The 54926-nt window shown below is 67.7% G+C and carries 58 protein-coding genes and 2 tRNA genes (2 of these 60 only partly in view); 30 read left to right on the top strand and 30 right to left on the bottom strand.

Annotated elements, in window-relative coordinates:
* The 4 genes in view from BAMB_RS05045 to BAMB_RS05030 are tightly spaced (at most 12 nt apart) and all read right to left on the bottom strand, a layout consistent with a single transcriptional unit that may run on beyond the window.
* On the bottom strand, nt 1–22 hold the start of the coding sequence (locus BAMB_RS05045; protein WP_011656339.1) for a S49 family peptidase. It extends 971 nt beyond the left edge of the window; the window shows 22 of its 993 coding nt (coding positions 1–22); the start codon lies at nt 20–22; the stop codon falls past the left edge of the window.
* Nucleotides 23–34: 12 nt separating this feature from the next.
* Nucleotides 35–445 carry a Rieske (2Fe-2S) protein gene (locus BAMB_RS05040; protein ID WP_011656338.1) on the bottom strand — a complete coding sequence of 137 codons (411 nt, stop codon included), beginning with the start codon at nt 443–445 and terminating at the stop codon, nt 35–37.
* Nucleotides 442–1101 (bottom strand): HAD-IA family hydrolase, encoded by a 660-nt coding sequence (locus BAMB_RS05035; protein WP_041491125.1) that lies wholly within the window; start codon nt 1099–1101, stop codon nt 442–444. The genes BAMB_RS05040 and BAMB_RS05035 overlap by 4 nt, the downstream gene beginning before the upstream one ends.
* A 5-nt stretch (nt 1102–1106) precedes the next feature.
* A complete protein-coding gene (locus tag BAMB_RS05030; RefSeq protein WP_011656336.1) occupies nt 1107–2111 on the bottom strand; it encodes an RluA family pseudouridine synthase in 1005 nt (334 codons plus the stop codon).
* Between the two features lie 721 nt (nt 2112–2832).
* Here BAMB_RS05030 and BAMB_RS05025 point away from each other — a divergent pair.
* The 6 genes from BAMB_RS05025 (at nt 2833) to BAMB_RS05000 (ending at nt 10125) form a co-directional block, all read left to right on the top strand.
* A complete protein-coding gene (locus BAMB_RS05025) occupies nt 2833–6039 on the top strand; it encodes an Rne/Rng family ribonuclease (RefSeq protein ID WP_011656334.1) in 3207 nt (1068 codons plus the stop codon).
* Nucleotides 6040–6170: 131 nt separating this feature from the next.
* Nucleotides 6171–7283 (top strand): GTP 3',8-cyclase MoaA, encoded by a 1113-nt coding sequence (gene moaA, locus BAMB_RS05020; protein ID WP_011656333.1) that lies wholly within the window; start codon nt 6171–6173, stop codon nt 7281–7283.
* Nucleotides 7284–7311: 28 nt separating this feature from the next.
* Nucleotides 7312–7929: a molybdenum cofactor guanylyltransferase MobA gene (gene mobA / locus BAMB_RS05015; RefSeq protein WP_011656332.1), complete on the top strand. Its 618-nt coding sequence runs from the start codon at nt 7312–7314 to the stop codon at nt 7927–7929.
* A gap of 105 nt (nt 7930–8034) precedes the next feature.
* Nucleotides 8035–9330, top strand: coding sequence for a molybdopterin molybdotransferase MoeA (moeA, locus tag BAMB_RS05010; RefSeq protein ID WP_011656331.1), 1296 nt, complete (start codon nt 8035–8037; stop codon nt 9328–9330).
* A 37-nt stretch (nt 9331–9367) separates the two neighbouring features.
* Nucleotides 9368–9643, top strand: coding sequence for a hypothetical protein (locus BAMB_RS05005; RefSeq protein WP_006401288.1), 276 nt, complete (start codon nt 9368–9370; stop codon nt 9641–9643).
* Entirely contained in the window at nt 9640–10125 is a 486-nt protein-coding gene (locus BAMB_RS05000; RefSeq protein ID WP_011656330.1) for a GNAT family N-acetyltransferase, read from the top strand. The genes BAMB_RS05005 and BAMB_RS05000 overlap by 4 nt, the downstream gene beginning before the upstream one ends.
* A 94-nt stretch (nt 10126–10219) precedes the next feature.
* Here the strand turns inward: BAMB_RS05000 and BAMB_RS04995 are convergent, their stop codons facing one another.
* The 5 genes from BAMB_RS04995 to pncB all read right to left on the bottom strand — a co-directional run bounded on the left by BAMB_RS04995 (nt 10220) and on the right by pncB (nt 16206).
* Entirely contained in the window at nt 10220–11707 is a 1488-nt protein-coding gene (locus tag BAMB_RS04995) for a DNA recombination protein RmuC (RefSeq protein WP_011656329.1), read from the bottom strand.
* Complete coding sequence (locus BAMB_RS04990; protein WP_011656328.1) at nt 11704–12693, bottom strand: 2-hydroxyacid dehydrogenase; 990 nt, start codon at nt 12691–12693, stop codon at nt 11704–11706. The genes BAMB_RS04995 and BAMB_RS04990 overlap by 4 nt, the downstream gene beginning before the upstream one ends.
* 81 nt (nt 12694–12774) lie before the next feature.
* On the bottom strand, nt 12775–14205 hold the full coding sequence (locus tag BAMB_RS04985; RefSeq protein ID WP_011656327.1) for a sodium:proton antiporter: 1431 nt from the start codon (nt 14203–14205) through the stop codon (nt 12775–12777).
* 52 nt (nt 14206–14257) lie between these two features.
* Entirely contained in the window at nt 14258–14920 is a 663-nt protein-coding gene (locus BAMB_RS04980) for a LutC/YkgG family protein (RefSeq protein ID WP_011656326.1), read from the bottom strand.
* An 86-nt stretch (nt 14921–15006) separates the two neighbouring features.
* The gene (gene pncB / locus BAMB_RS04975) at nt 15007–16206 is read right to left on the bottom strand and encodes a nicotinate phosphoribosyltransferase (RefSeq protein ID WP_011656325.1); all 1200 of its coding nucleotides are present in this window, start codon (nt 16204–16206) and stop codon (nt 15007–15009) included.
* A 287-nt stretch (nt 16207–16493) separates the two neighbouring features.
* Between pncB and fdxA the strand changes: the two genes are divergently transcribed.
* The 8 genes from fdxA to BAMB_RS04935 all read left to right on the top strand — a co-directional run bounded on the left by fdxA (nt 16494) and on the right by BAMB_RS04935 (nt 20867).
* Nucleotides 16494–16817 (top strand): ferredoxin FdxA, encoded by a 324-nt coding sequence (fdxA, locus tag BAMB_RS04970; protein WP_006753067.1) that lies wholly within the window; start codon nt 16494–16496, stop codon nt 16815–16817.
* A gap of 105 nt (nt 16818–16922) precedes the next feature.
* Nucleotides 16923–16998: transfer RNA gene (locus BAMB_RS04965), tRNA-Asn, on the top strand.
* Nucleotides 16999–17069: 71 nt separating this feature from the next.
* Nucleotides 17070–17145 (top strand) — tRNA-Asn (locus BAMB_RS04960).
* A gap of 107 nt (nt 17146–17252) precedes the next feature.
* Nucleotides 17253–17738, top strand: coding sequence for a CreA family protein (locus tag BAMB_RS04955; RefSeq protein ID WP_011656324.1), 486 nt, complete (start codon nt 17253–17255; stop codon nt 17736–17738).
* 61 nt (nt 17739–17799) lie between these two features.
* The gene (locus BAMB_RS04950; protein WP_011656323.1) at nt 17800–18702 is read left to right on the top strand and encodes an AraC family transcriptional regulator; all 903 of its coding nucleotides are present in this window, start codon (nt 17800–17802) and stop codon (nt 18700–18702) included.
* Between the two features lie 122 nt (nt 18703–18824).
* On the top strand, nt 18825–19598 hold the full coding sequence (locus BAMB_RS04945; RefSeq protein WP_011656322.1) for an AzlC family ABC transporter permease: 774 nt from the start codon (nt 18825–18827) through the stop codon (nt 19596–19598).
* Nucleotides 19595–19933 (top strand): AzlD domain-containing protein, encoded by a 339-nt coding sequence (locus BAMB_RS04940; protein WP_011656321.1) that lies wholly within the window; start codon nt 19595–19597, stop codon nt 19931–19933. The genes BAMB_RS04945 and BAMB_RS04940 overlap by 4 nt, the downstream gene beginning before the upstream one ends.
* 157 nt (nt 19934–20090) lie before the next feature.
* A complete protein-coding gene (locus tag BAMB_RS04935) occupies nt 20091–20867 on the top strand; it encodes a DUF4088 family protein (RefSeq protein ID WP_011656320.1) in 777 nt (258 codons plus the stop codon).
* Nucleotides 20868–20982: 115 nt separating this feature from the next.
* On the opposite strand, the gene BAMB_RS04930 is transcribed toward BAMB_RS04935, so the two are convergent.
* Nucleotides 20983–21393 (bottom strand): hypothetical protein, encoded by a 411-nt coding sequence (locus BAMB_RS04930; RefSeq protein ID WP_011656319.1) that lies wholly within the window; start codon nt 21391–21393, stop codon nt 20983–20985.
* A 287-nt stretch (nt 21394–21680) separates the two neighbouring features.
* Between BAMB_RS04930 and BAMB_RS04925 the strand changes: the two genes are divergently transcribed.
* The 3 genes from BAMB_RS04925 to fumC all read left to right on the top strand — a co-directional run bounded on the left by BAMB_RS04925 (nt 21681) and on the right by fumC (nt 24967).
* Nucleotides 21681–21899, top strand: a complete 219-nt coding sequence (locus BAMB_RS04925; RefSeq protein ID WP_006753074.1) for an RNA-binding S4 domain-containing protein — start codon at nt 21681–21683, stop codon at nt 21897–21899.
* Nucleotides 21900–22027: 128 nt separating this feature from the next.
* Entirely contained in the window at nt 22028–23416 is a 1389-nt protein-coding gene (norM, locus tag BAMB_RS04920) for a multidrug efflux MATE transporter NorM (RefSeq protein WP_011656317.1), read from the top strand.
* A gap of 156 nt (nt 23417–23572) precedes the next feature.
* A complete protein-coding gene (gene fumC, locus BAMB_RS04915) occupies nt 23573–24967 on the top strand; it encodes a class II fumarate hydratase (protein ID WP_011656316.1) in 1395 nt (464 codons plus the stop codon).
* 55 nt (nt 24968–25022) lie between these two features.
* On the opposite strand, the gene BAMB_RS04910 is transcribed toward fumC, so the two are convergent.
* Nucleotides 25023–25535, bottom strand: coding sequence for an acyl-CoA thioesterase (locus BAMB_RS04910; RefSeq protein ID WP_011656315.1), 513 nt, complete (start codon nt 25533–25535; stop codon nt 25023–25025).
* Nucleotides 25536–25679: 144 nt separating this feature from the next.
* Nucleotides 25680–25820 (bottom strand): hypothetical protein, encoded by a 141-nt coding sequence (locus tag BAMB_RS35170; RefSeq protein WP_166488177.1) that lies wholly within the window; start codon nt 25818–25820, stop codon nt 25680–25682.
* Nucleotides 25821–25996: 176 nt separating this feature from the next.
* On the opposite strand from BAMB_RS35170, the gene BAMB_RS04905 reads away from it, so the two are divergent.
* Nucleotides 25997–26704: an ArsR/SmtB family transcription factor gene (locus BAMB_RS04905; protein WP_011656313.1), complete on the top strand. Its 708-nt coding sequence runs from the start codon at nt 25997–25999 to the stop codon at nt 26702–26704.
* 162 nt (nt 26705–26866) lie between these two features.
* Nucleotides 26867–29437, top strand: a complete 2571-nt coding sequence (locus BAMB_RS04900; RefSeq protein WP_011656312.1) for a DUF6600 domain-containing protein — start codon at nt 26867–26869, stop codon at nt 29435–29437.
* A 108-nt stretch (nt 29438–29545) separates the two neighbouring features.
* Here the strand turns inward: BAMB_RS04900 and BAMB_RS04895 are convergent, their stop codons facing one another.
* Both BAMB_RS04895 and BAMB_RS04890 read right to left on the bottom strand, forming a co-directional pair.
* Nucleotides 29546–30517, bottom strand: coding sequence for a thymidylate synthase (locus BAMB_RS04895; RefSeq protein ID WP_011656311.1), 972 nt, complete (start codon nt 30515–30517; stop codon nt 29546–29548).
* A 42-nt stretch (nt 30518–30559) separates the two neighbouring features.
* Nucleotides 30560–31957, bottom strand: coding sequence for a sigma-54 dependent transcriptional regulator (locus BAMB_RS04890; RefSeq protein ID WP_011656310.1), 1398 nt, complete (start codon nt 31955–31957; stop codon nt 30560–30562).
* Between the two features lie 464 nt (nt 31958–32421).
* Between BAMB_RS04890 and BAMB_RS04885 the strand changes: the two genes are divergently transcribed.
* Nucleotides 32422–32790 carry a hypothetical protein gene (locus tag BAMB_RS04885; RefSeq protein WP_407044989.1) on the top strand — a complete coding sequence of 123 codons (369 nt, stop codon included), beginning with the start codon at nt 32422–32424 and terminating at the stop codon, nt 32788–32790.
* Between the two features lie 282 nt (nt 32791–33072).
* Nucleotides 33073–33573, top strand: coding sequence for a dihydrofolate reductase (locus BAMB_RS04880; protein ID WP_041491123.1), 501 nt, complete (start codon nt 33073–33075; stop codon nt 33571–33573).
* An 87-nt stretch (nt 33574–33660) separates the two neighbouring features.
* On the opposite strand, the gene pmbA is transcribed toward BAMB_RS04880, so the two are convergent.
* Nucleotides 33661–35031, bottom strand: coding sequence for a metalloprotease PmbA (gene pmbA / locus BAMB_RS04875; protein WP_011656307.1), 1371 nt, complete (start codon nt 35029–35031; stop codon nt 33661–33663).
* Between the two features lie 130 nt (nt 35032–35161).
* Between pmbA and yjgA the strand changes: the two genes are divergently transcribed.
* A complete protein-coding gene (gene yjgA / locus BAMB_RS04870) occupies nt 35162–35764 on the top strand; it encodes a ribosome biogenesis factor YjgA (protein WP_012363370.1) in 603 nt (200 codons plus the stop codon).
* A complete protein-coding gene (gene mog / locus BAMB_RS04865) occupies nt 35748–36356 on the top strand; it encodes a molybdopterin adenylyltransferase (RefSeq protein ID WP_011656305.1) in 609 nt (202 codons plus the stop codon). The genes yjgA and mog overlap by 17 nt, the downstream gene beginning before the upstream one ends.
* 34 nt (nt 36357–36390) lie before the next feature.
* On the opposite strand, the gene orn is transcribed toward mog, so the two are convergent.
* The gene (gene orn, locus BAMB_RS04860) at nt 36391–37011 is read right to left on the bottom strand and encodes an oligoribonuclease (RefSeq protein ID WP_011656304.1); all 621 of its coding nucleotides are present in this window, start codon (nt 37009–37011) and stop codon (nt 36391–36393) included.
* 99 nt (nt 37012–37110) lie between these two features.
* Here orn and BAMB_RS04855 point away from each other — a divergent pair, with 99 nt between their 5' ends.
* From BAMB_RS04855 to BAMB_RS04845, 3 genes are read left to right on the top strand one after another with little or no spacing between them, the layout of a single operon-like run.
* Nucleotides 37111–38370 carry a M48 family metallopeptidase gene (locus BAMB_RS04855; RefSeq protein WP_011656303.1) on the top strand — a complete coding sequence of 420 codons (1260 nt, stop codon included), beginning with the start codon at nt 37111–37113 and terminating at the stop codon, nt 38368–38370.
* Entirely contained in the window at nt 38367–39308 is a 942-nt protein-coding gene (gene rsgA, locus BAMB_RS04850; protein ID WP_011656302.1) for a ribosome small subunit-dependent GTPase A, read from the top strand. Before BAMB_RS04855 ends, rsgA begins: the two co-directional genes overlap by 4 nt.
* A gap of 52 nt (nt 39309–39360) precedes the next feature.
* Entirely contained in the window at nt 39361–39678 is a 318-nt protein-coding gene (locus BAMB_RS04845) for a putative signal transducing protein (RefSeq protein WP_011656301.1), read from the top strand.
* Nucleotides 39679–39763: 85 nt separating this feature from the next.
* On the opposite strand, the gene BAMB_RS04840 is transcribed toward BAMB_RS04845, so the two are convergent.
* The 6 genes from BAMB_RS04840 to rpsP all read right to left on the bottom strand — a co-directional run bounded on the left by BAMB_RS04840 (nt 39764) and on the right by rpsP (nt 43890).
* Entirely contained in the window at nt 39764–40702 is a 939-nt protein-coding gene (locus BAMB_RS04840; RefSeq protein WP_011656300.1) for a CobD/CbiB family protein, read from the bottom strand.
* A 120-nt stretch (nt 40703–40822) separates the two neighbouring features.
* Nucleotides 40823–41509, bottom strand: coding sequence for a CoA pyrophosphatase (locus tag BAMB_RS04835; protein WP_011656299.1), 687 nt, complete (start codon nt 41507–41509; stop codon nt 40823–40825).
* Nucleotides 41510–41595: 86 nt separating this feature from the next.
* A complete protein-coding gene (rplS, locus tag BAMB_RS04830) occupies nt 41596–41988 on the bottom strand; it encodes a 50S ribosomal protein L19 (protein WP_006761288.1) in 393 nt (130 codons plus the stop codon).
* A 133-nt stretch (nt 41989–42121) separates the two neighbouring features.
* Complete coding sequence (gene trmD / locus BAMB_RS04825) at nt 42122–42916, bottom strand: tRNA (guanosine(37)-N1)-methyltransferase TrmD (protein WP_006761287.1); 795 nt, start codon at nt 42914–42916, stop codon at nt 42122–42124.
* A complete protein-coding gene (gene rimM / locus BAMB_RS04820; RefSeq protein WP_041491122.1) occupies nt 42913–43593 on the bottom strand; it encodes a ribosome maturation factor RimM in 681 nt (226 codons plus the stop codon). The genes trmD and rimM overlap by 4 nt, the downstream gene beginning before the upstream one ends.
* A 42-nt stretch (nt 43594–43635) precedes the next feature.
* On the bottom strand, nt 43636–43890 hold the full coding sequence (gene rpsP / locus BAMB_RS04815) for a 30S ribosomal protein S16 (protein WP_006476550.1): 255 nt from the start codon (nt 43888–43890) through the stop codon (nt 43636–43638).
* Nucleotides 43891–44043: 153 nt separating this feature from the next.
* On the opposite strand from rpsP, the gene BAMB_RS04810 reads away from it, so the two are divergent.
* Together BAMB_RS04810 and BAMB_RS04805 are read left to right on the top strand one after the other, a co-directional pair.
* Complete coding sequence (locus BAMB_RS04810) at nt 44044–45183, top strand: PQQ-dependent sugar dehydrogenase (protein WP_011656297.1); 1140 nt, start codon at nt 44044–44046, stop codon at nt 45181–45183.
* Nucleotides 45184–45292: 109 nt separating this feature from the next.
* Nucleotides 45293–45760: an NINE protein gene (locus BAMB_RS04805; protein WP_041491121.1), complete on the top strand. Its 468-nt coding sequence runs from the start codon at nt 45293–45295 to the stop codon at nt 45758–45760.
* Between the two features lie 16 nt (nt 45761–45776).
* On the opposite strand, the gene BAMB_RS04800 is transcribed toward BAMB_RS04805, so the two are convergent.
* Both BAMB_RS04800 and BAMB_RS04795 read right to left on the bottom strand, forming a co-directional pair.
* Nucleotides 45777–46955, bottom strand: a complete 1179-nt coding sequence (locus tag BAMB_RS04800) for a PA0069 family radical SAM protein (protein WP_011656295.1) — start codon at nt 46953–46955, stop codon at nt 45777–45779.
* A 109-nt stretch (nt 46956–47064) separates the two neighbouring features.
* On the bottom strand, nt 47065–47553 hold the full coding sequence (locus BAMB_RS04795) for an Lrp/AsnC ligand binding domain-containing protein (protein ID WP_006762687.1): 489 nt from the start codon (nt 47551–47553) through the stop codon (nt 47065–47067).
* A 145-nt stretch (nt 47554–47698) separates the two neighbouring features.
* Here BAMB_RS04795 and BAMB_RS04790 point away from each other — a divergent pair, with 145 nt between their 5' ends.
* A complete protein-coding gene (locus tag BAMB_RS04790; RefSeq protein ID WP_011656293.1) occupies nt 47699–48985 on the top strand; it encodes a D-amino acid dehydrogenase in 1287 nt (428 codons plus the stop codon).
* Between the two features lie 332 nt (nt 48986–49317).
* On the opposite strand, the gene BAMB_RS04785 is transcribed toward BAMB_RS04790, so the two are convergent.
* The 5 genes from BAMB_RS04785 to BAMB_RS04765 form a co-directional block, all read right to left on the bottom strand.
* Entirely contained in the window at nt 49318–50253 is a 936-nt protein-coding gene (locus BAMB_RS04785; protein WP_011656292.1) for an electron transfer flavoprotein subunit alpha/FixB family protein, read from the bottom strand.
* 16 nt (nt 50254–50269) lie between these two features.
* A complete protein-coding gene (locus BAMB_RS04780; protein ID WP_011656291.1) occupies nt 50270–51019 on the bottom strand; it encodes an electron transfer flavoprotein subunit beta/FixA family protein in 750 nt (249 codons plus the stop codon).
* Between the two features lie 229 nt (nt 51020–51248).
* A complete protein-coding gene (locus BAMB_RS04775; RefSeq protein WP_011656290.1) occupies nt 51249–52043 on the bottom strand; it encodes a MetQ/NlpA family ABC transporter substrate-binding protein in 795 nt (264 codons plus the stop codon).
* Nucleotides 52044–52071: 28 nt separating this feature from the next.
* Complete coding sequence (locus BAMB_RS04770) at nt 52072–52725, bottom strand: methionine ABC transporter permease (protein WP_011656289.1); 654 nt, start codon at nt 52723–52725, stop codon at nt 52072–52074.
* Nucleotides 52715–53749: a methionine ABC transporter ATP-binding protein gene (locus tag BAMB_RS04765; RefSeq protein WP_011656288.1), complete on the bottom strand. Its 1035-nt coding sequence runs from the start codon at nt 53747–53749 to the stop codon at nt 52715–52717. The genes BAMB_RS04770 and BAMB_RS04765 overlap by 11 nt, the downstream gene beginning before the upstream one ends.
* 215 nt (nt 53750–53964) lie before the next feature.
* Here BAMB_RS04765 and BAMB_RS04760 point away from each other — a divergent pair, with 215 nt between their 5' ends.
* Nucleotides 53965–54885 (top strand): alpha/beta hydrolase, encoded by a 921-nt coding sequence (locus BAMB_RS04760; RefSeq protein WP_041491334.1) that lies wholly within the window; start codon nt 53965–53967, stop codon nt 54883–54885.
* Between the two features lie 26 nt (nt 54886–54911).
* On the opposite strand, the gene BAMB_RS04755 is transcribed toward BAMB_RS04760, so the two are convergent.
* Nucleotides 54912–54926, bottom strand: partial view of a histone deacetylase family protein gene (locus tag BAMB_RS04755; protein ID WP_006750743.1) — the 3' end only. The gene runs 909 nt beyond the window's last position; the window shows 15 of its 924 coding nt (coding positions 910–924); its start codon lies beyond the right edge, outside the window; the stop codon is at nt 54912–54914.

Raw genomic sequence — 54926 nt, 5'->3', positions numbered from 1 at the left:
GGATATTCGGTTGGTCGGCCATGCAGTGGTGTCGTCAGTCGGTCGTGGCGGAAGGAGTCGAAGCGGCGGGACGCAGGTCGGCATCGGGCACCCAGAATACCGCACGGCCGTCGGGCATGTCGCGCTCGTCGACCTCCACCGGCCGCAGGCGGCCGCCGCGGCACGGGCCGCCGACGCACTTGCCGGTGTCCGGCGCGTAGATCGCACCGTGCGTCGCGCACATCAGGTAGAGGCCCGACGACTCGAAGAACTGCCCTTCGGCCCAGTCGAGCTCCATCGGCACGTGTGCGCAGCGGTTCAGGTAGCCGTACGCACGTCCGTCGTAGCGTACGAAGAACACGACCGCCTGCTCGCCGCGCAGCGTCGCTTCGACGCGCACGCCGGCGCCGCCGTCGGTCAAGGCGTCCGACGCGCACACGCGCACGGCTTCCGGCGCCGCGCTCATGCGTGCTCCCGCAGCCATGCCGCCAGCGCGACGACGTCCGGCGCGACGAAGCGCGGCGTCAGCGCGGCCAGCGCCTCGGCCGTATGCGCGCCGTAGGAGACGCCGACGCCGGCCGCCCCCGCGCTCGCCGCCATCTGCAGGTCGTGCGTGGTGTCGCCGATCATCACGGTACGCGCCAGATCCTGCCCCAATTCGCGGGACAGTTCGTGCAGCATCGCCGGGTGCGGCTTCGAGAACGTTTCGTCCGCGCAGCGCGTCGCATCGAACAGGCTCGTCAGCTTCGACTGGTCCAGCACGCGATTCAGCCCGACCCGGCCCTTGCCGGTCGCGACCGCCAGGAGGTAACCCGTATCGCGCAATTCCGCGAGCAGTTCGCGCACGCCGGCGAACAACTCGATGCGCTGGTCGTCCAGCAGGTAGTGAAAGCGGTAACGCTCGGCCAGCCGCGGATAGTCGGACGGATCGAGGGTCGGTGCAGTAATGCGCAGCGCATCGCGCAGCCCAAGGCCGATCACGTAGCGGGACGCCTCGTCCGACGGCGTGGGCAGGCCGAGATCGCGGCACGCGGCCTGGATGCTGTGCGCGATGTGCGCAGTCGAATCCATCAGCGTGCCGTCCCAGTCGAAGACGATCAGGTCAAATTGCTGTCGGGCCATGCGAGTCATGCGTTATCGCGCAAAGCGCTGAGTTGATCGAGGAAGCGCCGGCACTCGTCCGGCAGCGGCGCGTCGAACTGCAGCGGCTCGCCGGTCAGCGGGTGCGCGAGCTTCAGCCGGTGCGCATGCAGGAACATCCGTTTCAGCGACGGCTGCGCGTTCGCGCGCGCCAGCGCCTTGTTCAGTGCGAAATCGCCATACTTGGCGTCGCCGGCGATCGGCAGGCCGAGATGCGCGAGGTGCACACGGATCTGATGGGTCCGGCCCGTTTTGAGTTCCGCTTCGACCAGCGCGTAATCCGGCCAGCGCTCGAGCAGGTTGAACACCGTGTGCGACGGCAGGCCGTCGTCCTGCACGCGCACGCGCCGCTCCCCTTCCGCGGTCGAATACTTGAACAGCGGCGCCTTCACCGCGCGGCGGCGGCCCCAGTCGGACTGCCACTCGCCGTGTCCGCACGCGAAGTAACGCTTGTCCATCCGGTTTTCGCGGATCTGCTCGTGCAGGCCGACGAGCGCCGTGCGCTTCTTCGCGAGCATCAGGATCCCGGACGTCTCGCGGTCGAGCCGGTGCACGAGTTCGAGGAATTTCGCGCGCGGACGCGCCTGGCGCATCTGCTCGATCACGCCGAACGCGACGCCGCTGCCGCCGTGCACCGCGACGCCGGCCGGCTTGTTGATGACGAGCATCGCATCGTCTTCGTACAGCACCTCGAACTGCGCGGGCGGCACGATCGGCGTGTCGGCGCGCGCTAGATCGGCCGCCGCCACCCGCACGGGCGGCACGCGGACGATGTCGCCGAACGCGAGGCGGTACTGGGCATCGACCCGACCCTTATTCACGCGCACTTCGCCGCTGCGCAGGATCCGGTAAATATGGCTTTTGGGCACGCCTTTGCAGACGCGCAACAGGAAGTTGTCGATCCGCTGACCGGCCGAGTTTTCGTCGATCTCGAGCATCGATACCTGGCCGCTTGCGACTGAATTCTGGGATATTTTGCCTAACTCATTCATACTGAATATAATTTTGCCCAGCCTGACGTTGAGGGTGGCCTGACAGGCCGGCCCCGGCTGAATCGGGCAAGGCGCAAGCGCAAACCGCTATTTTACTTGCGCCGGGGGTCCGCTGCTCGCCCCTAATCAAAGAGATGCAGCAAGTTGCACGCACGGCGCCGCCCGTCGGCAAGGATCGCGCCCACAGGCGGATTCGGTCGGCAAGGCGCCGCGGTAACGGAAAGTTGGTTGAAAAGAATTTGATCGGTAGCCCGACGGCGCGAAGTGCGTCCGCAGGCTGCCGGTTGCGAAAATTACGGCGTTGCGCCTGATTTGGCCCCGCGAAGGTGCGGGGCTTGGCGACGTCAAACCAGGGAAGTACACCCCAAGCGGGAAAGTCGGGTTGGATTCGATACTCCCCGCTGCGGCCCAAGCCGCAGCATCTGCCGCCCGTCGGCGCGCGCGACGTATTGTGCGCGCCCGTGGCGATGCCCGGACTCAGGCTTAGCGCGCTTGTGCAGCGTGCGGTGTGTGAACGCCGTGCTTTGAAACCGTATTCGCAGGTGCCCAACGGCCGCCGGCCCCGTCTTTCGGGCCCAAGCGCCTCTTCAGGCAATTCTCCCCGCCATCCTTCCCGCTCCAGCGTGCTTGTGACAACACAACAAGGTGCGGCCTGCCGTCGTTCCCGCCTTCGCGACTGACAACCGCGAGGCGCCGGCAGCGGAGCCGCCTGGAGTCGTTCATGAAACGCATGCTGTTCAATGCGACGCAGCAGGAGGAGCTGCGCGTCGCCATCGTCGATGGGCAAAAGCTCATCGACATCGACATCGAGACAGCCGGGCGCGAACAGCGCAAAGGCAATATCTACAAAGGTGTCATCACCCGTATCGAGCCGTCGCTCGAAGCGTGCTTCGTCAACTACGGCGAAGACCGCCACGGCTTCCTGCCGTTCAAGGAAGTCGCCCGCCAGTACTTCAAGGACGGCATCGACATGCGCTCCGCGCGCATCCAGGATGCGCTGCGCGAAGGCCAGGAACTGATCGTTCAGGTCGAGAAGGAAGAGCGCGGCAACAAGGGCGCCGCCCTCACGACCTTCATCTCGCTCGCCGGCCGCTACCTCGTGCTGATGCCGAACAATCCGCGCGGCGGCGGCGTGTCGCGCCGGATCGAAGGCGACGAGCGCCAGGAACTGCGCGAAACGATGGCGCAGCTGCAGATTCCGGACGGCATGAGCATGATCGCCCGCACCGCGGGCATCGGCCGCAGCGCCGAGGAACTGCAGTGGGACCTGAACTACCTGCTGCAGCTGTGGCGCGCGATCGAAGCGGCGTCGCAAAGCGGCAATGCCGGCCAGCCGATGCTGATCTATCTGGAATCGAGCCTCGTGATCCGCGCGATCCGGGACTATTTCCAGCCCGATATCGGCGAAATCCTGATCGACACGACCGAGATCCACGATCAGGCCCGTGCGTTCATGGACATCGTGATGCCGGACAACGTGTCGAAGGTGAAGCGCTACCACGACGACGTGCCGCTCTTCTCCCGCTTCCAGATCGAGCACCAGATCGAGACGGCCTACTCGCGCACGGTGCCGCTGCCGTCCGGCGGCGCGATCGTGATCGACCACACCGAAGCACTCGTCGCGATCGACGTGAACTCGGCGCGCGCGACCAAGGGCGCGGACATCGAGGAAACGGCGACCCGCACGAACCTCGAGGCGGCGGACGAAGTGGCCCGCCAGCTGCGACTGCGCGACCTCGGCGGCCTGATCGTGATCGACTTCATCGACATGGAGTCGGCCAAGAGCCAGCGTGAGGTCGAGCAGCGCCTGAAGGACGCGCTCAAGCACGACCGTGCGCGCGTGCAGATGGGCAAGATCTCCCGCTTCGGGCTGATGGAACTGTCGCGCCAGCGCCTGCGTCCGGCGCTGTCGGAAGGCAGCCACGTGACGTGCCCGCGCTGTAACGGCACCGGCCACATCCGCGATACCGAATCGTCCGCGCTGCAGGTCCTGCGGATCATTCAGGAAGAAGCGATGAAGGAAAACACCGCGGCGATCCACTGCCAGGTGCCGGTCGAGGTGACCGCCTTCCTGCTCAACGAGAAGCGTCAGGAAATCAACAAGATCGAGTCGCGCTTCAAGGTCGGCATCGTGCTGATCCCGAACAAGCACCTCGATACGCCGCACTACAAGCTCGAGCGCCTGCGCCACGACGACGCGCGCCTCGACGATCCGCGCGCGTCCTGGAAGATGGCCGAGGAAGCCGCCCGCGAACTGGAGTCGGAAACCGGCTACAGCAAGCGCACGGCCGACGTGAAGCCGAAGCAGGAAGCGGCGGTCAAGGGCATCACGCCCGAGCGCCCGGCGCCGAGCGCGGCACCGCAGCGCCCGGCCGAGCCGGTTGTGGCGGCGCCCGCCCCGGTCGCCGTGGCAAGCAACGGCGGCTTCATCGGCTGGCTGAAGGGTCTGTTCGGCATGTCGCCGGCTCCGGCGCCCGCGCCGGTTGTACCGGCACCGGCGAAGGAACAGGCTGCCCGCCCGGCCCGCGAGCGGACCGAGAAGACCGAGCAGCGCGGCGGCGATCGCAACCGCAACCGCCGTGGCGGCGCCCAGCAGGCTCAGGGTGGCCGCGACCAGGCAGCGACGGGCCGTGGCCAGTCGCAACGCCAGGAACGCGAAGGCAAGGAAATTCGCGAGCCGCGTGAACCGCGTGAACCGCGCGAGGGTCGTGAACCGCGTGAAAGCCGCGAGCCGCGCGAAAGCCGTGAGGGTCGCGAAGGTCGTGAGGGCCGTGGCCCGCGCGAAGGCCGCGAACCGCGCGAGCCGCGTGAAAGCCGTGAGAGCCGCGAGCCGCGCGAGAGTCGCGAACCGCGCGAGCGCGTCGAGCAGCCGGAAGCCGTCGAGGCCGGCGGCCGCGGCGAGCGCCAGGAACGCGGCGAACGTCGCGAGCGTGGTGAGCGCCGCAAGCCGGTGCAGCACGCGGCGACGCTCGAGACCGTCAACCGTGGCGAGAACCATCCGGAAGCGGAAGCAGACCAGGCAGTCGCAGCGCTGCCGGGCGCCGATATCGGTGCCGACGCGGAAGCCGGCGCACGTGACGGCGAGGAACGTCGCCGTCGCCGCCGCGGCCGCCGCGGTGGTCGTCGCGAGCGCGAGGACGATGGTTCGGTGGTCGAGCACGCCGAGCAAGGTGCAGATGGCGAAGCCCCCGTGCACGCCGTGACGACGGAAGCCCCGAACGCGGTCGAGCCGGCCCGTGCGGCCGCACCGGTCGCCGTGGCGTCCATGGCAGCCGTTTCGGCAGCAGGCGCCGCAGTTGCGGAAGCCGAAGTCGAGGAGCGTGCCGAAGCGGTCGCACCGGCCGCGGTCGAGTCGCAAACGGCACCCGTTCGTGTCGAAGCGACGCCGGTCGCACCGCTCGAGCCCGCCCCGGTCGCACCGGCAGCCGAACCGGCACCGGTCACGCCGGCCGCTGAATCGGAAGCCGGCCCGGCTCCGGTCGCGGTTTCGCCGACCGATGCGTTCGAAGTGCCGGCCGCACCGGCTGCCGTCGAAGCGCCGCAGTCCGCGCCCGTCGAGCAAGCCGCACCGGCACCAGTCGTCGCAGCTGAAGTCGCTCCGGCACCCGTCGCGCCGGCACCGGTCGCTCCGGTTCACGTCGCTCCGGTTCACGTCGAACCGGCTCGCGTCGAAGCCGCACCGGCTCCGGCTCCGGCTCCGGCTCCGGCTCCGGCGCCCGCCCAGCCGGCCGCCGCGCCTGCTTCGGCGAGCCTCGATGCCGTGCTGGAGCAAGCCGGTCTCGTGTGGGTGAACACGGACGCCGACAAGTTCCGCGCTGCCCAGGAAGCCGCGTCGCGCCTGCCGCGTCCGGCCCGCGTGCCGCGCGAGCGCAAGGCGCAGCCGCCGGTCGACCCGACCCCGATGCAGCAGGTCGAAACGCACCGCTAAGCGGCGCATCGCACGACCAGGAAAAGCCCGCCTCCGGCGGGCTTTTTCATTTCCGCGCTGCGGGTTTCCGCCCCCCGGCCCGGCCGGCCGCTTGCGGCTAAAATAGAGGCCTGACTCGCACTTCTTTCAACATGTCCCGACGCATCATTCCCCTCGCCGACGTCAGCGGGATGCCGGATATCTCCGGCGTCGCGCATACCCCCGACGGCGCGCTGGCCGACAGGTTCGCCAGGCCGCTGCGCGACTTGCGCATCTCGGTGACGGACCGCTGCAACTTCCGCTGCGTGTACTGCATGCCGCGAGACGTGTTCGACAAGGACTACCCGTTCCTGCCCCACAGCGCGCTGCTCACGCACGAAGAGATCGAGCGGGTGGCGCGGCTGTTCGTCGCCCACGGCGTCGAAAAGATCCGGATCACGGGCGGCGAGCCGCTGCTGCGCAAGAACCTCGAATTCCTGATCGAGCGTCTCGCGCGCCTGACGACTCACGACGGCCGCCCGCTCGACCTGACGCTGACCACCAACGGCTCGCTGCTCGCGCGCAAGGCGCGCGCGCTGAAGGACGCCGGCCTCACGCGCGTGACGGTCAGTCTCGACGCGCTCGACGACACGCTGTTCAAGCGCATGAACGACGCCGACTTCGCGAGCGCCGACGTGCTCGACGGCATCTTCGCCGCGCAGGCCGTGGGCCTCGCGCCCGTCAAGGTCAACATGGTCGTCAAGCGCGGCACCAACGACAGCGAAATCCTGCCGATGGCCGAGCGCTTCCGCGGCACCGGCGTGATCCTGCGCTTCATCGAATACATGGACGTCGGCACGTCGAACGGCTGGAACATGACCGAGGTGCTGCCATCCGCGGACGTCGTCGCGCGGATCGCCGAGCGGTTCCCGCTCGTGCCGCTCGACGCGCATACGGCGGCGGAAACCGCGCAGCGCTGGGGCTATGCGGACGGCGGCGGCGAGATCGGCGTGATCTCGAGCGTCACGCAGGCATTCTGCGGCGACTGCACGCGCGCCCGGTTGTCGACCGAAGGCAAGCTGTACCTGTGCCTGTTCGCGTCGACGGGCCACGACCTGCGCGCACTGGTGCGCGGCGGCGCCAGCGACGCCGAGATCGCGACCGCGATCGCCCGGATCTGGCAGGCCCGCACCGACCGCTATTCGCAGCTGCGCGGCAGCGCGGCCGCCGACGCCGCGCCCGAGGGCGCCGGCAAGCGCGTCGAAATGTCGTACATCGGCGGCTGACGCGCGCCGCCCCACCCGACTTCCCGCGATGTCCGCTTCCCCGTCGCCCTCCATCACCGGCCTGCTGCTCGCGGGCGGTCGTGCCACGCGCATGGACGGCGCGGACAAGGGCCTGCAACTGCTCGACGGTACGCCGCTCGCGCTGCACGTGCTGCGCCGGCTCTCGCCGCAGGTCGACGAAACGCTGATCAGCGCGAATCGCAACGCCGATCGCTACGCCGAGCTCGGTGCGCCTTTCGACGCGCGCATCGTGGCGGACGAAACAGCCGATTTCCCCGGCCCGCTCGCGGGCCTGCTCGCCGGCATGCGGGCGGCGCGCGCCCCGCTCGTCGCGTGCGCGCCGTGCGATACGCCCTATTTGCCGGCCGACGTCGTCGCGCGGCTGCACGCGGCGCTCGACGCGCAGCAAGCCGACATCGCGATGGCCGTGACCGTCGACGCGCAGCACGCGCGTTCGCCGCAGCCGACCTTCGCGCTGCTGCGCACGTCGCTTGCCGACGATCTCGCCGCCGCGCTCGCGGCCGGCGAGCGCAAGGTCCGTGCGTGGTACGCACGCCACAAGACGGTCGAAGTCGAGTTTCGCGACGAGCGTGCGTTTTACAATGCCAATTCCTGGCATGAACTCGCCGCGCTTGCCCGCCGCTGACGGCGCCGGCATCCGTTCCCGCCCGCCGCATGCGCCTTCGCGCTCAGGCGCCCTCCGCGCGCCACCGGCCACGAACCCGATACGCCTTGCGGCGCAGTCCGACTGATGATCACGCAATCCTCGCCCGCCTCCCGAACCGCACCCGATTCCGCCGCCCCGCTGTCGCTCGCCGACGCGCAGGCGCTCGCGTGCCGGTTCGCGGTGCCGGTCGACGCGTGCGACACGGTGTCGCTGCATGACGCACTCGACCGCGTGCTCGCGGTCGACGTGAACGCGCCGTTCGACATTCCCGCGTACGACAACTCGGCGATGGACGGCTACGCGTTCGACGGCGGCGCAGGCGCGCCGGCAGCGGCCGCCGATATCGCGCTGACGGTCGCCGGCACGGCGTTCGCCGGCCATCCGTTCGACGGATCCGTGACGGCCGGCGCGTGCATTCGCATCATGACCGGCGCGCCGATGCCGGCCGGATGCGACACGGTCATTCCGCAGGAGCGCGTGCGCGTCGACGGCGATGTGATCCGCTTCGCCGCACACGACGTCGCACGCGGCGCAAACTGCCGCCGGGCCGGCGAGGATCTCGCACGCGGCGCCTGTGCCCTCGCCGCCGGCCGCATCCTGCGCCCGTCCGATCTCGGCCTGCTCGCATCGTTCGGGTTGCGCGAAGTCTCGGTGCGCCGCCGCGTGCGCGTCGCCGTGTTCTCGACCGGAGACGAACTGCGCGAACCCGGCGAGCCGCTCGGCCCCGGCTCGCTGTACGACAGCAATCGCGCGATGCTGGTCGCGATGCTCGAAAGGCTGCACATCGACGCGCTCGATCTCGGCATCGTCCGCGACGATCCGGCCGCGCTCGAACGCGCGCTGCGCGATGCCGCCGACGCACGGGCCGACGCGGTGATCACGTCGGGCGGCGTATCGGCAGGCGAAGCCGATTTCACGCGCGACGTGATGGCGCGGCTCGGCGACGTGACCTTCGCCAGCCTCGCATTGCGACCCGGCCGGCCGCTCGCGTGCGGCACGCTTTCGCGCGCGGGCGACGGCGCCGCCCCGGTGCTGTTCTTCGGGCTGCCCGGCAACCCGGTCGCGTCCGCCGTGACGTTCTACGCGATCGTGCGCCCCGCGCTGCTGACGCTGGCCGGCGCGCACACGCCGCCGCCGGCGACGTACACGGCGCTCAGCACCGTGGCATTGAAAAAGCGTCCGGGCCGCACCGAATATCTGCGCGGCATCGCGACGCGTGCCGCCGACGGCCAGTGGCACGTCGCGCCGGCCGGTTCGCAGAGTTCCGCATCGTTGAGCGGTCTCGCGGCCGCCAACTGTTTCATCGTCCTGGGCCACGATTGCGCGACAGTCGACGCGGGCGCCCCGGTCGACATCCTGCCGCTCGACGGCCTGATCTGAATTCCAATCGATATATCTCTACGGGGGCAATCCGCACATGAAGAAACAAATCTCGTCGATCGCCGCGGGGCAGACCGCAAAGGCGCTGATCCTCGTCTACCTGACGTTCAGCGTGCCGATCGTGCTGCTCGGCATCCTGGTCGCGTACGTCCGCTACGGGATGGTGGAACTCAGCACGATCCTGAGCGCGCTGCTGCTGAACGCGATCCTCGGTTTCGTGCTGCTGTGGATCGCCTGCCACGCCTACAACTGGGTCGCCTCGCGCTTCGGCGGCATCGAGATCGTGCTGTCCGACCCGCCGGAGGAAGCGTGAGCGGCACGCCGCTGATCCGCGCGGCCGAAGCGCGCGACGTCGGCGCGATCCTCGCGCTGATGCGCGAGCTGGCCGAGTTCGAGAAACTCACGCACCTGTTCGTCGCGAGCGACGCCGATCTGGCCAACGCACTGTTCGGTGCTCACCCCGCCGCCGAAGCGCTGGTAGCCGAGCGCGACGGCGCGATCGTCGCGTATGCGCTGTTCTTCCACAACTATTCGACGTTTCTGGGCCGTCGCGGGCTGTATCTCGAGGATCTGTACGTGCAGCCGTCGCAGCGCGGCACGGGTCTCGGCACCGCGATGCTGCAGCACCTTGCGGCACTTGCCGTCGAACGCCGCTGCGCGCGCTTCGAATGGTCGGTGCTCGACTGGAACCAGCCGGCGATCGACTTCTACGAGAAGATGGGCGCGACCGTGCTGCCGGAGTGGCGCATCGTGCGCGTAACCGGCGACGCATTGGACGCGCTCGCCGCACGCTGAACGCGGGCCGGCCATGCCGGCCGCCGCTGCAAAAAAACGGGCGCCGCGGCGCCCGTTTTTCGTTTCAGCCGGTTGCGGCCGCACACGTCGTGCGTCATGCCTCGTCCGCATCGGCGCCGTCTGCACCGTCCGCGACTTCCGCGCCCAGCAGCCCGGCCGCCGTATCGCCCGGTAACGCCTCGACCTGCTTCAGCTTGCGGTTCATCACGCGCGTGCGCTGCTCGGCCGCCTCGATCGAGCGCGTGACCGTTTCGAGCTGCGCCTTCGTGCGCGCAAGCACATCGCCGAACTTGCCGAACTCGGTCTTTACCGCGCCGAGCACCTGCCACACTTCGCTCGAGCGCTGCTCGATCGCGAGCGTGCGAAAGCCCATCTGCAAGCTGTTCAGCAAGGCGGTCAGCGTGGTCGGCCCGGCCACCGTCACGCGATAGTCGCGCTGCAGCATATCGGTCAGCCCGGGGCGACGCAGGATCTCCGCAAAGAGCCCCTCGGTCGGCAGGAACAGCAGCGCGAAATCGGTCGTATGCGGCGGTGCGACGTACTTCTCGGCGATCGTCCTCGCCTCCATCCGCACGCGCGCCTCGAGCGCACGGGCCGCTTCCTCGACCTCCACCGAATCGGCACGTTCCTGCGCATCGATCAGCCGCTCGTAGTCCTCGCGCGGAAACTTCGCGTCGATCGGCAGCCACACCGGCGGCGCGTCGCCCGTCCCGGCGGCGCGGCCCGGCAGCCGGATCGCGAACTCGACGCGTTCGCTGCTCCTCGGCACCGTCGCGACGTTCTTCGCGTACTGGTCGGGCGTGAGCATCTGCTCGAGCAATGCCTCGAGCTGCACCTCGCCCCAGGTGCCGCGGGTCTTCACGTTGGTCAGCACCTTCTTCAGATCGCCGACGCCGGCCGCGAGCGTCTGCATCTCGCCGAGCCCGCGGTGCACCTGCTCGAGCCGGTCCGATACGAGCTTGAACGATTCGCCGAGCCGGTGTTCGAGCGTCGCATGCAGCTTCTCGTCGACGGTGCGACGCATCTCCTCGAGCTTCGCCGCGTTGTTCGTCTCGATTTCCTTCAGCCGCTGCTCGAGCGTCGCACGCACTTCGCCGATCCGGCGATCGTTGGCCTCCGTCAGTTGCGTGAGCTGCCGGTTCAGCGTGTCGCCGAACAGCCGCAGCGCGACCGTCTGCTCTTCGCGCGCCTGCTGGGCCTGACGCTGCACGCTCTCGCGCATCGCGTCGAACTGCTGCGCGTTGCCGGCGACGAGCTTGCCGAGCTGTTGCGCGAAACCGTCGATCTGGTTGTTCTGCACGGTCGCGATGCTCGTCAGCTGGGTCGCGAGCGTCTGCTGAAGCTGCGAGAAACTGCCGGCCAGCTCGGTGCGCGAGCCGCGCGCGTTCTCGACGATCTCGCCGCGCAGCTCGCGTTCGAGCCGCTCGACCGCGAGCGCCTGCGCGTGCGCGGCGTCTTCGATCTGGTCGCCGAGCACGGCCGCATCGTCGTGGCGGCCGCCGCCGCGCACGAGCGCGACGATCGCCACCGCGAGCGCGACGGCCAGCACGACGACCGCCGCCAGCAACAACATCGTCGTCATGCGCGCGGCTTCCCGATCACGTCCGGGTTGATCGGATTCGGCGGCTGCCCCGCGCGCGGCCCCACGCCCAGTGCGGCGATCAGGTTGTCGGCCGCGAGGTTGGCCATCGCGCGGCGCGTCTTTTCAGTCGCGCTCGCGATGTGCGGCGTCAGCACGACGTTCGGCACTTCGAGCAGCGCCGGATGGACGTTCGGCTCGCCTTCGTACACGTCGAGGCCGGCCGCGGCGATCGTCCCGTCGCGCAGCGCGGCAGCCAGTGCCGCGTCGTCGACGATGCCGCCGCGCGCGATGTTGGTCAGCGTCGCGGTCGGCTTCATCTTCGCGAGCTCGGCCGCGCCGATCGTATGATGGTTCTCTTTCGTGTACGGCAGCACGAGCACGACGTGATCGGCGCGCGCGAGCAGCGCGTCCTTCGCCACGTATTCGGCGTTCAGCTCGGCCTCGATCTCGGGGGCGACCCGCGAGCGGTTGTGATAGATCACCTGCATCCCGAAGCCGCGCGCGCGGCGTGCGAGTGCCTGGCCGATGCGCCCCATGCCGATGACGCCGAGCGTCGAGCCATAAATGTCGCTGCCGAGGAAACCGTCGTACGCCCACTTCCGCCAGTGCCCGGCGCGCAGCCAGTGCTCGGATTCGGCGATCCGGCGCGCGGCCGCCATCATCAGCGCCCAGCCGAAATCCGCGGTGGACTCGTTCAGCACGTCGGGCGTGTTGGTGCCGAGCACGTTCGCCGCGTTGAACGCGGCCATGTCGAAGTTGTTGTAGCCGACCGCCATGTTCGACACGACGCGCAGGCGCGGCGCCGCCGCCAGCGTGGCCGCGCCGATCGGGTCGCCCGCGGTGAGCGCGCCGTCCTTGTCGGCGAGACGCGCGGCAAGCGCATCGGGGGCGAGCGCGTCGCCGTTGTTCCAGTCGACTTCGAAATACTGCTCGAGCCGTTCGATCACGTCCGGAAAGATCGGACGTGCGACCAGGATCTTCTGCATCGCCATCTCCGCATGCCGCGGCCGGAACGCGGCGCATCGTGCGCCGCCGGAACCGTCCGCGCTTGGTTGAAAATAATCAGCCTACGCCGGGAAGAAAAGCCACGACGTCAGCAGGAACACCGGTACCAATACTACGAGCGCCCAGCCGAGATACGCGAAGAAGCTCGGCATCCTCACGCCGCGCGACTCCGCGATCGCCTTCACCATGAAGTTCGGCGCGTTGCCGATGTAGCTGTTCGCGCCCATGAACACCGCCCCCGCGGAAATCGCGGCGAGCGTCGTCGCGCCCGTCGTCATCAGCGCTTGCGCGTCGCCGCCCGCGAGGTTGAAGAACACGAGATAGGTCGGGGCATTGTCGAGGAACGACGACAGCAGGCCGGTCGCCCAGAAGTACATCGCGTCGATCGGCTTGCCGTCGGGGCCCGTGACGAGATGGACGATCTGCGCGAACGCGCCCTGCGCACCCGCGCGCAGGATCACGATCACCGGGGCGATCGTCACGAAGATCCCGGCGAACAGCTTCGCGACCTCCTCGATCGGCGCCCAGTTGAATGCGTTGCCTTCGCGCGCCGAGCGCGGCGTCAGCGCGAGCGACGCGAGCGCCACGACGATGAGCGCAACGTCGCGCACGAGATTCTGCAGCGCGACGTGCGTGCCCCACACGTCGAACGTGATGCCCGGCTTCCAGATGCCGCTCATCAGCACGAGGCCGATCACGGCCGCGAGCAGCACGAAGTTGACCTTGCCGTCGATCGACAGCGCGGCTCCGTCGGGCGTCGGGTCGAGCGCGGCCGGCCGCTCCTCGCCGCCCTTCCGGTAGAAGTACGTATCGAGCACGAAGAACAGCGTCAGCAGCACCGCGCAGATGAACAGCATCGGCAGCGCGAGATGCGTGGTCGTCCAGAAGAAGCTCACGCCGTTCAGGAAGCCGAGGAACAGCGGCGGATCGCCGAGCGGCGACAGCGAGCCGCCCGCGTTCGCGACGAGAAAGATGAAGAAGATCACGACGTGCACGACATGCTTGCGGTTGTCGTTCGCGCGCAGCAGCGGGCGGATCAGCAGCATCGCGGCGCCCGTCGTGCCCATCACGCTCGCGAGCAGCGTGCCGAGCGCGAGGATCGCGGTGTTCAGTTTCGGTGTGCCGTGCAGGTTGCCGTTGACGCAGATGCCGCCGGCGACCGTATAGAGCGCGGTCAGCAGCACGATGAACGGGATGTATTCCTCGAGCAGCGCGTGCACGAGCGTACCGAACGCCGTGCCGGCGCCGAACGCGACCGCGAACGGCGCCAGGAACGCGATCGCCCACGCCGCGGCGATCTTGCCGAAATGGTGATGCCAGAACACCGGCGCGACGAGCGGGAACACCGCGATGGACAGCAGGATCCCGGCGAACGGGATACCCCAGAGTGCGGACAGCGTGGCACCGTCGAGCGTGGCGGCCGATGCGAGCGCGGGAAACGCGCCAAGCGCGGCTCCCGACGCCATGCCCGCCCAGGCGGCATGTCGTTTCATGCAGAACTTCCTTGTGCGAGTGAGTCGAGTGAGGATGAAGCCGGCGCGCGCGTCATGCGCCGCGCACGACGATCGCGTGAACGCGGTACGGGCCGTGTGCGCCCAGCACGATGGTCTGTTCGATATCGCCCGTGCGCGACGGCCCCGATACGAAATTGACCGCACGCGGCAATTCGCCGCGCTCCGCGCGAATCAGCGCGAATGCGTCTTCGTGGCCTGCGACGATCCGCGACGCCGGCACGATCGCGATGTGCGTCTCCGGCAGCAGCGCGGCCGACGCGTAGGTGTCGGGGCCGGACAACAGCACCAGCGAACCCGTTTCGGCGGTGGCGCAAAAGCAGCCGGTCAGGCCGACGAGATCGCCGTCGCGCGGCTTGCGGCATTCGACCGACAGGCCCGCGCCGGCCCAGTCGAGCTCGGCGAGCGCGCGCCAGGCGACGGCCTGCATCGGCAGGCCGTGAGCGGCAAGATAGCGGGCGGCGGCGGCGGGCGCATCGGCCAGCGTCGCGACTTCGTCGACCGTCGTCGACAGGCGCGCCGCTTCGTCGACGAATGCGGCGACGAGGTCGGCCGGCATCGGCGGGCGCGGCCCCTCGGGATGGCGAGCGAGATACTCGGCGACGCCGTCGCGCTCCGCTGCATCGGGTTCGGGCGCGCGTCCTTGCGCCGCGCGAATGCGTGCGAGGATCTGGCGACGGGCAGCGGAAGTGTCCATGAACGGTCCTCGTGACATGAGCGTGCGATATCGTCGGATTATACCGGCCGCCCTCGCCGCGACGCACCAGGCCGAACGGCCGACGCCTACTGCGATGCGTCGTCGTCGGCCGGCTGCGCGATGCCGAACACCTGGCGCAGGTACGCGAGATACGCGCGGTCGTCGCACATGCTCTTGCCCGGCGAATCCGACAGCTTCGCGACCGGCTGGCCGTTGCAGCGGACCATCTTGATCACGATCTGCAGCGGCACGTAGCCGAGATCGTTCGTGAGATTGGTGCCGACGCCGAACGCGAGCTTGCAGCGGTTGCGGAACCGTTCGTACAGCTGCATGACCTTCGGAATGTCGAGCGCATCCGAGAACACGAGCACCTTGGTGCGCGGGTCGCAGCGGTTCGCCTCGTAGTGGCGCAGCATGCGCTCGCCCCACTCGAACGGGTCGCCCGAATCGTGGCGCGCGCCGTCGAACAGCTTGCAGAAGTACATGTCGAAGTCGTTCAGGAACGCATCCATCCCGTAGACGTCCGACAGCGCGATCCCGAGGTCGCCACGATACTCCTTCGCCCACATCTCGAAACCGTAAGTCTGCGAATCGCGCAGCCGCGGGCCGAGCGCCTGGCATGCCTGCAGGTATTCGTGCGCCATCGTGCCGAGCGGCGTCAGCTCGTGCTTCATCGCGTAGAACACGTTACTCGTGCCCGCGAACTGCGGCCCGAGCCCGTCGCGCAGCGTCAGCGCGACCTCCTCGTGCCACACCTTCGAGAAGCGTCGGCGCGTGCCGTAGTCGGCGATCTTGCAGTCGGCGAACTCGGGCTTCGCGCCGAGCAGCTTGATCTTCTCGCGCAGCCGCTCGCGGCCTTCGCGATAGTCGGGCTCGCGCTGCGTGTTGCGGAAATAGACCTCATTGACGATCGCGAGCACCGGGATCTCGAACAGGATCGTGTGCAGCCACGGCCCCTCGATCACGATGTCGATCTCGCCGTTGCCCTTCGGCGAGGGCGTGATCGAGATGTACTTCTCGTTCAGGTGGAACAGCGCGAGGAAGTCGACGAAATCGCTCTTGATGAAGCGCATCCGTCGCAAGTAGTCCAATTCGACGTCGGTGAAGCGCAGCGAACAGAGGCCGCGCACCTCGTCGCGAATCTCGTCGATGTACGGGACGAGATCGACGCCGGGCGTGCGGCACCGGAACCGGTACTCGACGTTTGCGGCGGGAAAGTGATGCAGGACGACCTGCATCATCGTGAACTTGTAGAGATCCGTGTCGAGCAGCGAAGTGATGATCATGATTACGGCACCGCCAATATCGAGACAGGGTCCGGCACACCGCGCGCCGCCCGGTCTGTCGGCCATGTTACCCGAATGCGGGCCGGACCATCGTGAAAGCGCGCCTGCCCGCTCCTGCGGGGGCCGCCGCCGGCGCACGCGCGGCGCCCCCCGTCGGCCCCATAAACTAATCACGAAACGATATAAGCCGGAAAGCCGACCACGCCATGCGGGTTTTGCGCTTCAGTTACAATGCCGCTTTTGGCGCAAACGCCACCCCATATATACCGCCAAGCAGGAGCGTTTTAATGACTCACGTTGTGACCGAAGGCTGCATCAAGTGCAAATACACGGACTGCGTGGATGTGTGCCCGGTGGATTGCTTCCGTGAAGGTCCCAACTTTCTCGCCATCGATCCGGACGAGTGCATCGACTGCGCCGTGTGCGTCGCCGAGTGCCCGACCAATGCGATCTATGCCGAAGAAGACGTTCCGGGCGACCAGCAGCAGTTCACCGAGCTGAACGCCGAGCTGGCGAAGAACTGGCCGTCGATCACGAAGACCAAGCCGGCACCGGCCGACGCGGACGAGTGGAAGGACGTGCAGGAAAAGCTGCACCTGCTCGAGCGCTGATCGCGCAGCGGCGCCGCGCAATATTTTTTGCGCCCCGCCGCTCAAAGGTATTGACAGGTTAGCCAACGCTCCATACAATCTCGTTTCTCTGCTGTTGTTGTTTGTTCCCCGATAGCTCAGTCGGTAGAGCGCCGGACTGTTAATCCGTAGGTCCCTGGTTCGAGCCCAGGTCGGGGAGCCAAAAAAGCAAAGGCCCGTTGAATGTGCGCGGGTTTCTTGTTGGAAACAAACCCAGCAGATGTACCGATTTATTCCCCGATAGCTCAGTCGGTAGAGCGCCGGACTGTTAATCCGTAGGTCCCTGGTTCGAGCCCAGGTCGGGGAGCCAGACAGCGAAAGGCCCGTCATTCGACGGGCCTTTTGTTTTTCCGGCGCCCGTCGCTCACCGCCGCGCATGCTAGAGTCTTTATCCCGCATTCGCATCCGGTTCCGTCGATGAAGCACCGCCTCCTTTCCGCCTTGCCGTTCGCCCTCCTCCTCTCGGCCTTTGCCGCCGCGCCGCTCGCGCACGCGGAGGAAGTCGGCAGCGTCAACACCCATTTCCGCGTGACGGGCTCCGACCGCGTGGTCGTCGAAGCGTACGACGATCCGCTCGTGGCCGGCGTCACCTGCTACGTGTCGCGGGCGCGCACCGGCGGGATCAAGGGCTCGCTCGGCGTCGCGGAGGATCCGAGCGAAGCGTCGATCGCGTGCCGGCAAGTCGGCCCGCTCAGCTTCAAGGAGCCGCTCAAGCAGCAGACCGACGTGTTCAGCGAGCGGATGTCGTTCATCTTCAAGACGCTGCATGTCGTGCGCGTCGTCGACAAGAAGCGCAACACGCTCGTCTACCTGACCTACAGCGATCGCATCGTCAGCGGCAGCCCGAAGAACGCCGTCACCGCGGTGCCGATGCCGGCCGGCACGACGATTCCGGTCAAGTAAGCCCGCGCCTGCCGGGTGCGCGAGCGCTACACTTACCCATTCGACCGCTCCGCGCCCGATCATGTCCGCCACCCGCCTTCCCGACGCCGCACGCTACTGGCGCACGCCGCTGCTGCCGGATGCGGATCTGCTCACGGCCACCTATCGCAACCACGCGTTCGCGCCGCACTGGCACGACGCCTATACGATTCCGGTGATCCTCGAAGGTGCGGAGCGCTACACGTGTCGCGGCAGCGGCCATGTCGCCGAAACCGGCACGGTGCCCGTGATCAATCCCGGCGAAGTGCACACGGGCTCACGCGCGACCGACGAAGGCTGGTGCTATCGCGTGAGCTACGTGCCGGTCGACTACATTCGCGCGCTCGCCAGCACGATCGCCGGTCGTCCGCAGGATGCGCCGTGGTTCCCGTCCGACGTGATCCGCGACCCCGATCTCGCGGCGCGGCTCGCGCTGGCCCATCGGATGATGGAGGCCGGCAGCGAACGCATATCGTCCGCCCACTCGCACGACCAGCCGGCCGATGATGCTCCGACGGCCGGTGCGCCGCGCCTCTACGATCCCCTCGCCGCCGAAACGGCGATGCTCGACGCGCTGTCGACCCTGATCGCGCGCCATGCCGACGCGCGGCTGCAGCCCGCGGCGCTCGCGGCCGACGAGCCGCGCGTCGAGGTGATGCGCGAACGGCTCGCCGCCGATCTCACGTGCCCGGTCACGCTCGGCGACGTCGCGCAGGCCGCCGGCCTGTCGCCGTTTCATGCAGCGCGGCTGTTCACCCGCACGACCGGGATGCCGCCGCATGCGTGGCGTAACCAGTTGCGGCTGCAGCGTGCGCTCGCGCCGTTGCGCGCGGGCGTGTCGATTGCCGAGGTCGCCGCGGCCAGCGGCTTCGTCGACCAGAGTCACTTCACGCGACATTTCAAACGGATGTTCGGCGTACCGCCCGGACGCTGGCAGGCGCGCTGACGCGCCCACACCCCTCCCTGCATCGACCACCCGCGGCAACCGGCACGCGGATTGCGCCGCCGGCCTCCGCGGGCGCAAGAACATACAAGCCGCCACGGCATCGGCCCGCTATCCTCCCCGTCATGGAGAAGCGTCCCTTGAATCCCCCATCCACACCGTCGCCCCCGCCGCGCAGTCCATTCAACGAATGGCTCGACGGCGCGCGCGACACGATCCCGATGATGATCGGCGCGGCGCCGTTCGGCGTGATCTTCGGCACGCTCGTCGCCGGCGGGCCGCTGGCCGCCTGGCACGGCGCGCTGATGTCGCTCGCGGTGTTCGCGGGCTCCGCGCAGTTCATCGCACTCGGCCTGATCGCCGGCAGCGCGAGCTTCGTCGTCGTGCTCGCGACGACGCTGATCGTGAACCTGCGTCACCTGCTGTACAGCGCGACGCTCGCGCCGTACGTCGCGCACCTGCCGCTGCGCTGGCGCGCGACGCTCGGCGCGCTGCTGACCGACGAGGTGTTCGCGGTCGCCTACTCGCACTACCGGCACTTCCCGCCCGGTGCGATCGGCCCCCACTACTTCTTCGGTTCGGGCCTCGCGATGTACCTGAACTGGCAGGTCTGGACGCTCGCGGGCATCGGCTTCGGCGCGGCCTTCCCGGGCCTCCAGTCGCTCGGCCTCGATTTCGCGATGGCGGCGACCTTCATCGCGATCGTCGTCCCGCAGCTCGGCAAGCTGCGCTATTTCGCGGCCGCCGCGACAGCCGGCACGCTCGCCTACTTCTGGCAGGGCTGGCCGTACAAGCTCGGGTTACTGGGCGCGGTCGCCGCCGGCGTCGCGGTCGGTGTCGCGCTCACGGTAAGGCACAAGCGCTCGCGCACCGGTTCACGCACGGAGGCCGCATCGTGAGCTACGCGCTGCCGATCCTCGGGATGGCCGCGATCACCTATGCGATCCGGACGACGCTGTTCCTGTTCGGCGAGCGGCTGACCTTCCCGCCGCTCGTGCGGACCGCGCTCGGCTTCGTGCCCGTCACCGTGCTGACCGCGATCATCGTGCCGATGACCGTCTCTCCGCACGGCGGCACGGCCGAGCTGACGTGGCGCAACCCACAGCTCGTCGGCGCACTCGCCGCTGTGCTGGTGTCGGCGACGACGCGCCGCCCGCTCGTGACGATCGCGGTCGGGCTCGCGGTGTTCTTCTTCTGGCAAGGGATCGTGATGCCGCACTGGCTGCCGGCCTGAGCGGACGTCGCCGGCCGCGCTCAAGTTTTCGTCCGGCGCGCCGATATAGGGGATGAAGACCCGCCACAGCCTCGGCGCGAACGGTCCGTCGACGCTGCGCCCGTACCGGTGCACGACGCCGGGCGCCGACACGCGCGGGCCGCCATCGAGACGATTCATGGGCCAGATCACCCTTTCCCTCAAGGACGACACGCTTGCGTCCTTGCGCAAGGACTACGACGCGTTCGTACGCGTATCGCTGAAACTCGACCCGCAGTTCGCGACGCCGTCGTTCGAGGATTTCCTGCGCGCCAAGCTGCTCGACAACATGGTGCCGCTGACCGAGCATGCCGTGCAGCGGATGCTCGAAGGCGGCCAGTACGCGTGGGCGAAGCGCACGCTCGACAAGGAATTTCCGGACGTCGTCGCGATCCTGATGCGGCAGGCCGCCGAATTCGGCTTCGGCTTCGCGTCGCGCGCCGAATGGACCCCCGACGAGCTCGCGAAGGCGTGCCGCGACTGGGCCAAGGCGATCGTCGCCGAAGCGCAGGGCGACGCGTCGCTGGTCGATCCGCTCGCCGCGCAGATCAAGAGCGCGGTGCACGACATCCAGGCGCTCGAGGAAATGATGCAGACGCCCGCGTGGCGGCTCGCGGAATCGCTGCGCCAGCGCATCTACGAGGCCAAGCTCGCGTGCGAGATGAGCGTCGGCAGCGCCGCGCGCGACAAGCTCGGCGAATTGCGCGGCCTGCTGCGGCTCGGGCTCGCGCACGGTTCGTTCCAGAAACAGGAAGCGCAGCAGATCATGGAATACCTGCGGCTCCTGAAGCCCGAGATCTTCATCGAGGAACCGTACGACGTATTCGCGCGGCTCGCCGCGTGGCTGCGCGGCGTGTTCGCGCCGTCCGCCGCACGACCGGCGCACGGACCGGGGCCGGAACAGCGCCGGCCATGACGATCGGCCCGCACGCATGAAGAACGGCCCGGTTCGCGCGAAGCGAACCGGGCCGCCGTTCGATCGCCGTCACGACGCGCCGTCCGGCGCGAACATCGTGACGGGCGGGCGCCGCTTACTGCGTGCCGCCCGCGGCCGATGCACCGCCCTGCACACCCGTCGACGCGCCGCCTTCGACCGCCTCGTCGCCGACCTTCGACTTCGTCGAGCGGGCCTGGTGCTTGGCCGACTTCGTCGCATGCTTCGCGTGCTTCTTGGTCGAATGGACCGACGACGCCGCCGTATCCTTCGCGCCGTCGGCTGCCGCACCGACCGCATCGGTCGCACCACCGACCGCGCTGCCCGACGCATTCATGCCGGCACCACCCTGCATGCCCGCGCCGGCGCCGGCCCCTGCTGCAGGGGTCTGCGTCTGCACGCCGGCGCCTGCGGTACCCTGCGTTGCGACGCCCGTCTGCGCGAATGCGGCCGAAGTTGCGAACGCCGTCAGCGCGGCACCGATCAGCATCGTACGAATCTTGGACATGACTATCCTCCTCGAGAAGTTGTGGGCGCGGAGCGCATCGATACGCTCCGTCGCGTCCCCTGCCGCAACACGCAGCAGGTACGACAGAAGACCCGCGCGCCGCCCGGCCGGTTCTCGAATCTCTCAGACTGTTACCCACCGTTTCATTTGCTGACGAATCGCTCACAGTCCTTAACAACTGCACGCGAACCCGGACGAACCGGCCCGGACGTCCGCGCTCGCGCGCCCGGCCGCGGTGCCGTATGATGCGGGGCGATTCCTCCCGCGCATCGCGCGCCTCCTTCGTCATGCCCAATCTGGATTTCACGCTGACCGGCGAATACGTCGAACTGCACAACCTTCTCAAGATCACCGGTCTCGCCGACAGCGGCGGCACCGCGAAGATGTTCGTCGCGTCCGGCGCGGTGAAAGTCGACGGCGTGGTCGAGCTGCGCAAGACCTGCAAGATCCGCGCGGGCCAGGTGGTACTGTTCGGCGATACGCGGATCGCGGTTCACGACGCATAGCCGTTCCCCTGACCGTGACATGGCCATCGGCGCGCGCGTTCGACACCGTTCGAATAAAGCCGTAAGCTAGCTGTCTCTCAAAATAAATACAGACAGCGCGGGCCCGCACCCGCGCGAGCGCCCATTCCATGTCGCATTCCGGTCTTACGCGGACGGCCGCCGCGCCGCCCTCCCTGTCCAGTCACGCCGCCGATACCGCGCGCCTCGCCGCGCCGCTCGCGATCGCACAGCTCTCGCAGATGGCGATGAGCGTCACCGACACCGTGCTGCTCGGCTCGCTCGGCCCCGATTCGCTCGCGGCGGGCGGCCTCGGCGCGAACTACTTCTTCGTCATCGTGACCGTGCTGCAAGGCGTGCTGTCGTCGGTCAGCGTGAGCGTCGCGCATGCGCGCGGCGCGCAGGCGGAGCACCGCGTGCCGCACATCTACTGGACCGGCTTCGTGCTGTCGTTGCTGCTCGCGATTCCGGCGATCGTCGCGCTGTCGCTGTCCGAACCGATCCTGCTGATGTTCCACGAGCCGCCGACGCTCGCGCATCACGTCGGCGAATACACCGGCATCCTGCGGTTCGCGGCGCTCGGCAGCCTGATCGGCGTCGGGCTGATGCGCGCCTTTCTCCCCGCGATCGGCGCCGCGCGGCGGCTGCTGTGGGTGTCGATCGGCGGCGTCGGCGTCAACGCCGTGCTGAACTACGGGCTGATCCACGGCGCATTCGGCCTACCGCGGCTCGGCTTCCTCGGCTCCGCGGTCGCGACGACCATCACGATCTGGCTGACCGCGCTCGCGCTGATCTGGCTGCTGCACGGCCGCGAGCGGTTCCGCCATTTCGTGACGGCCGCCCGCCCGAAACTGCCCATGATGGGCGAGCTGATCGGCATCGGCTGGCCGGTCGCGATCACGTACGGGGTCGAATCGACGCTGTTTCTGGCGACGGGCCTGACCGTCGGCGTGCTCGGCGCGACCTCGCTCGCCGCGCATCAGATCGCGCTGAACGTCGCATCGCTCGCGTTCATGGTGCCGCTCGCGATCGGGCAGGCCGCGAACGTACGGGTCGGCTACTGGGTCGGCGCCGGCGAGCCGGTCGCCGCACGGCACGCGGGCTTCGTCGCGCTCGGCCTCGGCGTCGCGTTCATGTCGCTGTCGGGGCTCGTGCTGATCGTCGCGCCGCATGCGATCGTCGGTCTGTACCTGCACCTCGACGACCCGGCCAACGCGGCGACCGTGTCGCTTGCCGCGTCGCTGCTCGGCATCGCCGCGGTGTTCCAGATCGTGGACGGGATGCAGACGGTCGCGTCGGGCGCGCTGCGCGGGCTGCGGGATACGCGCATCCCGATGCTCGCGGCCACCCTCGGCTATTGGGGCATCGGCTTCCCGACCGGTTACTGGTTGGCGTTCCACGCGGGCCTCGGCGCACGCGGCCTGTGGTGGGGGCTCGCGGCCGGCCTCGCCAGCGTCGCCGTGCTGATGGCCTGTCGGTTTCACATGAAGACCGCGTCGCTCATCGCGTCGGCGCGCTGAACGCGATACGACACGGCGCGACACGACGCGAATTCACGGCCGGCGCTATGCTTGTCGGCTGAAGCCCCAAGACGCCGCGCCAGCGGCGCGCCTGCCTCACGATACGCCCGACGCCGCGCGACGCGCGGCCTTTCCCCTTCCCAAGAGGAGTGCATCATGAACGAAGCAGTTCGGATGGAACGCGACACATTCGGCGAAATCGCCGTGCCGGCCGACCGGCTCTGGGGCGCGCAGACCGAGCGCTCGCTGCAGAATTTCCGGATCTCGACCGAGAAGCAGTCGCCCGAGCTGATCCACGCGCTCGCGATCGTCAAGCGCGCCGCGGCCGCCGTGAACCAGTCGCTCGGCGTGCTGGCCGACGACAAGGCACGCGCGATCATCGACGCGGCCGACGAGATCATCGCCGGCAAGCATCCGCGCGAATTCCCGCTCGCCGTGTGGCAGACGGGCTCCGGCACGCAGACCAACATGAACCTCAACGAGGTGATCGCGAACCGGGCGAGCGAGTTGCTCGGCGGCGAGCGCGGCGAAGCGCGCAAGGTCCATCCGAACGACGACGTGAACCGCGGCCAGTCGTCGAACGACGTGTTCCCGACCGCGATGCACATCGCGGCCGCGTACGCGATCGTCAACCACCTGCTGCCCGCGCTGCGCACGCTGCGCACGACGCTCGACGCGAAGTCGAAGGCCTTCGCCGACATCGTGAAGATCGGCCGCACGCACCTGCAGGACGCGACGCCGCTCACGCTCGGGCAGGAATTTTCCGGTTATGTCGCGCAACTCGACCAGAGCGTGCGGCACGTCGAGTCGGCGCTGCCGCACCTGTACGAGCTCGCGCTCGGTGGCACCGCGGTCGGCACCGGGCTGAACGCGCATCCGGAGTTCGCGGTGCGCGTCGCCGACGAGATCGGCCGGCTGACGAAGCTGCCGTTCGTGACCGCGCCGAGCAAGTTCGAGGTGATGGCCGCCGCCGACGCGCTGGTGTTCGCGCACGGCGCGCTGAAGACGGTCGCGGCCGGCCTGATGAAGATTGCCAACGACGTGCGCTGGCTCGCGAGCGGGCCGCGCTGCGGCCTCGGCGAACTGTCGATTCCGGAAAACGAGCCGGGCAGCTCGATCATGCCGGGCAAGGTGAATCCGACGCAGTCGGAGGCCGTGACGATGCTGTGCTGCCAGGTGTTCGGCAACGACGTCGCCGTGAACGTCGGCGGCGCCAGCGGCAACTTCGAGCTGAACGTGTTCCGGCCGATGATCGCGCACAACGTGCTGCAATCGGTGCGGCTGCTCGCCGACGGCGCGCAAAGCTTCAACGACCACTGCGCGGCGGGCATCGAGCCGAACCGCGCGCGCATCGACCTGCTGCTGAACGAATCGCTGATGCTCGTGACGGCGCTCAATCCGCACATCGGCTACGACAAGGCCGCGCAGATCGCGAAGAAGGCGCACAAGGAAGGCACGACGCTGAAGGCCGCCGCGCTCGCGCTCGGCTACCTGACCGAGGCGGAATTCGATGCGTGGGTGCGACCCGAAGAGATGATCGGATCGCGGTGATCGCGGCTGACGCGATGACGGGACGGGCGCGGCGCGAACGCTGCGCCCGTTGCCGTCAGACGGTGCCCTTCGCCACTTCCTCGGGCTTCATCTCGACGATCTTGTCGAGCGCGGCGCGCACGTCGGCCGCATATTTCGCGAGGATCTTCTGCTCGTCGGTCTCGGGCACGAACGGCGGCACCGGCACCGGGTTGCCGTTCTCGTCGACCGCGACGAACACGACGAGACAGTCGGTCGTCTGACGCAGCACGCCCCCCTTCGGATCGCCGGCATGTACGGACACATGGATGTGCATGCTGGTGCGGCCCGTCGCGACGACGCGCGCCTTCAGCTCGACCAGGTTGCCGACGAGGATCGGACGCTGGAAGCGGATGTTGCCGACGCTGACCGTCACGCAATAGCGGCTCGACCAGACTGCCGCGCATGCATACGCGACTTCGTCGATCCACTTCATCAGCGCGCCGCCGTGCACCTTGCCGCCAAAGTTCACGGACGACGGCTCGGCGAGGAAGCGGAATACGGTTTCGGTGCGGTCCAGGGCGGCCGGCACGGGGGACTGTGGGGACATCGTGGTAACTCCAGGCGGCGGGGGTACTGCAATCGGCGCATTATACGTTGCACCGCGGCAACCCGTGGCCGGGGCCGCCGCCTTGTCGCGACCGCACGCGCACCCGCCCGTCGACCCGGCATCGGCACAGGAAAATGGCGCCCGTCAGCGGCGCACCGTGATTCCCTGATCGATCGTCCCGTACATCTCGAGGCTGCCGCCCCGCTCGCCGGCGGCGCCCGCGCCGCCCTGCGCACAGGCCGCGCAGAGGAGCGCGGCCGCCAACAGGCAGAAAATCGTCTTCATCGTTGCATCGTGTCGCATCCGGCGGCCCACTGCCGCCGCGTCCGGCCATTCTACGCGTGCGCGGCCGGCGACCTCGGCTGCGCGCGCCCCGCCGCATCCGACATTTCATCCGAACGCGAAACATCGAATGTGCGCAGCGCCTACACTGCTGTCATTGCGCCTGACGAGACCCGACGATGACCGATCAAGACGACCACCACTTTCCGGGCCTGAGCCGGATTGGCGCACTGCTCGCCGATCCGGGACGCGCCGCGATGCTATGGGTGCTGATGGACGGCAGCGCGCGGCCGGCCGGCGAACTGACGATGATCGCGGGGCTGTCGCCGTCCGCGGCGAGCGCGCACCTCGCGCGGCTGACCGAAGGCGGCCTGCTCGCGCTCGACGTGCGCGGCCGGCACCGCTATTACCGGCTCGCGTCGGCCGACATCGCGGCGTCGCTCGAAGCGCTCGCGAACGTGGCCCGGGCGGCCGCGCCGAACCGTCCCGTGCCGCCGCCGGCGCGCACCGTGCCGGCCGAGCTGCGCTATGCGCGCACCTGCTACGACCACATGGCCGGCGAACTCGCGGTCCGCATCTTCGACGGGCTCACCGCGCGCGGCTGGCTGCACGCGGACGGCGATGCGATCGAGACCACCGAGCTCGGCACGCAAGCCCTCGCGCGCTGGGGCATCGACGTCGCGCAGCAGCGCACGCGCCGGCGCCGCTTCGCATGCGGCTGCCTCGACTGGAGCGAGCGGCGCGCGCATCTCGGCGGCGCGCTGGGCGCGGCCCTGCTCGACAGCTTCTGCGCGCACGGCTGGATCGAACGCACGGCGCGGCCGCGCGTGCTGCGGGTTACCGTGCCCGGACGGCAGGTTTTCGACGACTGGCTTACGTCCGCTTGACACGCGGATTGCGACGGGACGACAACGGCGCGCGACGGACAGGTTTTGTTACATCGCGTGCCATTCGACTTACAAAACACCGAGCACGGAAACAGGCCGAGCGGATATCGTGAACTCGACGGCACGAATCGACGCGCCGCAATAACGACGAAGACGCTCAACATGGCTCCCCTGTTCACGCTCAAGCGAACCGCCCGCTGCACCCTGCTCGCGTTCGCCGCGCTGGCGACCCTGCCATCCGCATTCGCGCAAGCGACACAGGCCGCGCCGTACGCGGCCGCCGCCCGGCAACCGGGCGGCGATCCGCCGAGCCGCGTCGCCCGGCTCAACTACATGTCGGGCGCCGTGACGACGGAGCCGGCCGGCAGCGATACATGGTCATACGCCGCCGTGAACCGGCCGCTGACGACGGGCGACCAGCTGTGGAACGACGCCGGCGCGCGCTCCGAGCTGCACATCGGCTCGACCGCGGTGCGACTCGGCGAATCGACGAGCCTGTCGGTGCTGAACCTCGACGACACCACGACGCAACTGAAGGTCGGCCTCGGCACCGTATCGACGCACGTGCGCGATCTGCCACCCGGCGGGTCGTACGAAATCGATACGCCCAATCTCGCGCTCGGCCTCACGGGCCCCGGCGACTATCGCGTCGATGTCGCGCCGAACGGCGCGAGCACGACGGTGACCGTGCGCCGCGGCAGCGCGACCGTGTACGGCAGCAACGGGCAGTATCCGTTGTCGCCCGGCCAGCAGGTCGTGTTCACCGGCACCGACCTGCAGGTCGCGCAGCAATCGGCCGCGCCGGCCCCCGACGCGCTCGACCAGTGGGCCGCCAGCCGCGATGCGGCCGAGCAGCGCTCGGTATCGGCCCGCTACGTGTCGCGCGACATTCCCGGCTACCAGGATCTCGACGCGAACGGGACGTGGCGCGAGACCCCGAACTACGGTGCGGTCTGGGTGCCGAACGACACGCCGGCCGACTGGGCGCCGTATCACGACGGTCACTGGATCTGGCAGGCGCCGTGGGGCTGGACCTGGGTCGACGACGCACCGTGGGGCTTCGCGCCGTACCACTACGGCCGCTGGGCCCATGTGGACGACAGCTGGGCGTGGGTGCCCGGCCCGGTGGCCGTCAGCCAGCCGCCCGCCTATGCACCGGCGCTGGTCGCGTTCGTGGGCGGCGGCAGCGGTCCCGACTGGAGCGTCGCGCTGACGGTCGGCGGCGTCGCCGCGGCCGGCTGCGCATGGTTCGCACTCGGCCCCGGCGAAGCATGGCATCCCGGCTGGGGCGGCTGGAGCCCGCATTACTACGAACGCGTGAACCGGAATATCGTGGTGAACAACGTCACGGTGAACAAGACCGTGAACGTGACGAACATCACCAACATCACGAACATCAACAAGACCTACGTGAACTTCCGCGCGCCGCACGCGATCACGGCCGTGCCGGCGTCCGCATTCGTGCACGGCCAGCCGGTCGCGCACTTCTCGCAGCACGTCGATCCGCAACAGTGGCGCAACGCGCATGTGATGCCGGGCACGCCCGGCATTGCGCCGGTACGCCAGAGCTTGAACGGCGGATTGCGCACGGCCGGCTACCGGCCGCCGGCGGCGGTCGGACAGCACCCGTTCGTCGCGACGCGCAATCCGGCGGTGCCGGCCGCGTATCGCGATCAGGCGGCCGTCCATCTCGCCCGGCAGGGCGCACACGTGCCGGGTGCGGGCGCGCCGATCGCGAGAACCAGCGTGCCGGCCGACTATACGGCTCGCCCGGTCCGTGTTCCGGGCAATCCGAAAGCCGGTGCGTGGGCGATGCGCAACGTTCAGCTCGTGAACCCGCACGGCCCCGTCGTGCAGCCGGCGCACGCGCCGCGCGAAGGCCAGCCTGCCCTCACGCAGGCGGCACGGCCGGGCGCGCCGACGCCGGTCGTGCCGAATGGCGCGCGACCAATGAACGCCCAAGCCCCCAATGCGCCGCGCTTCGCCAACGGCGCGATGCCACCAGCGCCGGGCAATTCGGCTGCGCATCAGGCCTTGAGCCCGGGTAATGGCGTCCCGCACCCACCGACGGCCGGCAACGAGCCGGCCAGGCACGACAACGCGCATGCAGCCGCGGCGCCCGCCCCGGTCTGGATGCAGCCGCACACGCCGATGGAGCGTCAGCGCCCGACGCCGCCGAGCGCCCTGCACGCGGCGGGCCAGAATGCGCTGTCGCCCGTGCGCAGCGCGGCGGCGGTCCCGCATCCGGACGGCACGCCCGGAACGCAACCCGGCGGCCATCAGGAAGCGCCGCGCGCGCGGCCGCAACCGCGGCCCGACACGACCGCGCAGATTCCGCAGCCGCATCCGCGCCCTGATTTCCCGACACCGGCCCAGCCAGCGCAGCCGCGTCCGGAGCGCGCTGCGCCGGCGCCGCGGCCGAGCCCCGAATTCGCGCAACCGGCTCCCCACCGCGAAGTCGCACCGCCGCACGTGAACGAGTACCGCCCGCCCGCGCCCGCGGCGCATGACATGCCTCGACCGCAGCCGCAGGCCCCGCGGATGGAGCCGCGACCATCGATGCCCGCGCCGCACATGGAGCCACGGCAGTCGATGCCGGCGCCGCACATGGAACCCCGCCCGTCGATGCCCGCACCGCATATGGAACCGCGGCCGCAACCGGCGCCCCACGTCGAGGCGCCGCGCCCGAGCAATCCGCCATCAGGCGGCCACGACGAACGACGCCATCAGTAACCGTCGCGCGATGAAACAGAAAGGCCCGAAGCGGCGGGTGCCGTTCGGGCCTTCGTCATCGTGCCTGACGCGGGGCACGCCCCCCGCGCCACCGGCGGACGCCGGTGCTCAGACCGCCATCGGCGCGGTCAGCGGCTCATGGTGCCGGTAGCCGACGAGCGAGAAATCGGACGGCTCGATCTGCTCGAGCCATTCGGGTGCATACACGCCCGTCTTCGCGTAATCCGGCACGCGCTCGGCGATCTCCAGCCGCGGGCTCTCGTACGGCTCGCGCGTGAGCTGCTGCTGCAGCATGTCGAGCTGGTTCTCGTAGATGTGCGCATCCCCGATGAAATACGTGAACCAGCGCGGCGTGTAGCCCGTCAGCCGGCCGACGAGCGCCAGCAGCGCGGCGCCTTCCGTCAGGTTGAACGGCGTGCCGAGGCCGACATCGTTGCTGCGGATGTACAGGCACAGCGAAATCTCGCGCTTCGTGACGTTCGGCAGGAACTGGTACAGCAGATGGCACGCGGGCAGCGCGATCTGGTCGAGCACGGCCGGATTCCATGCGTGAAACAGGATGCGACGGTCGGCCGGGTTCTCCATGATCGTATCGAGACACTGGCGCAGCTGATCGATCGCCTTGTACAGCAGCACCTTCGGCGCACCGTCCTCGTCGAAGCGCGTCACGATCCGGAAACCGCGGCGCGTCGCGTCGGCGATCTGCGCGTCGGCGCCCGCGTCGAGCACCTTGTAGCCGGGCCACTGGCGCCATTGCACGCCGTATATGTCGCCGAGGTCGTCGACGCCCTGGCGGTACGGGTTCGCGAGCCACTGCGCGTTGTCGTTCGCGTTCGCATCCCACACCTTGCAGCCGAGCGCGCGGAACTCGGCCGCGCTGCGCGACGCGCGCAGGAAACCGACCAGTTCGCCGATCGCGGACTTGAACGCCAGCTTCTTGGTCGTCACGGCCGGGAAGCCCTGCTGCAGGTCGAACCGCAGCATCGCACCGGGCATGCTGATGGTGCGGATGCCCGTGCGGTTCTCCTGCCAGGTGCCGGTGTCGAGGATGGTGCGAACGAGGTCGAGGTACTGTTTCATGCGGGTTCCTTCGGCCGCGAGGGCGGCCGTCACCCGCCAATTTTAGCAAGCGTGACGCGGAACCTCCGGCGCCGGCGCCGAAAACCCTGCCAGCGTGTCGCCGCGATCGCGCATGCCATGCGCGCACATCAGCCTGTACAGCGTGACGCGCGACACGCCGAGCTCACGCGCCGCATCGGCAAAACGGCCGCGATGACGCAGCAGCGCCTGCTCGATCGCCTGCCGCTCGGCCGCTTCCCGCGCCTCGGTGAGCGAGACGGGCGCCAGTATCGCGAATTCGTGGAGCTCGAGATCGGCCGCGGTAATCATCCGGCCCTCCGACATCACGATCGCGCGGCGCACGCGATTAATCAGCTCGCGCACGTTGCCCGGCCACGAATAGCCGTACAGCGCGGCGATCGCGTCCGGAGAGAAGCCACGCAAGCGACGATGCGCATCGCCCTTGAAACGCTCGAGCATGTGGCGAGCGAGCACCTCGATGTCCTTGCCGCGCGCGCGCAGCGGCGGCTCCTCGATCTTCAGCACGCACAGACGATGGAACAGATCCTCGCGGAAGCGCCCTTCGCGCAGCGCCGTTTCCATGTCCACATGCGTCGCGCAGATCACGCGCACGTCGACCGGCACCGATACATGCGCGCCGAGCCGCTCGATCTTGCCTTCCTGCAGGAACCGCAGGAGGCTCGCCTGGCTCTCGAGCGGCAGGTCGCCGATTTCGTCGAGAAACAGCGTGCCGCCGTTCGCGGCCTCGACGCGGCCGATCTTGCGCTGGTTCGCGCCCGTAAACGCGCCGCGCTCATAGCCGAACAGTTCGGCTTGCAGCAGCGTCGACGGAATCGCCCCGCAGTTGATCGCGACGAACGGCGCCTGCGCGCGCGCCGAGCGCTCGTGAATCGCGACGGCCGTCAGCTCCTTGCCGGTACCCGATTCACCGGAGATGAACACCGGCGCATCGGTGGTCGCGACGCGCCGGATCGTCCTGAAAAGGCCGAGCATCGCATCGCAGGTGCCGACCATCTCGCCTTCGGTGCGCCCCGCGCCGACCGGCGACGCCACCGGGTCGGTCAGCGCGATCATGCCGTGCGCGTGGCCGACGGTCTCGACGATGCGCGACGTCTCGTACGGCATCGTCACGTAGTCGAAGCAATAGTCACGGATGAGATGGCGCAACGTGGCGTCCTGCAACTGGCCACGCCGGGTCGCCGCGATCCAGCCGATGTGCTGGATGCTCAGACACGCTTCGAGTTCGCGCAGATCCGCGGGCCTGAAACCCGGCGAGAAATCGAGCAGGCCGGCGGATGCCACGCCGTGCTGCACGACACGCCGCAAGTCGCGTGCGCTTTCCGCGAGATCGACGCACCATCCGCATTCGTCGAAATGCCCGCGCAACGCGTCGTTCGGCTCGCGCGAGAAATAGATCACATGCCGCTGCTCGGCTCCCATATGCCCACCCCGTTCATCAACCGTCTAACGATTGCCGCACGTGCGAAGTCACGTGCAAAAGGATCGAACCGGGTCAGCCGAAGCCGCTCGATTCGCCATGCCGATGCGCGGCAACGACAGAGCCTCGCATGATGGCGCTTATCTCGCGTCCAGTTATTTTTTGATCAACACAGCTTATTGAGTTATAGGCGCTGAATACGACAAACGGATTGCAGCGCGAATGGGCGAGCGGCCGAATCGCTCAGCGGTCGACGTTCATCAATCATCTGCACAGAACACATGCGCAGCGACCCGTACCTGCATCGACACACGCGCCGATTTTCATCCTTGCAGCGTATCGATTGAATCCGCAGTATTCCCAAGCCCCATCGTTTCAAGCCTGAAACATTTTCCGGCACTTTCGATCGCGATTCACAACGCGCGCTCCTGAGTCGCAGGCGCGACAACGCTTGCGGCGCGATGGCATGCATTTCGCTGAATTCATCACAGATCGGGAGCACGCGACCATGCGCAAACTCATTTTGCTTTCTTTCCTGCAGACAACGTTTGCGCTCTCCGGCGCGCTCCCGTTCATGTCGATACGTGCAGACGAATGCGTGACGCCCGCACATGCAGCGCTGCTCGTCGGCAGTGCATCCAGCATGCAACGGGACCACGGCTTCGGCATCGTGCCCGTGGCGGTGCCGCAACCGAATTCGGCCGACAAGGCATCGGTGACGCTGTGGGATGAAATCGCTCCGCGGTCTCCGTTGCCGATACCAATCCCTGCGCCGCGGCCCGGCCACGTGCAGCATGCGATGGCAGGACATGCCCGCAACGGCACGGTGCAATGATATGCATGCGATACCGCATACCCGAAATTGCCAAGGAATCCATATTGAATTGATGCGCGGCAGGCAATCACGATCGCGCCCGATGTCGTCGACGTCACGACGCGAACCGTTTTTGTGTCCGTCCCCCGGCGGGCACTCTTTTTATTCAGGACGTCGCGATGCGAACGCCGCAGTGCGCACGCGCCGGCACGGCGAATGTGCCGGCGCATCCGCGCGAAGCCGGCGCGCGCCGCCGTTCCGGTAGAATCGGCGCCATTCCGGTTCTCCTCTTCCCCGACCTTCATGACGACGTTGACCCTGATCGTCGCGCGTGCCCGCAACGGCATCATCGGCCGCGACAACCAGTTGCCCTGGAAACTTCCTGAAGACCTCGCATTCTTCAAGCGCACGACGATGGGCGCGCCGATCGTGATGGGCCGCAAGACCCACGAGTCGATCGGCCGGCCGCTGCCGGGCCGCCGCAACATTGTCGTCACGCGCGACGCAGCGCGCCGCTTCGACGGCTGCGACACCGTCACGTCGCTCGCCGACGCGCTCGCGCTCGCCGCGCGGGACGGAGCCGCCGAAGCATTCCTGATCGGCGGTGCGCAGCTCTATGCGGAAGGCCTCGCGCTCGCCGACAAGCTGATCGTCACCGAGATCGACGCGGACTTCGACGGCGATGCGTCGTTCCCGGCGCCCGATCCCGCGCACTGGCACGAAGTGTCGCGCGAACCGCATCAGGCCACCGCGCCGAACACGTTCGGCTATGCGTTCGTCGTCTACGCGCGCAAGCGCGACTGACCGACACGCGGCACGCGTAAAAAAGCCCGACCGGCTCACTCGCGCCGGTCGGGCTTTTGCGTTTCCTGGCGGCCGATGCCGCGCCGCTTACTGCCCGGCGATCGTCATCTGCTCGATCAGCACCGAGCCCGTTTCCTTCGTCCCGCGCACGATCGAATCCGCGCCGATCGCGACGATATGCCGGAACATCTCCTGCAGCGTGCTCGCGACGGTGATTTCCTCGACCGGATACTGGATCACGCCGTTCTCGACCCAGAAGCCCGCCGCACCGCGCGAATAGTCGCCGGTCACGTAGTTCACGCCCTGCCCCATCAGCTCGGTCAGCAGCAGGCCCGTGCCGAGCTTCTTCAGCATTGCGTCGAAGTCGTCGCCCGGCTGCGTGTCCGAGCTGCGCAGCGCGAGGTTGTGCGAGCCGCCGGCGTTACCGGTCGTCTGCGTGCCGAGCTTGCGTGCCGAATAGGTCGACAGGAAGTAGCCTTCGACGACGCCGTCCTTGACGACGCTGCGCGCACGCGTGCGCACGCCCTCCTCGTCGAACGGCGCGCTGCCCATCGCGCGCGGCACGTGCGGATCCTCGACGACCTGGACGTGCGGTGCGAACACCGGCTTGCCGAGGCTGTCGACGAGGAACGACGTCTTGCGGTACAGCGCGCCGCCGCTGACGGCCTGCACGAACGCGCCGAGCAGGCCGGCCGCGAGCGGCGCCTCGAACAGCACGGGCACCTTGCGGGTGTCGAGACGGCGCGCGCCCATCCGCGCGAGCGCACGCTCGGCCGCATAGCGCCCGACGGCTTCCGGCGCCGCGAGATCGACCGCGCTGCGCTTCGACGAATACCAGTCGTCGCGCTGCATGTGGCGACCGCTGCCCGCGATCGGCGCGCATGCGATGTAGTGGCGCGAGTACGGATAGCCGGCGAGGAAGCCGCGCGACGTCGCGAGCACGAACTGCGAATGCTGCGCCGACACGCTCGCGCCTTCCGAGTTGCGGATCTGCGGGCTGACCGCGAACGCGGCGTCTTCCGCGCGGCGGGCGAGCTCGACGGCCTCGTCGGCCGACAGCGCCCACGGGTGATACAGGTCGAGGTCGCGCGGGTCGGTTTCGAGCAGCTCGGCCTCGGCGAGGCCGGCCGCGTCGTCCTCTGCCGTGAAGCGCGCGATGTTGTACGCGGCAGCGACGGTATCCTTGATCGCGGCCGGCGAGAAGTCCGACGTGCTCGCGTTGCCGCGCTTCTTGCCGATGAACACCGTCACGCCGACCATCTTGTCGCGGTTGTGTTCGATCGTCTCGACCTCGCCGCGGCGCACCGACACCGACAGGCCGTCGCCTTCGGAGATTTCGGTGGCGGCGTCCGTCGCGCCGAGCGCCTTCGCATGGCGGAGGATGTCGGAGGCAATTTCTTTGAGCTGGTCCTGCGTGTGCGGGAAATAGCGCGCTTGTACGTCGAGATTGGCTGCCATCGTCGTCTTGGTATCCGGTGGCGGGCGGGCGCCCGCATGGTCAAAATGTTACGTATCCCGCGATCATAGCAAGGTCCGGCGCCGGGCACAGACAAGCTTGGGGTGTCCGCACCGCGATACAATGCCGCCCATGACACGCAAAACCCGAATCCAGCCGATCGAGCATGCCGCCGAAGTCGACGACAATGGCTACGATCGCCCCAGCAAATCCCAACTGAAGCGCGAAATGCACGAGCTGCAGGTGCTCGGCCAGGCGCTCGTCGATCTGCCGAAAGACGCGCTGAAACGCATGCCGATGCCGGAAAGCCTGTCGGATGCCGTTCGCGAGGCGCGCCGGATCACCGATCACGAAGGCAAGCGCCGCCAGCTCCAGTACGTCGGCCGCGTGATGCGCACGCTGACCGACGACGAGACGGCCGCGCTGCGCACCGCGCTCGACGCGCAGCGCGGCGTGAACAAGGCCGCGACGGCCCGCCTGCACTGGATCGAGCGCACGCGCGACCAGTTGCTCGCCAACGACGACGCGCTGACCGAATTCCTCCGCCAGCACCCCGACGCCGACATCCAGGAAGGTCGCACGCTGATCCGCAACGCGCGCAAGGAAGCCCAGCAAGGCAAGCCGCCGCGCTATTTCCGCGAGCTGTTCCAGTGGATCAAGACCGCGAGCGGCACGCCCGGCGGGGACGACGAAGCGGCCGACGAGGCCGGGGACGACCATGACGACGAAGCGTAACCACCCGGACGAGCTCGTGGTCGGCCTCATGTCGATCAGCGACCGCGCGAGCACGGGCGTCTACGAGGACAAGGGCATTCCGGCGCTGCAGGCGTGGCTCGCCGGCACGCTCGTGTCGCCGTGGCGTGCCGAAACGCGCCTGATCCAGGACGACGCGCCGACGATCTCCGCCACGCTGACCGAACTCGTCGACATCGCCGGCTGCGATCTGGTGCTGACGACGGGCGGCACCGGCCCCGCGCGCCGCGACGTGACGCCGGAAGCCACGCTGGCCGTGGCAACCAAGGAAATGCCGGGATTCGGCGAACAGATGCGGCAGATCAGCCTGAATTTCGTGCCGACCGCGATCCTGTCGCGGCAGGTCGCGGTGATCCGCGAGACGGCCGACCACGCGGCGCTGATCATCAACCTGCCCGGCCAGCCGAAGTCGATCCGGGAAACGCTCGAAGGGCTGCGCGACGCCGACGGCAAGTCGACCGTGCCCGGCATCTTCGCCGCGGTGCCCTACTGCATCGACCTGATCGGCGGCCCGTACATCGAGACCGACGCCGCGGTGGTCGCGGCGTTCCGGCCGAAGAGCGCGCGGCGCTGAGCGTGTAGCGAGCGCCGGGCGCGTGCCGGCCCGCTCAGGCGGCCGGCGCGGACTCGCCTGCCGGCGCCGACGCGGCCGGAATCAGGAAATGCTGGCGGTAGTACTTCAGCTCGTCGATCGACTCGTGGATGTCCGCGAGCGCCGTGTGCATCGCGCGCTTCTGAAAACCCTTGTAGATCGCGGGCTGCCAGCGGCGGCACAGCTCCTTGAGCGTGCTGACGTCCAGGTTGCGGTAGTGGAAGAACCGCTCGAATTCCGGCATCCAGCGCGCCATGAAGCGGCGATCCTGGCAGATCGAGTTGCCGCACATCGGCGACTTGCCGGGCGACACGTACTGCGCGAGGAACGCCTGCAGCTGCGCGGCGGCGTCCGCCTCGGTCACGGTCGACGCGCGCACGCGATCGATCAGCCCCGAACGGCCGTGCGTCGACTTGTTCCAGTCGTCCATCTTCGCGAGCGTTTCGTCGCTCTGGTGGATCGCGAACACGGGGCCTTCCACCGCGATGTCGAGGGTGGAATTGGTCACGACGACCGCGATTTCGATGATGCGGTCGTTATCCGGGTCGAGGCCCGTCATCTCCATGTCGAGCCAGACGAGGTTCAACTCGTTGCGCACGAGCGCGGGCTGGCTGGCGGAAGCGGCGGTATCGGTCATGAGTCATCCTGGAAAATGGCGGACGGCGGGCGGCATCGCGTAAGCGGGCCCGGTCCGCAAGAACATATAATTCTCGCATAGAACCCTTTGGCGCCTTCGATGTCACCCTTTTCGTTCACCCTGCTGTTCGCGGTCGCCGTGCTCGCGATGGTCGTCACCAAGCTGTGGCTCGCGTCGCGGCAGATCCGCTTCGTCGCCGCGCACCGCAACGGCGTGCCCGCGCAGTTCAGCGCCACCATTCCGCTGACCGCGCACCAGCGCGCGGCCGACTACACGGTCGAGCGCACGCGGCTGGCGATGTTCGAGATTGTCGTGAGCGCGGCCGTGCTGGTCGGCCTCACGCTGCTCGGCGGCGTCGGCGCGCTCGACACGCTGCTGACGGGCTGGTTCGGCCGCGGCTACGGGCAGCAGGTCGCGCTCGTCGCCGCCGTGCTCGTGATCACGAGCGTGATCGACGTGCCGTTCGAGTATTACCGCCAGTTCGGGATCGAACAGCGGTTCGGCTTCAACCGGATGACCAAGCGCCTGTTCTTCACCGACATGCTGAAAAACACGCTGCTCGGCGCGGTGCTCGGCCTGCCGCTGCTGTTCGTCGTGCTGTGGCTGATGAACCAGGCCGGCGGCCTGTGGTGGCTGTGGACCTGGATCGTCTGGGTCGCGTTCCAGATGCTCGTGCTGCTGATCTACCCGACCTTCATCGCGCCGATCTTCAACAAGTTCGAGCCGTTGAAGGACGAAGCGCTGCGCGCGCGCATCGAGTCGCTGATGAAACGGTGCGGCTTCGCGGCGAAGGGCCTGTTCGTGATGGACGGCAGCCGCCGTTCCGCGCACGGCAACGCGTACTTCACGGGCTTCGGCGCATCGAAGCGGATCGTCTTCTTCGATACGCTGCTCGCGCGGCTGTCCGGCGAGGAAATCGAGGCCGTGCTCGCGCACGAACTCGGCCACTTCAAGCGCCGCCACGTGATGAAGCGGATGCTCGTGTCGTTCGTGCTGAGCCTCGTGCTGCTCGCGCTGCTCGGCTGGCTCGCGCAGCGCACGTGGTTCTACACGGGGCTCGGCGTCACGCCGTCGCTCGACTCGAGCAACGCGGGCGCCGCGCTCGTGCTGTTCTTCCTCGCGATCCCCGTGTTCCTGTTCTTCGCGACGCCGTTCAGCAGCCTCACGTCGCGCAAGCATGAATTCGAGGCCGACGCATTCGCGGCCAGCCAGACCGACGCCCAGGATCTCGTCAGCGCGCTCGTGAAGCTCTACGAAGACAACGCGTCGACGCTCACGCCCGACCCCGTCTATACGGCCTTCTACTACTCGCATCCGCCTGCGTCGCAGCGGATCGACCGCCTGATGCAGCACGCATGAGCCGGCCGACCTCCCGCAAGCCGGCTCCGCGCGCATCGGGCGCGCAGCGTATCGAAGGCCGCGTGATCGCGGCGCACGGCCGCCACTACATCGTCGCGCCCGACGACGGCGGCCCGATGCTGCAGTGCTTCCCGCGCGGCAAGAAAAGCGAGATCGCGGTCGGCGACCGCGTCGTGTACGAACAGGCATCGGCCGACCAGGGCGTGATCGTCGAGATCGGCGAGCGGCGCAACCTGCTGTACCGCTCCGACCAGTTCAAGTCGAAGCTGTTCGCAGCCAATCTCGACCAGTTGCTGATCGTGCTCGCGACCGAGCCCTATTTCAGCGAGGATCTGCTCGGCCGCGCGCTGATCGCGGCCGAAGCGAACGAACTGAAGCCGCTCGTCGTGCTCAACAAGATCGACGTCGAAGCCGCGCTGCCGGTCGCCCGCGAGCGCCTGGCGCCCTACCGCGCGCTCGGCTACGACGTGCTCGAACTGTCGGTGAAGGGCTCGCCCGACGATGCGCGCGCGCAGCTGATGCCGCACCTGGCCGGGCACTCGACGATCCTGCTCGGTCAGTCCGGGATGGGCAAGTCGACGCTCGTGAACCTGCTCGTGCCCGATGCCGAGGCCGCGACCCGTGAAATCTCGGCCGCGCTCAACAGCGGCCGCCATACGACGACGTTCACGCGCCTCTACCCGCTCGAAGGCGGCGGCGCGCTGATCGATTCGCCCGGCTTCCAGGAATTCGGCCTGTACCACCTGACGGAGGGGCGCCTCGAGCGCGCGTTTCCGGAATTCCGCCCGCTGCTCGCGGACTGCCGTTTCTATAATTGTCATCATCTGCACGAGCCCGGCTGCGCGATTCTCGAAGCCGTGGCCGACGGCCGCATTGCGCCGTCGCGGCATGCGCTTTACGCGCAGCTCGTGCACGAGGCGAGCCAGATCGTCCGCTGACCATACGGCGGGCAGACAGCCGCCGGCCCGGCCTTCACCGACAGGAGCCGCGATGCGTTTCAAGGCCCCCGACCTCGCCACTGCGCAGCATTGGGCGAACGTGCTGCAGGTGGCCGACATCGGTTGCGAGCTGCACAACTGCTATGCACCCGGTGCGCTCGGCGGCCTGCCCGCCGACGCATGCGCGCCCGAGCTGTGGCTCGACGACGAGCGCGACGATGCGCTCGCGCGGCGGCTTCTCGATGCGGCATCACACGGCCCGTCGGCCGGCGCCGCGCCATGGCGCTGCCGCCAGTGCGGCGAGACGCTCGAAGCGCAATTCACCACCTGCTGGCAATGCGGCGCCGTGCGCGATCCGCTCGACGACTGACCGGATTCACCGGATTGACCGACGCACAGCAAAAAGGCCGGCATTAAGCCGGCCTTGTCATTTCATCGGGCGCCGCGCAAGCGCGTCACGATACCCAGACCGCCAGCGTCAGCATCAACAGCAGGATCATCCACAGGATCACGGCGCGCCACACCAGGCCGACCGCCGACTGCAGCGTGCGCGGCGTGCAATCGTCGCCGACCGTCAACGGACCGCTGTCGCCGACCGCCAGCGCGTCGAGGCTCGACGGTTCCGCGAGCGGCCCTGCGAGGCGTGCGCCAAGTGCGCCGCTACCGGCCGCGAGCAGCACGCCGTCGTTCGGGTCGGGCCATTGCCGCGTGTGATTGCGCCACGCGTAGATCGCATCCTCGAAGTTGCCGACGATCGCGAAGCCGAGCGCGGTCAAGCGCGACGGAATCCAGTCGATCACGAAGAACGCCCGCTGCGCGAACGTCGAGAACGCGGCCGTGCGATCGTCGCCCGGCGTCGACCAGCTGCGCGCGAGATATTCGGAGATGCGATACAGCACGGCGCCTGCCGGACCGATCGGCAGCACATACCAGAAGAACACGCCGAACACGTGGCGATGCGACGCAACGACCGCATGAATCAGCGTATGGCGGACGATTTCACCGACCGGCATGTCGACCGTGTCGAGGCCCGTCCATTCATGCAGGATTTCGCGGGCGCGCGGCACGTCATCGTTGTTGAGCGCGAGATGGATATCGGTGAAGTAGTGGCTGAACTGGCGGAAGCCGAGCGTGAAATACACGACGACGACGTTCCAGATGAACGCGAGCACGAAGCTCACCTTGTACAGCAGGAAGTAGATCAGCGCGACGATCAGCACCCACGGCAGCACGACTGCGAGCCAGGCGAGCACGCCATGCTTTTGCTTGCCGGCGTCGAGGCCATGCGCGACGGTTTCCGCATGAAACTGGAACAGCGCGAACACCGGATTGCTTGGCGACAACGCGCGGACCTGTTCGATGATGAGAGCGAGGAGAACCGAAAAGAAAGTCATGCGTGGCGCCGTCTTCCGAGTTATGTCATTTTTTGCATAACGATAGCACAGCGTAAGCGACGGATGGCTGCTGGCGCGACGGCCCGCGAGCCGGCCGCGTGGGCACGCTCGGGCGGGATGCTAGCCGGCTGCCAAGAAGCGGTACAGATTGCGCAACATGCCGGCAGTTGCGCCCCAGATGAAGTAATGCCCCGCCGACTCGCCATTCGGATAGGGCATCGCAAAAAAACGACGCTCGCCGCCTTCCCAGCGGAACACGCGCACCTGGTGATTCGCGGGACTCATCAGGAACGCGAGCGGCACCTCGAAAATCTCGGCGACTTCGAACGCATCGGCCTGCACGGTGAACGGCGGATGCACGAGCCCGACGACCGGCGTCACGCAGAAGCCGGTGCCCGTCAGGTAGTCGGGCAGCGCGCCGAGAATCTCCACCCGTTCGGCCGTCAGTCCGATTTCTTCCTTCGCCTCGCGCAACGCGGTCGCCGTCGCATCGCGATCGTACGACTCGCGACGGCCGCCGGGGAAGCTGATCTGCCCGGCATGGTCGTTCAGGTGATCGGCGCGCTGGGTCAGCAGCACCGTGAGGCCGCTCTCGCGCACCACGAGCGGGATGAGGACGGCGGCACTGCGCGGATCGACGCCTTCCACCAGGCGAGCCTCGCCGGGCTCGACGTTCCATTCGAGCGTGCGTGCGAAACGTTCGCGCAGCCCGGGCGGCGTCAGCAGGCGTGCATCGATGGACGGCAGGCCGGCGCCGGTGCCTTCGACCGGCAGCACTTCGGGATCAACGATGGGGCGGCGATTCAATGGGACTCTCGGTTCGTGACGTATCGAGCATATTGTCGCGCCAGAATGAAAAAAGCACCCGGGAGGGTGCTTTTTCCTTACAGCTCTTACTCTTGGGAAGCTGCTGCGGTGCGATCCTTCGACACCAGCTTTTCCTTGATTCGAGCCGACTTGCCCGAACGCTCGCGCAGGTAGTACAGCTTCGCACGACGCACATCACCGCGACGCTTGACGACGATGCTCGCCAGCAGCGGCGAGTAGGTCTGGAACGTACGCTCGACGCCTTCGCCCGACGAAATCTTGCGGACGATGAAGTTCGAGTTCAGGCCACGGTTGCGAATCGCGATCACGACGCCTTCGTAAGCCTGAACGCGCTTGCGGGTACCTTCAACCACGTTCACGTTCACGATCACCGTGTCGCCCGGGGCGAATTCGGGGATCGTCTTGCCGGCGAGCGCGCGCTCGATCTCTTCCTGCTCAAGTTTTGCAATCAGATTCATCACTGACTCCTAAAGCCATCGTGTCGGCGTTTGCGCCCGCCTGCTTCCAGGCCTGGCCCCGACAGAGGATGGATTCACATCAGGCGCCGCGCACGCATGCACGGCACCGCCATTTCCCGCCCGCGACGCCGCCTCAGGAGGCGTTCTTCGCTTCGCGTGCGAGGTTCGCAAGCCACGCCTCGTCGGCCCGGCTCAACAACTTCTCGCGGCGCGCCCGGACGATCAGATCCGGCCGCTTCCGCAACGTATTCTTCAATGCTTCCTGGCGGCGCCACCGCTCGATCTCGGCATGATGCCCGCCGAGCAGCACGTCAGGCACGCGCATTCCCTCGTATTCCTCGGGGCGCGTGTAATGCGGACAATCGAGCAGCCCGTCGACGAAGCTGTCCTGCACGGCTGACTGCGCATCGTTCAGCACGCCGGGCAGCAGGCGCACGACGGCATCCATCATCGCCATCGCCGGCAGTTCGCCACCGGACAGAACGAAATCGCCGAGGCTGATTTCCTCGTCTACACAACGGTCGAGCAGACGCTGATCGATCGCCTCGTAGCGGCCGCACAGCACGATGACACCAGGCTCCTGCGCCATCCGCACCGCACGTTCGTGCGTGAACGGCGCACCTTGCGGCGACATCATCACCACACGCGTGCTCGCGACGCCCTGCTCCGCCTGCGCTGCTTTCGCAGCGCCGATCGCGGCCTCGAGCGGCTTGGCCAGCATCACCATGCCCGGACCACCACCATACGGACGATCGTCGACCGTGCGGTAGTTGTCCGTCGTGAAATCACGCGGGTTCCAGGTGCGCAACCCGAAGCGCTCCTGCTTCACGGCCCGGCTGGTGATACCCCAGTCGGTCAGCGCGCGGAACATTTCAGGAAAGAGCGTGACGACGTCGAACTGCACCGCGCTCTCCGTAACCTGGTTCATGAGTAATCGGCTTCCCAGTCGACGACGATGCGACGTGCCGCCTGATCCACCGTCTTGACGTATACGCCGACGAACGGAATCAGCCGTTCGTCGGTGGTCGGCTGACCATCCTTGCCGACTGCCGGATACTCGACGCGCATGATCGAATGCACGCCGTTGTCGATCATCCCGCTCACTGTCCCAAGCGCCACCGATTGCTCGTTGACGACCTCGAGACCGATCAGGTCGACCCAATAGAATTCGTCCGCGGCCAATGCCGGGAAATCTTCCCGGCGCACGAACACGCGAAAGCCGCGCAAAGCCAATGCGGCATCGCGGTCGCTGACACCCGCGGCATGCGCGACGACTGTGTCGCCGTGCGTTTTCGACTGCAGGATGCGGGCGGACAACCGCTCCCCACCCCGTTCCAGCCACCAGCGGCGCGCGTCGAGCAGCGCATCGCCGCCGCGACCGGCGTCGGCATGCGTCGCCACCTTGATCCAGCCTTTCAGGCCATAGGCGTCGACCACTGCCCCGACCTCGACAGCATCGTCGGGCCAGGCTTGCACCGCTTCGAGACTGCCCTGCTCGGCAGCCTCACCGGCGCTCGCGACAACGTCGCGCTCGACCGGCTTGCGGACGAATGCGCCAAACGACGCTCGCCCGCGCTTTGCGTTACCGGAATCGTGACCGGACATCAATGCTCCTTGCAGCCGGCACGACCGGCACACCGCGCCATGTTAGGCGGCCGGTTGCGCCTTTTGCGCTTCCTTCACGAGACGCTGGACGGTCGGCGACAGTTGCGCGCCAACACCTTGCCAGTACGTCAGGCGATCCTGAGCGATACGCAGCGATTCGCCCTTCGTGGCGACCGGGTTGTAGAAGCCGACGCGTTCGATGAAGCGGCCGTCACGACGATTGCGCGAATCGGTAGCAACGATGTTGTAGAACGGGCGCTTCTTCGAGCCGCCGCGAGCCAGACGGATGATAACCATATGAAATCCTTCGGGGAAACCGGGTTCGAAACTACTGAAACGTGCGATTATAGCCGGAAACCAAAGCCACAACAAACACTTACGCGCAAAAATTCCGCAGGCGCCGTGTTCGCCGGGCCTACAATCGTCGTGTTCACGACGCTCCCCGCCGCCATGCCGCTATTTTGCGCCGCCCTGGCGTACCGCGCGCAGCATCGCCTCACGGGCCTGCTGACCGGCTTCGCCATCTGCCTCGCAGCCACCACGGCGTGCGCCGCGCCGCCGGTGGGCGAACTCGTCGTGCCGCCCGGCTTTCACGTCACCGTACTGACCGACGCCGTGCCGACCGCCCGCGAAATGGCGTGGTCGCCCCGCGGGATCCTGTATGTCGGCTCGCGGGAAGGCCGCGTGCATGCGTTCGTGATGCACGAGGGCCGGATCACTGCCCGCTACGTGGTCGCATCGGGCCTCGACATGCCCGTCGGCGTCGCGTATCGCGACGGCGCGCTCTATATCTCCGCCGTGTCGCGCATCCTGCGCCTCGACCACGTCGACGACCGGCTCGCCCGGCCGCCCGCGCCGGCGGTCGTGACGGACGCGCTGCCCACCGATCATCACCACGGCTGGAAATTCATCGCATTCGGCCCCGACGGCAAGCTCTACGTGCCGACCGGCGCGCCGTGCAACGTGTGCCTCGCCGATCGCAGCCGCTACGCGATCATCGCACGCATGAACGCCGACGGCAGCGGCCGCGAGGTATTCGCCCGCGGCGTGCGCAATACCGTCGGCTTCGCATGGCACCCCGACTCGGGCGAGCTGTGGTTCACCGACAACGGGCGCGACCTGATGGGCGACGACGTACCCGACGACGAGCTGAACCGCGCGCCGCGCGCAAGCCTCGACTTCGGCTTTCCATACTGTCATGGCGGCGACACGCCCGACCCCGAATTCGGCAGCGCCGACGTGTGCCGCCGCCATGTGCCGCCCGTGCTGAAACTCGGCGCGCACGTCGCGGCACTCGGCATGCGCTTCTATACGGGACCGATGTTCCCGGCGTCGTATCGCAACAATGTATTCATTGCGGAACACGGCTCGTGGAACCGCAGCAGCAAGGTCGGCTACCGCGTGATGCGCGCGGTCGTGTCAGCCGACGGCAGCCACGCGCGCCAGACGCCGTTCATCACCGGCTGGCTGCGCGCGGACGGCACCGTGTGGGGACGCCCGGCCGACGTGCTGCCGCTGCCCGACGGCTCGCTGCTCGTCAGCGACGACTATGCAGGCGCCATTTACCGCGTCACCTATGCGGCACCTTGACGCAGCCGAGGGGTGACCGTGGCCCACCGCGCATCGTAGAATGCGTGCCGGGCCGAGCGCCCCGCGCCGGCCTGCCGGCCGCCACGCCAACGATAATCCGCCGCCACCCATGTCCAGCAGCACCGCACCGTCCCGCCGCTTCCGCTCCAAGACGCTCACCGCCGCCCTCGCGTTCCTGTTCGGCTCGCTCGGCGCACACCGCTTCTACCTGTATGGCCTTCGCGACGTGTACGGCTGGGCGCACCTGCTCGCGACGATCGTCGGGATTCCGGGTTTCATGCTGCTCGCCGCCACCCAACGCACAGCCAGCCTCGGCTGGTGGCTCGCCGTGCCGGGTGCGATCTCGCTGCTCGCCGCGTTCCTCGCCGCGCTCGTCTACGGCCTGCGCCCCGACGAGAAATGGGACGCGCAATTCAATGCCGATACGGGCAAGTACAGCCGGTCGGGCTGGACGGTGATCTTTATCGTGATCTTCTCGCTGCTGATCGGCGCGTTCCTGCTGATGACCGCGCTTGCGCTGTCGTTCCAGACGTATTTCGAATCGCAAGTCGAAGCGGCGAAGCAGATTTCGCAATAAGCGCCGACGCGCACCGTCAGAACAGGCTCAACTGCGTGTCGTCACGCGACGTCGTGCTCGTTGCGCCCACCACGGTGCGCCGCGCTGCCACCGCGCCGGCCGGCGCGCCGCGAAACTGCGACAGATCCAGAATGCCGTTCCTGCGCTCGTTCAACCCGAGCCGCTTCACGGCCTGACGGAAACGCTGCCGCAACAGGTCGGCCCAGATCCCCTCGCCCTTCATCCGTTTCGAGAAATCGGAGTCGTAGTCCTTCCCGCCGCGCATGTCGCGCACACGGTTCATCACGCGCTCCGCGCGATCGGGGAAATGCGCGGCGAGCCAGCTCTTGAACAGCGGCGCGACCTCCCACGGCAGCCGCAGGACGATATAGCTCGCATGCGTCGCGCCTGCTTCCGCGCAGGCCTCCAGCACGCGCTCCATGTCCGGCTCGGTGACGAACGGGATCATCGGTGCAATGCTGACGCCCACCGGCACACCCGCGTCGCGCAACGCGCGGATCGTACGCAGCCGGCGCGCCGGCGTCGCCGCACGCGGCTCGAGCGTGCGCGCGAGATCGGCGTCGAGCGTCGTGATCGTGACCGCCGCCATCACCTGCCCGCGCTCGGCCATCGGGGCAAGCAGGTCGAGATCGCGCTCGATCAGCGACGATTTCGTGATCGCGGCGAACGGTAGCGCATGATCGTGCATCACCTGGATCACGCTGCGCGTGATGCGCAGGTCGCGCTCGACCGGCTGGTATGCGTCGGTGTTGACGCCGAGCGCGATCGGCTCCGGCACGTAACGCTTGCGCGAAATCTCGCGCTCGAGCAGTTCGGCCGCATTGACCTTCGCATAGATGCGACTCTCGAAGTCGAGCCCCGGCGACAGCCCTAGATAGCTGTGGGTCGGCCGTGCAAAACAGTAGATGCACCCGTGCTCGCAGCCGCGATACGGATTGAGCGACACGCTGAACGGGATGTCAGGCGACTGGTTGTGCGTGAGGATGCTCTTCGCGCGCTCCTCGAACACCTGCGTACGCAGCGGCGTGGGCAGATCGGCGTCGTCCGATTCGTGCGCCCAGCCGTCGTCGACCGCTTCGCGCAGCGCCGTTTCGTACCGCCCCTGGAGATTGTCGACCGCACCGCGCCCCTTGCGGGGCGCCGGCGGCGCTATCGGAAATTCGTTGTCGGACCGGCCGTCCATGCACTCACCCATTCGCCTGCACCCAATACTGTATATTTATACAGTATTGGGTGCAGCATGCCAAGGGCGAGATAAGGGGCCCGACAGCGGCGCCGGCAACCGGCCGCGGCAGCGGCAGCGGTCATTCGCCGACCGAAATCGTCAGCGTTTCCTTGATTTCCTCCATCACGACATAGCTCTTCGACTGCACCGCGCCGGGCAGTTGCAGCAGGATGTCGCCGAGCAGCTTGCGATAGTCGGCCATTTCACCGATCCGCGCCTTGATCAGATAGTCGAAGTCGCCGGACACGAGATGGCATTCGAGCACCTCGTCGATCTTCATCACTTCGCGACGGAACTGCTCGAACATGTTGCCGCCCTTGTGGCCAAGCGTGATCTCGACGAACACCAGCAGCGCGGCACCGAGCTGGCCCGGATCGACGCGTGCGTGATAGCCGGTGATGACCCCGTCGCGCTCCATGCGCCGCACGCGCTCGATGCATGGCGTCACGGTCAGGCCGACCTGTTCCGCGAGGTCCTTCATCGCCATCCGGCCGTCGTCCTGCAGCAGTTTGAGGATGCGCCGGTCGAGCTTGTCGAGCGAGCGTACTGGCTGGCGTTGCGTTCTCATTTGTTTATTCTGAAAACCTGAAAAATACGATAACAAAACCTGCACATTCGACAATACCATAGCTCAAAAAACTAGATCAGCTAGAGGTTACACGGAGACGCAGGTGCGCCCGGCCTCGACCTGATCCCTTCCATCTGGAGCAGCTATGCGAGTCGTCGTTCTGGGCAGCGGTGTGGTGGGCGTGGCAAGCGCGTATTACCTCGCGCGCGCCGGTCATGAAGTCACGGTGATCGACCGCGAGGCCGGCCCGGCGCTGGAGACGAGCTTCGCGAACGCCGGCCAGATCTCGCCCGGCTATGCGGCTCCGTGGGCCGCGCCCGGCGTGCCGCTGAAGGCCGTCAAGTGGATGTTCGAGAAGCATGCGCCGCTCGCGATCCGCCTCGACGGCACGCGTTTCCAGCTCCAGTGGATGTGGCAGATGCTGCGCAACTGCACGGCCGACCGCTACGCAGTCAACAAGGGCCGCATGGTCCGCCTCGCCGAATATAGTCGCGATTGCCTGCAGGCGCTGCGAGCCGATACCGGCATCCAGTACGAAGGGCGCACGGGCGGCACGCTGCAACTGTTCCGCACGCAACAGCAACTCGACGGCGCGGCGAAGGACATCGCGGTGCTGCAGGAAGCCAACGTGCCGTTCGAACTGCTGTCGCCGGCCGAGTTGAAGAACGCCGAACCGGCGCTCGCCGCCGTGTCGCACAAGCTGACGGGCGGCCTGCGCCTGCCGGGCGACGAAACGGGCGACTGCCAGCTGTTCACGACGCGCCTCGCGGCGCTCGCGGAATCGCTCGGCGTGAAGTTCCGCTACAACACGCCGATCGATTCGCTCGCGATCGCGGGAGGGAGGATCGCCGGTGTGCAGTGCGGCAGCGAGACGGTGCGCGCGGATGCGTATGTCGTCGCGCTCGGCTCGTACTCGACCAGCTTCATCTCGAACCTGATGAAGATCCCGGTCTATCCGCTGAAGGGCTATTCGATCACCGCGCCGATCGTGAACGACGCGGCGGCCCCTGTATCGACGGTGCTCGACGAAACCTACAAGATCGCCATCACGCGTTTCGACCAGCGCATCCGTGTCGGCGGCATGGCCGAGATCGTCGGCTTCGACAAGAACCTGCGCGCCGCGCGCCGCGAAACGCTCGAAATGTGCGTGAACGACCTGTTCCCGGGCGGCGGCGATACGTCGAAGGCAACGTTCTGGACGGGCCTGCGCCCGATGACGCCGGACGGCACGCCGATCGTCGGCCGCACGCCGGTGTCGAACCTGTTCCTGAACACCGGCCACGGCACGCTCGGCTGGACGATGTCGTGCGGGTCGGGCCAGTTGCTCGCCGACCTGATCTCGGGCAAGAAGCCGGCGATTCAGGCCGACGACCTGTCGGTGCATCGCTACCTGAAGGACGTGGCCGGCCAGACGCGCCCGGCATACGCATAAGCCGGAACGGCCCGCGGCGACGCGGGCGGTCGGCATCGACCGAAAGGCGCCCCTTGCGGGGCGCCTTTTTCGTTGCAGCGAACGCGTTGCCGGCGCCGGAGCGGGCTTGCGCAAGCGCGCCCACATTCGTTGCTCTTCGGGCCAACGATCGACGCTGCAGGGCCGCCTGCCTGCCTGCCTGCCTGCCTGCACAAGAGCATGCTCCCCGCAGCGTTGCGCAATCGCGGCTCGGCGCATCGCAGAACACCCCACCCTCACCTGCACGCCACAAAAAAAGGGGCGCTCATCGCGCCCCTCGTCTTGCTGCGTGTTGACCGCCGAAGCGGCCTGCGTCAGCCGAGTTCGTTCACGAGCTCCGGCACGAGCGCGAACAGATCGCCGACGAGGCCATAGTCGGCCACGCTGAAGATCGGTGCTTCCGGATCCTTGTTGATCGCGACGATCACCTTCGAATCCTTCATGCCGGCCAGATGCTGGATCGCACCCGAGATGCCGACCGCGATGTACAGCTGCGGCGCGACGATCTTGCCGGTCTGGCCGACTTGGTAGTCGTTCGGCACGTAGCCGGCGTCGACTGCCGCGCGCGACGCACCGAGTGCCGCCGACAGCTTGTCGGCCAGCGGCTCGAGCACCTTCGTGTAGTTCTCGCCGCTGCCCAGACCGCGGCCGCCCGACACGATGATGTTCGCGCTCGTCAGTTCCGGACGGTCCAGCTTCGTCACTTCACGGCTCACGAATTGCGACTTGCCTGCATCGGCCGCCGCTTCGATCTTCTCGACCGATGCGCTGCCACCTTCGGCTGCGACCGGATCAAAACCCGTCGCACGCACCGTGATGACCTTGATCGGATCGCTCGACTGCACCGTCGCGATCGCGTTGCCTGCGTAGATCGGGCGCTCGAACGTGTCGGCCGAATCGACCGCCGTGATGTCCGAGATCTGTGCAACGTCCAGCTTCGCGGCGATACGCGGCGCGATGTTCTTGCCGTAGGCAGTCGCCGGCGCGAGGATGTGCGAGTAATCCTTCGCGATGTTCAGCGCGGTCGCTTCGACGTTTTCCGCGAGGCCCGCTTCGAGCTGCGGCGCGTCGGCCAGCAGCACCTTCGACACACCCGCGATCTTCGCGGCCGCGTCGGCTGCGGCTTGCGCGTTGTGGCCCGCGACCAGCACGTGGATGTCGCCGCCAATCTTCGCTGCCGCCGCCACCGTGTTCAGCGTCGCGGCCTTGATCGACGCGTTGTCGTGTTCTGCAATCACCAGAATCGTCATTTCTTTCCGCTCCCTCTCACAGCACCTTGGCTTCGGTCTTCAGCTTCTCGACCAGCGTCTTCACGTCCGGCACCTTCACGCCGGCCGCGCGCTTCGGCGGCTCGGCCACCTTCAGCGTCTTCAGACGCGGCGTCACGTCCACGCCGAGGTCTTCCGGTTTCACGTTTTCCAGCGGCTTCTTCTTCGCCTTCATGATGTTCGGCAGCGTCACGTAACGCGGCTCGTTCAGGCGCAGGTCGGTCGTGACCACCGCCGGCAGCGTCAGCGACAGCGTTTCCGCGCCGCCGTCGACTTCACGTGCGACCGTGGCCTTGCCGTCGGCGATCGTGACCTTCGACGCGAACGTCGCTTGCGGGAGACCTGCCAGCGCGGCCAGCATCTGGCCCGTCTGGTTCGAATCGTCGTCGATCGCCTGCTTGCCGAGGATCACCAGTTGCGGCTGCTCCTTGTCGACCAGCGCCTTCAGGATCTTCGCGACGGCCAGCGGCTCGACGCTGTCGTTCGATTCGACGAGGATCGCGCGATCCGCGCCGATCGCCAGCGCCGTGCGCAGCGTTTCCTGCGCTTGCGCGACACCGACCGACACCGCGATCACTTCGGTCGCCACGCCCGCTTCCTTCAGGCGCACCGCTTCTTCCACAGCGATTTCGTCGAACGGGTTCATCGACATCTTCACGTTCGCGATGTCGACGCCCGTGTTGTCCGACTTCACGCGGACCTTCACGTTGTAATCGACCACTCTTTTCACTGGCACCAGGATTTTCATGCACACGCTCCAAAGTTACGAATACGACCAGAGGCCATTCTATAGCGAGGCCTCGTGACTGCGCGGCCCAGCGGACCCATCCATCGCGGCTATCGAGGATAGCGCTCCTCGTCGGCGCGCCGGCAATAGCGAACGGTCGTTCTATTTTAAAAGAGAAAAAACCCGGACGCAAAGCCCGGGTTTTCGATCATCGACTCTAATCGTCGCCGGGCGCGCCCTGCACCTCGTGTTACCAGGCGGCGATGACCGCCCCGCCGAACTTCTGTTCGATGAACTGCTTCACTTCCGCCGAATGGTAGGCCGCGACCAGCTTCGCGACCCACGGCTTGCTCCGGTCGGCGTCGCGAATCGCGAGAACATTCGCGTACGGGCCGTTCGGGCCCTCGATCGCGATCGCGTCCTGCTTCGGTTTCAACCCCGCTTCCATCGCGTAGTTGGTGTTGATCGCGGCCGCGTCGACGTCGGCCAGCGAGCGCGGAATCTGCGCCGCATCGAGTTCGACGATCTTCAGCTTGCGCGGATTGTCCACGATGTCGAGCGGCGTCGCCTTGAGGCCCGCGTCCGCGCGCAGCTTCAGGAGCCCCTGCTTCTGCAGCAACAGCAGCGCGCGGCCGCCGTTGGTCGGGTCGTTCGGCACCGCGATGCGCGCGCCGGGCTTGAGCTCGGCCAGCGACTTCACGCGCTTCGAATAGATGCCCATCGGGAACGTGACCGTGTCGGCGACCTTGATCAGCTTGTAGCCGCGATCCTTCACCTGCGCCTGCAGATACGGATCGTGCTGGTAGCTGTTTGCGTCCAGATCGCCCGACGCGAGCGCCGCGTTCGGCTGCACGTAATCGGAGAATTCGACGACGCGGATGTCGAGGCCGCTCTTGGCCGCGACCTTCTTCACCACGTCCATGATCTGCGCGTGCGGGCCGCCCGTCACGCCCACCTTGATGGTTTCGGCCTGCGCATGTGCGCTCACGAACAGCGCGGCCGCGCCGAGTGCGGCCGCGAACTTCAGCATGAAACGTCGTTGCATCGTCTCCCCCAAATGGATGAATGTCGTTTTACTTGTGGCTCAGCCGGCGCACGAGCCAGTCGCCGAACGATTGCACGATCTGCACGAACACGATCAGGATCGCGACGACCGTCCACATCACTTCCGGCAGATAGCGCTGGTAGCCGTAGCGGATCCCCAGATCGCCGAGCCCGCCGCCGCCGATCGCACCGGCCATCGCCGAATAGCCGACGAGCGACACGAACGTGATCGTCAGGCCCGCGACGATGCCCGGCAGCGATTCGGGCAGCAGCACCTTGAACACGATCTGCGACGTCGTCGCGCCCATCGATTGCGCGGCCTCGATCAGCCCGCGGTCGACCTCGCGCAGCGCGGTCTCGACCAGCCGCGCGACGAACGGCGCGGCCGCGAGCGTCAGCGGTACGACCGCCGCGGCCGTGCCGATCGACGACCCCGTGACGAGCCGCGTGAGCGGAATGACCGCGACCAGCAGGATGATGAACGGCGTCGAGCGCACTGCGTTGACGATGCCGCCGAGCACGCGATTCAAGCCGAGGTTCTGCAGCACGCCCTGACGGTCGGTCAGGTACAGCAGCACGCCGAGCGGCAGCCCGACGAGCGCGCCGACCGCTCCCGAGATGCCGACCATGATCAGCGTCTCCCAGAACGACTGCACGAACATATCGAACATCTCACTCAACATACGAAAGCTCCTCTACCACTACACCTTGCTCGCGCAGGAACGCGAGCGCCTGCCCGACCTTGCCCGGTTCGCCGCCCGCGAGCACCGCGAGCGACCCGAACGCCTGACCCTGGATCTCGTCGATCTGGCCGTGCAGGATGTTGAAATCGAGTTCGTACCGGCGGATCGTCTCCGACAGGATCGGCTGGTCGACACCCGAGCCGGTGAACGCCAGCCGCAGCAAATGCCCGCTGCCCGTCTTCAGCCGCTCGGCCACCCGTGCCTTCAGCGCCGGCGGCAGCTCCTGCGCGATCACGTCGCCGATCAGCGCGCGCGTCACTTCGTGATGCGGCTGCAGGAACACGTCGATCACGCGGCCCTCTTCGACCACGCGGCCGGCGTCGAGCACCGCCACGCGATCGCACACTTGCTTGATCACTTCCATCTGGTGGGTGATCAGCACGATCGTCAGGCCGAGCTCGCGGTTGATGCGCTTGAGCAGATCGAGGATCGAGCGCGTGGTCTCGGGGTCGAGCGCCGACGTCGCTTCGTCCGACAGCAGCACCTTCGGCTTGCTCGCGAGCGCGCGGGCGATGCCGACGCGCTGCTTCTGGCCGCCGCTGATCTGCGCCGGATAGCGGTCCTTCTGCGCGGACAGCCCGACGAGGTCGAGCAGCGGCAGCACGGCCGCCTCGATGTCGGCGCGGCCTGCACCGGCCAGCTCGAGCGGCAGCGCGACGTTGTCGAACACCGTGCGTGACGACAGCAGGTTGAAGTGCTGGAAGATCATGCCGATTTCGCGGCGCGCTTCGCGCAGCGCGCCCGCCGGCAGCAGCGTGAGATCGCGTCCACCGACGACGACGTTGCCTTCGGTCGGCCGCGTGAGCAGATTGATGGTGCGCACGAGCGTGCTCTTGCCGGCGCCGCTTCGGCCGATGATGCCGAACACCTCGCCCTGCGGGATCGTCAGATTGACGTTGTGCAACGCGTCGACCCAGCCTGTCGGCCCGGGGAAACGCTGAGACAGATTGCGTAATTCGATCATGTAAACAGAACGGCGGCCGGCTGGCGAGGCCCGCCAGTCGGCCGCCGATGCATCTGGAATAGCCGGCGATTTTACCGCAAACGCCTCATTCCCCTTAATAATCGATTTCGATCTTTTCATAACCAGACGAAATTAGAGGGGCGCTGCGGGCCCGCCTCGGGAATGCGGCGACTATGATCCGGAACACCGATGCCAACGAACAGGGGACCCGCCAGATGAACGCCACTACCACGCCGGCCGCCGGACCCGTCACCGCAGCACCTGAGCTGGCGTCGCCGCCCGCTCCGCGCATGGGCCGGCTGCGCACCGCGGACGGACTCGAACTGGCGTCGTACCGCTGGCCGGCCGGCGACGGCACGGAGCCGCCGCGCGCGACGCTCGCGCTCGTGCACGGCCTCGCCGAGCACGCGGGCCGTTACACGGCGCTGGCGGCCAGACTGAACGCAGCCGGCATCGACGTGCTGGCGATCGATCTGCGCGGGCACGGCCAGTCGCCCGGCAAACGTGCGTGGGTCGAGCGTTTCGACGGTTACCTGAACGATGCGGATGCACTCGTTGCCGAAGCCGCCTGCGGCGATACGCCGCTCTTCCTGATGGGACACAGCATGGGCGGCGCCGTCGCTGCGCTGTATGCGATCGAACGCGTGCCGGCCAGCGGCCACGCGCTGGCCGGTCTCGTGCTGTCGAGCCCCGCGCTCGCGCCGGGGCGCGACGTGCCGCGCTGGATGCTCGCGATGAGCCGCTTCATCAGCCGTGCATGGCCGAGCTTCCCCGCAATCAGGATCGATGCGGCGCTGCTGTCGCGCGATCCGGCCGTCGTCGCGGCCAATCGTGCCGATCCGCTCGTGCACCATGGCGCGGTGCCGGCGCGCACCGGTGCCGAAATCCTCGACGCGATGGCGCGCATCGAGCGCGGCCGCGGTGCGCTGCGCGTGCCGGTGCTCGTCTATCACGGCACCGAGGACAAGCTGACCGAGCCCGACGGAAGCCGTGCATTCGGCGCCCACGTCGGCTCGCCCGATCGCACGCTGACGCTATACGAAGGCGGGTTCCACGAGACGATGAACGATCTCGAGCGCGATCGCGTGATCGATGCGCTGATCGCGTGGATTCACGCGCGCGTGCCGGCGCGCTGAACACACGCTGCCGCGCTGCCTGCCAGTCAAATGCCGGCCAG

It is taken from the genome of Burkholderia ambifaria AMMD (genome assembly GCF_000203915.1).
In the GTDB taxonomy this organism is placed as follows: domain Bacteria; phylum Pseudomonadota; class Gammaproteobacteria; order Burkholderiales; family Burkholderiaceae; genus Burkholderia; species Burkholderia ambifaria.
The sequence above is the reverse complement of the archived record's forward strand: the minus strand, read 5'-3'. Positions and strand labels throughout refer to the sequence as shown.

Excerpts from the sequence above, each read along its gene's own strand:
- BAMB_RS05040 (WP_011656338.1), bottom strand. The coding sequence starts at position 445 with ATGAGCGCGGCGCCGGAAGCCGTGCGCGTGTGCGCGTCGGACGCCTTG.
- BAMB_RS05035 (WP_041491125.1), bottom strand. The coding sequence starts at position 1,101 with ATGGCCCGACAGCAATTTGACCTGATCGTCTTCGACTGGGACGGCACG.
- BAMB_RS05030 (WP_011656336.1), bottom strand. The coding sequence starts at position 2,111 with ATGAATGAGTTAGGCAAAATATCCCAGAATTCAGTCGCAAGCGGCCAG.
- BAMB_RS05025 (WP_011656334.1), top strand. The coding sequence starts at position 2,833 with ATGAAACGCATGCTGTTCAATGCGACGCAGCAGGAGGAGCTGCGCGTC.
- moaA (WP_011656333.1), top strand. The coding sequence starts at position 6,171 with ATGTCCCGACGCATCATTCCCCTCGCCGACGTCAGCGGGATGCCGGAT.
- mobA (WP_011656332.1), top strand. The coding sequence starts at position 7,312 with ATGTCCGCTTCCCCGTCGCCCTCCATCACCGGCCTGCTGCTCGCGGGC.
- moeA (WP_011656331.1), top strand. The coding sequence starts at position 8,035 with ATGATCACGCAATCCTCGCCCGCCTCCCGAACCGCACCCGATTCCGCC.
- BAMB_RS05005 (WP_006401288.1), top strand. The coding sequence starts at position 9,368 with ATGAAGAAACAAATCTCGTCGATCGCCGCGGGGCAGACCGCAAAGGCG.
- BAMB_RS04995 (WP_011656329.1), bottom strand. The coding sequence starts at position 11,707 with ATGACGACGATGTTGTTGCTGGCGGCGGTCGTCGTGCTGGCCGTCGCG.
- BAMB_RS04990 (WP_011656328.1), bottom strand. The coding sequence starts at position 12,693 with ATGCAGAAGATCCTGGTCGCACGTCCGATCTTTCCGGACGTGATCGAA.
- BAMB_RS04985 (WP_011656327.1), bottom strand. The coding sequence starts at position 14,205 with ATGAAACGACATGCCGCCTGGGCGGGCATGGCGTCGGGAGCCGCGCTT.
- BAMB_RS04980 (WP_011656326.1), bottom strand. The coding sequence starts at position 14,920 with ATGGACACTTCCGCTGCCCGTCGCCAGATCCTCGCACGCATTCGCGCG.
- pncB (WP_011656325.1), bottom strand. The coding sequence starts at position 16,206 with ATGATCATCACTTCGCTGCTCGACACGGATCTCTACAAGTTCACGATG.
- fdxA (WP_006753067.1), top strand. The coding sequence starts at position 16,494 with ATGACTCACGTTGTGACCGAAGGCTGCATCAAGTGCAAATACACGGAC.
- BAMB_RS04955 (WP_011656324.1), top strand. The coding sequence starts at position 17,253 with ATGAAGCACCGCCTCCTTTCCGCCTTGCCGTTCGCCCTCCTCCTCTCG.
- BAMB_RS04950 (WP_011656323.1), top strand. The coding sequence starts at position 17,800 with ATGTCCGCCACCCGCCTTCCCGACGCCGCACGCTACTGGCGCACGCCG.
- BAMB_RS04945 (WP_011656322.1), top strand. The coding sequence starts at position 18,825 with ATGGAGAAGCGTCCCTTGAATCCCCCATCCACACCGTCGCCCCCGCCG.
- BAMB_RS04935 (WP_011656320.1), top strand. The coding sequence starts at position 20,091 with ATGGGCCAGATCACCCTTTCCCTCAAGGACGACACGCTTGCGTCCTTG.
- BAMB_RS04930 (WP_011656319.1), bottom strand. The coding sequence starts at position 21,393 with ATGTCCAAGATTCGTACGATGCTGATCGGTGCCGCGCTGACGGCGTTC.
- BAMB_RS04925 (WP_006753074.1), top strand. The coding sequence starts at position 21,681 with ATGCCCAATCTGGATTTCACGCTGACCGGCGAATACGTCGAACTGCAC.
- norM (WP_011656317.1), top strand. The coding sequence starts at position 22,028 with ATGTCGCATTCCGGTCTTACGCGGACGGCCGCCGCGCCGCCCTCCCTG.
- fumC (WP_011656316.1), top strand. The coding sequence starts at position 23,573 with ATGAACGAAGCAGTTCGGATGGAACGCGACACATTCGGCGAAATCGCC.
- BAMB_RS04910 (WP_011656315.1), bottom strand. The coding sequence starts at position 25,535 with ATGTCCCCACAGTCCCCCGTGCCGGCCGCCCTGGACCGCACCGAAACC.
- BAMB_RS35170 (WP_166488177.1), bottom strand. The coding sequence starts at position 25,820 with ATGAAGACGATTTTCTGCCTGTTGGCGGCCGCGCTCCTCTGCGCGGCC.
- BAMB_RS04905 (WP_011656313.1), top strand. The coding sequence starts at position 25,997 with ATGACCGATCAAGACGACCACCACTTTCCGGGCCTGAGCCGGATTGGC.
- BAMB_RS04900 (WP_011656312.1), top strand. The coding sequence starts at position 26,867 with ATGGCTCCCCTGTTCACGCTCAAGCGAACCGCCCGCTGCACCCTGCTC.
- BAMB_RS04895 (WP_011656311.1), bottom strand. The coding sequence starts at position 30,517 with ATGAAACAGTACCTCGACCTCGTTCGCACCATCCTCGACACCGGCACC.
- BAMB_RS04890 (WP_011656310.1), bottom strand. The coding sequence starts at position 31,957 with ATGGGAGCCGAGCAGCGGCATGTGATCTATTTCTCGCGCGAGCCGAAC.
- BAMB_RS04885 (WP_407044989.1), top strand. The coding sequence starts at position 32,422 with ATGCATTTCGCTGAATTCATCACAGATCGGGAGCACGCGACCATGCGC.
- BAMB_RS04880 (WP_041491123.1), top strand. The coding sequence starts at position 33,073 with ATGACGACGTTGACCCTGATCGTCGCGCGTGCCCGCAACGGCATCATC.
- pmbA (WP_011656307.1), bottom strand. The coding sequence starts at position 35,031 with ATGGCAGCCAATCTCGACGTACAAGCGCGCTATTTCCCGCACACGCAG.
- yjgA (WP_012363370.1), top strand. The coding sequence starts at position 35,162 with ATGACACGCAAAACCCGAATCCAGCCGATCGAGCATGCCGCCGAAGTC.
- mog (WP_011656305.1), top strand. The coding sequence starts at position 35,748 with ATGACGACGAAGCGTAACCACCCGGACGAGCTCGTGGTCGGCCTCATG.
- orn (WP_011656304.1), bottom strand. The coding sequence starts at position 37,011 with ATGACCGATACCGCCGCTTCCGCCAGCCAGCCCGCGCTCGTGCGCAAC.
- BAMB_RS04855 (WP_011656303.1), top strand. The coding sequence starts at position 37,111 with ATGTCACCCTTTTCGTTCACCCTGCTGTTCGCGGTCGCCGTGCTCGCG.
- rsgA (WP_011656302.1), top strand. The coding sequence starts at position 38,367 with ATGAGCCGGCCGACCTCCCGCAAGCCGGCTCCGCGCGCATCGGGCGCG.
- BAMB_RS04845 (WP_011656301.1), top strand. The coding sequence starts at position 39,361 with ATGCGTTTCAAGGCCCCCGACCTCGCCACTGCGCAGCATTGGGCGAAC.
- BAMB_RS04840 (WP_011656300.1), bottom strand. The coding sequence starts at position 40,702 with ATGACTTTCTTTTCGGTTCTCCTCGCTCTCATCATCGAACAGGTCCGC.
- rplS (WP_006761288.1), bottom strand. The coding sequence starts at position 41,988 with ATGAATCTGATTGCAAAACTTGAGCAGGAAGAGATCGAGCGCGCGCTC.
- trmD (WP_006761287.1), bottom strand. The coding sequence starts at position 42,916 with ATGAACCAGGTTACGGAGAGCGCGGTGCAGTTCGACGTCGTCACGCTC.
- rimM (WP_041491122.1), bottom strand. The coding sequence starts at position 43,593 with ATGTCCGGTCACGATTCCGGTAACGCAAAGCGCGGGCGAGCGTCGTTT.
- rpsP (WP_006476550.1), bottom strand. The coding sequence starts at position 43,890 with ATGGTTATCATCCGTCTGGCTCGCGGCGGCTCGAAGAAGCGCCCGTTC.
- BAMB_RS04810 (WP_011656297.1), top strand. The coding sequence starts at position 44,044 with ATGCCGCTATTTTGCGCCGCCCTGGCGTACCGCGCGCAGCATCGCCTC.
- BAMB_RS04805 (WP_041491121.1), top strand. The coding sequence starts at position 45,293 with ATGTCCAGCAGCACCGCACCGTCCCGCCGCTTCCGCTCCAAGACGCTC.
- BAMB_RS04800 (WP_011656295.1), bottom strand. The coding sequence starts at position 46,955 with ATGGGTGAGTGCATGGACGGCCGGTCCGACAACGAATTTCCGATAGCG.
- BAMB_RS04795 (WP_006762687.1), bottom strand. The coding sequence starts at position 47,553 with ATGAGAACGCAACGCCAGCCAGTACGCTCGCTCGACAAGCTCGACCGG.
- BAMB_RS04790 (WP_011656293.1), top strand. The coding sequence starts at position 47,699 with ATGCGAGTCGTCGTTCTGGGCAGCGGTGTGGTGGGCGTGGCAAGCGCG.
- BAMB_RS04785 (WP_011656292.1), bottom strand. The coding sequence starts at position 50,253 with ATGACGATTCTGGTGATTGCAGAACACGACAACGCGTCGATCAAGGCC.
- BAMB_RS04780 (WP_011656291.1), bottom strand. The coding sequence starts at position 51,019 with ATGAAAATCCTGGTGCCAGTGAAAAGAGTGGTCGATTACAACGTGAAG.
- BAMB_RS04775 (WP_011656290.1), bottom strand. The coding sequence starts at position 52,043 with ATGCAACGACGTTTCATGCTGAAGTTCGCGGCCGCACTCGGCGCGGCC.
- BAMB_RS04770 (WP_011656289.1), bottom strand. The coding sequence starts at position 52,725 with ATGTTGAGTGAGATGTTCGATATGTTCGTGCAGTCGTTCTGGGAGACG.
- BAMB_RS04765 (WP_011656288.1), bottom strand. The coding sequence starts at position 53,749 with ATGATCGAATTACGCAATCTGTCTCAGCGTTTCCCCGGGCCGACAGGC.
- BAMB_RS04760 (WP_041491334.1), top strand. The coding sequence starts at position 53,965 with ATGAACGCCACTACCACGCCGGCCGCCGGACCCGTCACCGCAGCACCT.